The 57,274-nt window shown below is 44.2% G+C and carries 58 protein-coding genes (2 of these 58 cut by a window edge); 29 read left to right on the top strand and 29 right to left on the bottom strand.

The features are described 5' to 3' along the window. Nucleotides 1-1,579 carry the beginning of a tandem-95 repeat protein gene (locus R7E51_RS05815; protein WP_318128124.1) on the bottom strand. The gene continues 18,248 nt to the left of window position 1, outside the view, so 1,579 of the gene's 19,827 nt are visible here — the first part of the coding sequence; it begins with the start codon at nt 1,577-1,579; the stop codon falls past the left edge of the window. A gap of 182 nt (nt 1,580-1,761) precedes the next feature. On the opposite strand from R7E51_RS05815, the gene R7E51_RS05810 reads away from it, so the two are divergent. From R7E51_RS05810 to R7E51_RS05780, 7 genes are all read left to right on the top strand, one after another. Further along, complete coding sequence (locus R7E51_RS05810; protein ID WP_206957847.1) at nt 1,762-2,130, top strand: hypothetical protein; 369 nt, start codon at nt 1,762-1,764, stop codon at nt 2,128-2,130. Nucleotides 2,131-2,139: 9 nt separating this feature from the next. Continuing rightward, nucleotides 2,140-3,489 carry an HlyD family type I secretion periplasmic adaptor subunit gene (locus R7E51_RS05805; RefSeq protein ID WP_033906830.1) on the top strand — a complete coding sequence of 450 codons (1,350 nt, stop codon included), beginning with the start codon at nt 2,140-2,142 and terminating at the stop codon, nt 3,487-3,489. Nucleotides 3,490-3,492: 3 nt separating this feature from the next. Further along, nucleotides 3,493-5,724 (top strand): ATP-binding response regulator, encoded by a 2,232-nt coding sequence (locus R7E51_RS05800; protein ID WP_206957789.1) that lies wholly within the window; start codon nt 3,493-3,495, stop codon nt 5,722-5,724. After that, nucleotides 5,699-7,123 carry a TolC family protein gene (locus tag R7E51_RS05795; RefSeq protein WP_171345460.1) on the top strand — a complete coding sequence of 475 codons (1,425 nt, stop codon included), beginning with the start codon at nt 5,699-5,701 and terminating at the stop codon, nt 7,121-7,123. The genes R7E51_RS05800 and R7E51_RS05795 overlap by 26 nt, the downstream gene beginning before the upstream one ends. After that, the gene (locus R7E51_RS05790) at nt 7,113-8,699 is read left to right on the top strand and encodes an ATP-binding cassette domain-containing protein (protein WP_206957791.1); all 1,587 of its coding nucleotides are present in this window, start codon (nt 7,113-7,115) and stop codon (nt 8,697-8,699) included. Before R7E51_RS05795 ends, R7E51_RS05790 begins: the two co-directional genes overlap by 11 nt. Next, nucleotides 8,696-10,834: an ATP-binding cassette domain-containing protein gene (locus R7E51_RS05785; RefSeq protein WP_206957793.1), complete on the top strand. Its 2,139-nt coding sequence runs from the start codon at nt 8,696-8,698 to the stop codon at nt 10,832-10,834. Before R7E51_RS05790 ends, R7E51_RS05785 begins: the two co-directional genes overlap by 4 nt. A gap of 105 nt (nt 10,835-10,939) precedes the next feature. Continuing rightward, nucleotides 10,940-11,314 (top strand): hypothetical protein, encoded by a 375-nt coding sequence (locus R7E51_RS05780; RefSeq protein WP_206957794.1) that lies wholly within the window; start codon nt 10,940-10,942, stop codon nt 11,312-11,314. 26 nt (nt 11,315-11,340) lie between these two features. Here the strand turns inward: R7E51_RS05780 and R7E51_RS05775 are convergent, their stop codons facing one another. The 3 genes from R7E51_RS05775 to R7E51_RS05765 all read right to left on the bottom strand — a co-directional run bounded on the left by R7E51_RS05775 (nt 11,341) and on the right by R7E51_RS05765 (nt 14,544). Then, complete coding sequence (locus R7E51_RS05775; RefSeq protein WP_017635872.1) at nt 11,341-12,231, bottom strand: sigma-70 family RNA polymerase sigma factor; 891 nt, start codon at nt 12,229-12,231, stop codon at nt 11,341-11,343. Between the two features lie 333 nt (nt 12,232-12,564). After that, nucleotides 12,565-14,007, bottom strand: coding sequence for a transporter substrate-binding domain-containing diguanylate cyclase (locus tag R7E51_RS05770; RefSeq protein ID WP_017821593.1), 1,443 nt, complete (start codon nt 14,005-14,007; stop codon nt 12,565-12,567). A 249-nt stretch (nt 14,008-14,256) separates the two neighbouring features. After that, on the bottom strand, nt 14,257-14,544 hold the full coding sequence (locus R7E51_RS05765) for an alternative ribosome-rescue factor A (protein WP_017821594.1): 288 nt from the start codon (nt 14,542-14,544) through the stop codon (nt 14,257-14,259). A gap of 365 nt (nt 14,545-14,909) precedes the next feature. Here R7E51_RS05765 and R7E51_RS05760 point away from each other — a divergent pair, with 365 nt between their 5' ends. The 4 genes from R7E51_RS05760 to R7E51_RS05745 all read left to right on the top strand — a co-directional run bounded on the left by R7E51_RS05760 (nt 14,910) and on the right by R7E51_RS05745 (nt 16,754). Beyond that, on the top strand, nt 14,910-15,119 hold the full coding sequence (locus tag R7E51_RS05760; protein ID WP_005375625.1) for a cold-shock protein: 210 nt from the start codon (nt 14,910-14,912) through the stop codon (nt 15,117-15,119). Between the two features lie 89 nt (nt 15,120-15,208). Then, nucleotides 15,209-15,754, top strand: a complete 546-nt coding sequence (locus R7E51_RS05755) for a YaeQ family protein (protein ID WP_005375627.1) — start codon at nt 15,209-15,211, stop codon at nt 15,752-15,754. After that, a complete protein-coding gene (locus R7E51_RS05750) occupies nt 15,741-16,283 on the top strand; it encodes a hypothetical protein (RefSeq protein WP_017821595.1) in 543 nt (180 codons plus the stop codon). The genes R7E51_RS05755 and R7E51_RS05750 overlap by 14 nt, the downstream gene beginning before the upstream one ends. Before the next feature lie 111 nt (nt 16,284-16,394). Then, nucleotides 16,395-16,754, top strand: a complete 360-nt coding sequence (locus R7E51_RS05745) for a glutaredoxin family protein (protein WP_017821596.1) — start codon at nt 16,395-16,397, stop codon at nt 16,752-16,754. A gap of 191 nt (nt 16,755-16,945) precedes the next feature. On the opposite strand, the gene R7E51_RS05740 is transcribed toward R7E51_RS05745, so the two are convergent. Beyond that, a complete protein-coding gene (locus tag R7E51_RS05740) occupies nt 16,946-17,572 on the bottom strand; it encodes an OmpA family protein (protein ID WP_031777209.1) in 627 nt (208 codons plus the stop codon). Between the two features lie 282 nt (nt 17,573-17,854). Between R7E51_RS05740 and R7E51_RS05735 the strand changes: the two genes are divergently transcribed. Then, nucleotides 17,855-18,487, top strand: a complete 633-nt coding sequence (locus R7E51_RS05735) for a thiol:disulfide interchange protein DsbA/DsbL (RefSeq protein ID WP_206957795.1) — start codon at nt 17,855-17,857, stop codon at nt 18,485-18,487. 13 nt (nt 18,488-18,500) lie between these two features. After that, a complete protein-coding gene (locus R7E51_RS05730) occupies nt 18,501-18,974 on the top strand; it encodes an FKBP-type peptidyl-prolyl cis-trans isomerase (RefSeq protein ID WP_005375638.1) in 474 nt (157 codons plus the stop codon). Between the two features lie 82 nt (nt 18,975-19,056). Here R7E51_RS05730 and cyoE read toward each other — a convergent pair whose 3' ends face one another. From cyoE to R7E51_RS05710, 4 genes are read right to left on the bottom strand one after another with little or no spacing between them, the layout of a single operon-like run. Further along, complete coding sequence (cyoE, locus tag R7E51_RS05725; protein ID WP_033906822.1) at nt 19,057-19,956, bottom strand: heme o synthase; 900 nt, start codon at nt 19,954-19,956, stop codon at nt 19,057-19,059. Then, complete coding sequence (locus R7E51_RS05720) at nt 19,949-20,968, bottom strand: COX15/CtaA family protein (RefSeq protein WP_033906821.1); 1,020 nt, start codon at nt 20,966-20,968, stop codon at nt 19,949-19,951. The genes cyoE and R7E51_RS05720 overlap by 8 nt, the downstream gene beginning before the upstream one ends. 11 nt (nt 20,969-20,979) lie before the next feature. Then, on the bottom strand, nt 20,980-21,516 hold the full coding sequence (locus R7E51_RS05715; protein WP_033906820.1) for a hypothetical protein: 537 nt from the start codon (nt 21,514-21,516) through the stop codon (nt 20,980-20,982). Beyond that, entirely contained in the window at nt 21,506-22,297 is a 792-nt protein-coding gene (locus tag R7E51_RS05710) for an SURF1 family protein (RefSeq protein WP_195723057.1), read from the bottom strand. The genes R7E51_RS05715 and R7E51_RS05710 overlap by 11 nt, the downstream gene beginning before the upstream one ends. Here R7E51_RS05710 and R7E51_RS05705 point away from each other — a divergent pair. Further along, the gene (locus R7E51_RS05705) at nt 22,296-22,532 is read left to right on the top strand and encodes a DUF2909 family protein (RefSeq protein WP_206957796.1); all 237 of its coding nucleotides are present in this window, start codon (nt 22,296-22,298) and stop codon (nt 22,530-22,532) included. The two genes, R7E51_RS05710 and R7E51_RS05705, sit on opposite strands and share 2 nt — an antisense overlap. A gap of 24 nt (nt 22,533-22,556) precedes the next feature. Here R7E51_RS05705 and R7E51_RS05700 read toward each other — a convergent pair whose 3' ends face one another. From R7E51_RS05700 to coxB, 4 genes are read right to left on the bottom strand one after another with little or no spacing between them, the layout of a single operon-like run. Then, the gene (locus R7E51_RS05700; RefSeq protein ID WP_005385214.1) at nt 22,557-23,441 is read right to left on the bottom strand and encodes a cytochrome c oxidase subunit 3; all 885 of its coding nucleotides are present in this window, start codon (nt 23,439-23,441) and stop codon (nt 22,557-22,559) included. 51 nt (nt 23,442-23,492) lie between these two features. Continuing rightward, nucleotides 23,493-24,032 (bottom strand): cytochrome c oxidase assembly protein, encoded by a 540-nt coding sequence (locus tag R7E51_RS05695; protein WP_005385211.1) that lies wholly within the window; start codon nt 24,030-24,032, stop codon nt 23,493-23,495. A 20-nt stretch (nt 24,033-24,052) separates the two neighbouring features. Next, a complete protein-coding gene (gene ctaD, locus R7E51_RS05690) occupies nt 24,053-25,684 on the bottom strand; it encodes a cytochrome c oxidase subunit I (protein WP_005375510.1) in 1,632 nt (543 codons plus the stop codon). Next, nucleotides 25,681-26,844, bottom strand: coding sequence for a cytochrome c oxidase subunit II (coxB, locus tag R7E51_RS05685; protein ID WP_017821602.1), 1,164 nt, complete (start codon nt 26,842-26,844; stop codon nt 25,681-25,683). The genes ctaD and coxB overlap by 4 nt, the downstream gene beginning before the upstream one ends. A gap of 330 nt (nt 26,845-27,174) precedes the next feature. On the opposite strand from coxB, the gene R7E51_RS05680 reads away from it, so the two are divergent. Further along, the gene (locus R7E51_RS05680) at nt 27,175-28,869 is read left to right on the top strand and encodes a phospho-sugar mutase (protein WP_206957797.1); all 1,695 of its coding nucleotides are present in this window, start codon (nt 27,175-27,177) and stop codon (nt 28,867-28,869) included. A gap of 98 nt (nt 28,870-28,967) precedes the next feature. Here R7E51_RS05680 and R7E51_RS05675 read toward each other — a convergent pair whose 3' ends face one another. Both R7E51_RS05675 and R7E51_RS05670 read right to left on the bottom strand, forming a co-directional pair. Then, entirely contained in the window at nt 28,968-29,390 is a 423-nt protein-coding gene (locus tag R7E51_RS05675; protein ID WP_005375519.1) for a GNAT family N-acetyltransferase, read from the bottom strand. Nucleotides 29,391-29,469: 79 nt separating this feature from the next. Continuing rightward, entirely contained in the window at nt 29,470-30,102 is a 633-nt protein-coding gene (locus R7E51_RS05670; RefSeq protein ID WP_005375522.1) for a LysE family translocator, read from the bottom strand. 229 nt (nt 30,103-30,331) lie between these two features. Between R7E51_RS05670 and R7E51_RS05665 the strand changes: the two genes are divergently transcribed. From R7E51_RS05665 to R7E51_RS05655, 3 genes are all read left to right on the top strand, one after another. Continuing rightward, nucleotides 30,332-31,159, top strand: coding sequence for an AraC family transcriptional regulator (locus tag R7E51_RS05665; protein WP_005385198.1), 828 nt, complete (start codon nt 30,332-30,334; stop codon nt 31,157-31,159). Between the two features lie 79 nt (nt 31,160-31,238). Beyond that, nucleotides 31,239-31,949, top strand: a complete 711-nt coding sequence (locus R7E51_RS05660; RefSeq protein ID WP_025768466.1) for an AzlC family ABC transporter permease — start codon at nt 31,239-31,241, stop codon at nt 31,947-31,949. Further along, a complete protein-coding gene (locus tag R7E51_RS05655; RefSeq protein ID WP_005385193.1) occupies nt 31,949-32,260 on the top strand; it encodes an AzlD domain-containing protein in 312 nt (103 codons plus the stop codon). Before R7E51_RS05660 ends, R7E51_RS05655 begins: the two co-directional genes overlap by 1 nt. On the opposite strand, the gene R7E51_RS05650 is transcribed toward R7E51_RS05655, so the two are convergent. Both R7E51_RS05650 and R7E51_RS05645 read right to left on the bottom strand, forming a co-directional pair. Beyond that, complete coding sequence (locus R7E51_RS05650) at nt 32,257-32,871, bottom strand: fumarylacetoacetate hydrolase family protein (protein ID WP_017635857.1); 615 nt, start codon at nt 32,869-32,871, stop codon at nt 32,257-32,259. The genes R7E51_RS05655 and R7E51_RS05650 overlap by 4 nt on opposite strands. 221 nt (nt 32,872-33,092) lie before the next feature. After that, on the bottom strand, nt 33,093-34,151 hold the full coding sequence (locus R7E51_RS05645) for a porin (protein ID WP_042521502.1): 1,059 nt from the start codon (nt 34,149-34,151) through the stop codon (nt 33,093-33,095). 609 nt (nt 34,152-34,760) lie between these two features. Between R7E51_RS05645 and R7E51_RS05640 the strand changes: the two genes are divergently transcribed. The 3 genes from R7E51_RS05640 to R7E51_RS05630 all read left to right on the top strand — a co-directional run bounded on the left by R7E51_RS05640 (nt 34,761) and on the right by R7E51_RS05630 (nt 37,712). Continuing rightward, nucleotides 34,761-35,732, top strand: a complete 972-nt coding sequence (locus R7E51_RS05640; RefSeq protein ID WP_206957798.1) for a porin — start codon at nt 34,761-34,763, stop codon at nt 35,730-35,732. A 464-nt stretch (nt 35,733-36,196) separates the two neighbouring features. Then, nucleotides 36,197-37,054: a DMT family transporter gene (locus R7E51_RS05635; RefSeq protein WP_005375542.1), complete on the top strand. Its 858-nt coding sequence runs from the start codon at nt 36,197-36,199 to the stop codon at nt 37,052-37,054. 43 nt (nt 37,055-37,097) lie between these two features. Beyond that, entirely contained in the window at nt 37,098-37,712 is a 615-nt protein-coding gene (locus R7E51_RS05630; protein ID WP_053307846.1) for a glutaredoxin domain-containing protein, read from the top strand. A 126-nt stretch (nt 37,713-37,838) separates the two neighbouring features. Here the strand turns inward: R7E51_RS05630 and R7E51_RS05625 are convergent, their stop codons facing one another. The 3 genes from R7E51_RS05625 to R7E51_RS05615 form a co-directional block, all read right to left on the bottom strand. After that, nucleotides 37,839-37,973 (bottom strand): hypothetical protein, encoded by a 135-nt coding sequence (locus tag R7E51_RS05625; protein ID WP_017635854.1) that lies wholly within the window; start codon nt 37,971-37,973, stop codon nt 37,839-37,841. Between the two features lie 133 nt (nt 37,974-38,106). Beyond that, complete coding sequence (locus R7E51_RS05620; protein WP_005375501.1) at nt 38,107-38,454, bottom strand: hypothetical protein; 348 nt, start codon at nt 38,452-38,454, stop codon at nt 38,107-38,109. Nucleotides 38,455-38,630: 176 nt separating this feature from the next. Then, entirely contained in the window at nt 38,631-39,824 is a 1,194-nt protein-coding gene (locus R7E51_RS05615; protein WP_053303775.1) for a multidrug effflux MFS transporter, read from the bottom strand. A 105-nt stretch (nt 39,825-39,929) separates the two neighbouring features. On the opposite strand from R7E51_RS05615, the gene R7E51_RS05610 reads away from it, so the two are divergent. Both R7E51_RS05610 and R7E51_RS05605 read left to right on the top strand, forming a co-directional pair. Beyond that, nucleotides 39,930-40,817, top strand: coding sequence for a LysR family transcriptional regulator (locus tag R7E51_RS05610; protein ID WP_017635852.1), 888 nt, complete (start codon nt 39,930-39,932; stop codon nt 40,815-40,817). A gap of 183 nt (nt 40,818-41,000) precedes the next feature. Further along, a complete protein-coding gene (locus R7E51_RS05605; protein WP_005375494.1) occupies nt 41,001-42,821 on the top strand; it encodes a putative bifunctional diguanylate cyclase/phosphodiesterase in 1,821 nt (606 codons plus the stop codon). Between the two features lie 106 nt (nt 42,822-42,927). Here the strand turns inward: R7E51_RS05605 and R7E51_RS05600 are convergent, their stop codons facing one another. Both R7E51_RS05600 and R7E51_RS05595 read right to left on the bottom strand, forming a co-directional pair. Then, entirely contained in the window at nt 42,928-44,211 is a 1,284-nt protein-coding gene (locus R7E51_RS05600) for a peptidoglycan DD-metalloendopeptidase family protein (protein WP_025768471.1), read from the bottom strand. A gap of 124 nt (nt 44,212-44,335) precedes the next feature. Continuing rightward, entirely contained in the window at nt 44,336-44,965 is a 630-nt protein-coding gene (locus R7E51_RS05595; protein WP_206957799.1) for a hypothetical protein, read from the bottom strand. A 200-nt stretch (nt 44,966-45,165) separates the two neighbouring features. Here R7E51_RS05595 and R7E51_RS05590 point away from each other — a divergent pair, with 200 nt between their 5' ends. The 4 genes from R7E51_RS05590 (at nt 45,166) to R7E51_RS05575 (ending at nt 50,520) form a co-directional block, all read left to right on the top strand. Next, nucleotides 45,166-45,567, top strand: coding sequence for a GFA family protein (locus R7E51_RS05590; protein ID WP_017821610.1), 402 nt, complete (start codon nt 45,166-45,168; stop codon nt 45,565-45,567). A gap of 153 nt (nt 45,568-45,720) precedes the next feature. Next, a complete protein-coding gene (locus R7E51_RS05585; RefSeq protein ID WP_005375484.1) occupies nt 45,721-46,392 on the top strand; it encodes a YoaK family protein in 672 nt (223 codons plus the stop codon). Between the two features lie 455 nt (nt 46,393-46,847). Beyond that, nucleotides 46,848-48,212, top strand: coding sequence for a YjiH family protein (locus R7E51_RS05580; RefSeq protein WP_017635848.1), 1,365 nt, complete (start codon nt 46,848-46,850; stop codon nt 48,210-48,212). A gap of 436 nt (nt 48,213-48,648) precedes the next feature. After that, the gene (locus R7E51_RS05575) at nt 48,649-50,520 is read left to right on the top strand and encodes a methyl-accepting chemotaxis protein (protein ID WP_017821611.1); all 1,872 of its coding nucleotides are present in this window, start codon (nt 48,649-48,651) and stop codon (nt 50,518-50,520) included. Nucleotides 50,521-50,664: 144 nt separating this feature from the next. On the opposite strand, the gene R7E51_RS05570 is transcribed toward R7E51_RS05575, so the two are convergent. The 3 genes from R7E51_RS05570 to R7E51_RS05560 form a co-directional block, all read right to left on the bottom strand. After that, nucleotides 50,665-51,012 (bottom strand): hypothetical protein, encoded by a 348-nt coding sequence (locus tag R7E51_RS05570; protein WP_017821612.1) that lies wholly within the window; start codon nt 51,010-51,012, stop codon nt 50,665-50,667. A 232-nt stretch (nt 51,013-51,244) separates the two neighbouring features. Then, nucleotides 51,245-52,402 (bottom strand): amino acid permease, encoded by a 1,158-nt coding sequence (locus R7E51_RS05565; RefSeq protein WP_017821614.1) that lies wholly within the window; start codon nt 52,400-52,402, stop codon nt 51,245-51,247. 723 nt (nt 52,403-53,125) lie between these two features. Then, nucleotides 53,126-53,437: a hypothetical protein gene (locus R7E51_RS05560; protein ID WP_005375472.1), complete on the bottom strand. Its 312-nt coding sequence runs from the start codon at nt 53,435-53,437 to the stop codon at nt 53,126-53,128. Between the two features lie 141 nt (nt 53,438-53,578). Between R7E51_RS05560 and R7E51_RS05555 the strand changes: the two genes are divergently transcribed. Then, entirely contained in the window at nt 53,579-53,911 is a 333-nt protein-coding gene (locus tag R7E51_RS05555) for a helix-turn-helix transcriptional regulator (protein WP_005375470.1), read from the top strand. A 110-nt stretch (nt 53,912-54,021) separates the two neighbouring features. Here the strand turns inward: R7E51_RS05555 and R7E51_RS05550 are convergent, their stop codons facing one another. From R7E51_RS05550 to R7E51_RS05540, 3 genes are all read right to left on the bottom strand, one after another. Continuing rightward, the gene (locus R7E51_RS05550) at nt 54,022-54,402 is read right to left on the bottom strand and encodes a hypothetical protein (RefSeq protein ID WP_005375467.1); all 381 of its coding nucleotides are present in this window, start codon (nt 54,400-54,402) and stop codon (nt 54,022-54,024) included. Nucleotides 54,403-54,569: 167 nt separating this feature from the next. Further along, the gene (locus tag R7E51_RS05545) at nt 54,570-54,956 is read right to left on the bottom strand and encodes a GlcG/HbpS family heme-binding protein (RefSeq protein ID WP_017821615.1); all 387 of its coding nucleotides are present in this window, start codon (nt 54,954-54,956) and stop codon (nt 54,570-54,572) included. Between the two features lie 9 nt (nt 54,957-54,965). Next, nucleotides 54,966-55,934 carry an aldo/keto reductase gene (locus tag R7E51_RS05540; RefSeq protein WP_206957800.1) on the bottom strand — a complete coding sequence of 323 codons (969 nt, stop codon included), beginning with the start codon at nt 55,932-55,934 and terminating at the stop codon, nt 54,966-54,968. A gap of 128 nt (nt 55,935-56,062) precedes the next feature. Between R7E51_RS05540 and R7E51_RS05535 the strand changes: the two genes are divergently transcribed. After that, nucleotides 56,063-56,938: a LysR family transcriptional regulator gene (locus R7E51_RS05535; protein ID WP_017821617.1), complete on the top strand. Its 876-nt coding sequence runs from the start codon at nt 56,063-56,065 to the stop codon at nt 56,936-56,938. 9 nt (nt 56,939-56,947) lie between these two features. Here R7E51_RS05535 and R7E51_RS05530 read toward each other — a convergent pair whose 3' ends face one another. Beyond that, on the bottom strand, nt 56,948-57,274 hold the 3' end of the coding sequence (locus tag R7E51_RS05530; RefSeq protein ID WP_017821618.1) for an SgrR family transcriptional regulator. It continues 1,431 nt past the right edge of the window; 327 of the gene's 1,758 nt are visible here — the last part of the coding sequence; the start codon falls outside the window, past its right edge — the gene reads right to left on this strand; the stop codon is at nt 56,948-56,950.

Below are 57,274 nucleotides of genomic sequence, written 5' to 3'. Positions count from 1 at the left end.
GGTCTGCGTCCGTAAAGATCAGCGTGCCATCTTCTTCCACGTTGAACTGCTGGTCTTGAGGAACCGGCAAATCGTTGATTGGGTTAACGGTTAGATCAGCGGTTGCTTGAACGGTGTTCGTGCCATCTGAGATATCAAAGCTGATGTCGATATCACCGTTGAAATCTGCGTCCGGCGTGATGGTGAAGCTACCATCGTCATTTTGAGTTACCGTCGCGTTGCCATCTACCGAAAGATTAGATGCCGTCAGTGCATCGCCTTCCACATCGGAAGCTTGCGACAACAACTGCTCTTGGCTCAAACGAATCGAGCCATCTTCATCCACCGAGTATGCAAGATTGCCAGATACTGGTGCATCGTCGACTGGCGTAACGCTTACATCAATGTTGGCAGAAACCGTATCCGTGCCGTCGGACACATCAAAGCTAAAGTTCACATCGCCATTGAAGTTTTCATTTGGCGCAAAAGTGTAAGTCCCATTACCGTTGTCGGTCAGGATGCCGTCGCCACCGTCGTAGCTTACGCCCTCAACTGTTAGGTTATCGCCTTCAATATCCGTTGCACCAGCAAGCAGGTCAGCATCGGTGAAGATCAGCGTGCCGTCTTCTTCCACCTCAAAGGTTTTATCTTCCGGCACTGGTGCGTCATTGATTGGACGAACAGTTAAATCAATCGAACTAGAAATGGTTTCTTGACCATCACTGATATCAAACGTTAAGTCGAGTTCACCATTAAAATCAGCTTCAGGTGTGACGGTATAAGTGCCATCACCATTATCCACAACTGATGCATTAGCACCCACTTGCACGTTAAATGCGGCAAGATCATCGCCATCAACATCACTCGCGTACCCGAGAAGTTGTTCTTGAGTGAAGGTAATAGTGCCATCTTCATCCATGATGTATGCCAGATCTTGCCCTACTTCTGGCGCGTCATTTTCACCTTCGACTTTAATTTGGAACGTCTCGCTCGTAGTTTCGGAGTCGAAATCGTCTTCTACTTGCGTCGTGGTTTCTTCGCTGGTGTCTTGTACATCCACCGCGAAGCTCTCTTCAGTGGTTTCTGAATCTAGCTCGTCACCACCTTGAGAACCTTCAGAGTCTGAAGAAGCACTTGGCGCAGATGAAGTTTGTACCGCTTGTCCTTGCGCTTCATTGCCTTCTGCGTCCGAACCACCTTCAGAGCCAGAGGCATCACCACCACCGACCGCTTGGGCACCCGCCCCAGAATCCGAACCACCGCTGCCCAGAGCCTCGTCACCTGATTCTCCGCTAGAAGCTACACTATCAACAACATTGGATTGTGCAGCGTCAGAGTCGCTGCTACTTTCAGTATCCTCTTCTTGAACTGCGCCACCCGAGCTCACTGCTTCTTCTTCCGTACCCGCGCCACTAGGATTTTCTTCCATCGCACGATTGGCTTCATCAACAGCATCTGCACTTTCAGCACCAGTCGCTACAGTCGAAGAGACGGTCGACTGCTGTTTTTCTTCTTTTGTCCCCGTATCCTTCGTTTCTGTTTGCTCTACCGCATCGTTAAGCTTTTCATTGTCTTTTTCTTGATTAGTGTCGCCTGCCATTACAGCCTCCGTTGCTTTTAGCTAACTGATCGTATTTAGAGGCAGTAAAGGACACCATTTTTAGAAACCAACTTTTTTATACAACTTTTTTCATACCTTTCGAGTTCCATAAAAACAAAAAAATTTGAAAACCCAGTATAAAGATCCTTACTTGTTGTCATTAAAGCAATTAGTGCGGTGGGATAATGATAAATATGACAAGTCTGTTGCGCTCAGTCGACAACAGCCATAAGGGGCTGCAATTGCTATTAGGCGATTTTTACCAAGATTTCAGTGATGCAGGGATTGATATTGAGATGCTGCATAAACAAAACCGTTTTGAAGCACTCAGATGTTATTCAAAAAGGCTAAAGACCATTCTCGTCTTGTTATGTGATGACGACTTACCACCAAAATTGGCAAAGCTTGAACACTTAAACAAACACCATTTCCCTGCTCCTAATGAATTGATCGAGGACGTTAAAACCGAGCTTAACAACGTAAACAAACAAATTAGCCAGCTGTTAAAAATCGGAAATTCAATCGATAGCCGCACAGGTAGTGAATCGTAGGGGTGGCTCATGAGTAATAAGCAAATAGAACATCACCTCAAAAAGGCACTCGTTTCGAACAACGAAGCTTCGAAGGTAACAGCAGACGATACAATCGTGCTAGCCAGTGCAATGACCAGCGTACACAAAACCTTGCTGGTTATCTTTTTGCTTTCCATGGTGGCTATCGCCGTGGCATCTCAGGCTCGTATCGACATTGTGGTGTCGGTGCGCGGTGAGCTATTGCTCGAATCTGACATCGAAAAAGTGCAACACCTTGAAGGCGGTATTCTAGAAGAAATGCTAGTACGCAAAGGCGAAGTGGTTTATGAAGGTCAGCCTATTGCACGCCTTCGCTCTCTGGATAGAAACACTCAACTTGATACGGTAAACACAGAGATCATTCAGCTTGAGCTAGACAAGATTCGTTACGAAAGCCTGCGCGATATGGTGGAACCCGATTTTTCTGCCTACATCGAAAAGTACCCAGAATTAGTGCAAGTCAACATGAATACCTGGCAGCAAGAATTTTCTAAAAACCGTTCCAATGAAGAGTTGATCACTCACGATATCCAACATAAGAATTCGCTTATTGATTCAATGCTCAAGCGCCGTAAAAGCTCCGAGAACCAGCTCTCCTTGATACGCAAGCAGCTCAATATTAAGAACACTTTGTACAAAGAGGAAATGGCGTCTTACGTCGATGTTCTGAATATGCAGGTTCAAGAGTCAAACATGGTGCGTGAGATTGAAAACCTTGATGAGTCGGTCATGAATGAGCGCTTCCAACTCGACAAACTAGAGAAGCAGTACCGAGACTTGGTGGAGAATCGTAATGCCGAGTATCAAGCACAAATCATTCAAGCAAACAAGGACTTAAAGTTGAAACGTATATTACGTCCTCAACACTCAGATAAAGTGGATCGCCTCGTGGTTTACGCCCCTATTGACGGTGTAGTAGATAAAGTGCACTTCAACTTCCGCTCCGCTGTGATACCGCCAGGTGAAAGCATCGCGGACATTGCACCGATCAATAACGCCCTTCATGGCGAAGCGAAGATCCCGCGTAAAGACATGGGTTTTGTAGAAATCGGACAAGCGGTCAAAGTGAAGATGGATACCTACAACTTTGCCAAATACGGATTTTTGGAAGGTCGAATTGCATCGATCAGCCGTTCTTCTTATGAAGAAGAAGACGCTGAATTCTACCTCGCGGAAATCCAAATCAGTCAAAACTATCTAGAGCGCGGAGGCACACAATACAAGCTGTCCCCTTATATGGAGTTTACCGCAGACGTGAAAACAGGTTCACGCCGGGTTATCGAATACGCAGCGAAGCCGGTTATGTCGGCTATCGAAGACGCATTCGATGAGAGGTGATGGATGAGTAGCAAACCTTCTTACAATATTTCCGTTCCTGTTATGCGCCTAAGCATTGCTTTCAGCTTGATGCTGGCTGCCCTCGCCTTTTATTTGTATATCTCTTGGGACAAAGTGGATTCAGTCGAGAAAGTGCAAAACGCGCCTCTGTTGGTTCAAGCTCAACAGCTCAACCAAACTATCGAGTTTGATATTCAAACGCTTCAACGCTGTTTAACCGAACGTTATTGCAGTACAACAGAGCTTGATTTTGAGGTTCTGAAAGACGAAATTGACCAATTTAAGTCGCTCGCGTCACTCAACAAAACCGAGTTTAGCTTGGTGGGCGCGACCGAATACACGCAGCTTGAACTGGCAATCAATCGCTTCTCAGACAGCCAAAAAACACGCGACGATGTGTTGGCACTGTACCTCTCGCTCACCAATAACTACCTACAAATGGACGACAACTACCGGACCATATTTAACAACCATGCGAGCGACCTAATGATGGAGAAAAACGAGTTCTTCATTTGGTTGTTTGTGGTCGTTGTCGTACTGGTTGGTATCGCAGTGCTATCGAACTTGGTGGCAATCCTTAAACTGAAAAAATCCAGCTCGAATGAGCGTGACATTGACCAAGAATTCGATGAGCTTTATCAAGAGCTCAAACAACTGGATTTACAAAGGTTGGAAGAGTTGCTGAATGAAGTGAGCATCAATCCGAAGCAGCGTCAGATCTACTCTCACCTAAAACTGATTTTCAGCAAACTCGAAGAACAAAAACGCAATAACGATCTCTACAAGCAGCTCTATGCTCTGATTGGTTACGAGATTCGTGGCATCACCAACACCATTAACGGCGGCGTGCAATATCTCGTTCAAGAGACCGATGAGAGCGGAGTGTTGATGGCGCAAGATATAACCTCGGCTGCCAATACCCTGTCTGAATTGGCAGAGAACTACAACCGACTCATTTCACAAGGGACCGAGAGCAAATCGAAAGAGTTTTCACTGCTGAATGTACTGTCTGAATTGATGATTCACATCAGTTCAAAAGTGCAGCGAAATGAAGGTGAGCTAGACTGCTTTATCTCGGATAACCTACCAAACCGTGTTGAAGGACAATCCACCAGCTTATTCTGGGTGTTGTTCCTACAGCTATCAAATGCCATCCAACTCAAAGCCGACAAGAAACTGTTTGTCACCATTGAATCAGGTGCGGCGTCAGACATTGAAAATACCCGCCTGACCATCAATCTAAACTTCTTAACCACGCTGGATGTGCCGCTTGCCAAGCTCAATACCCTACACTGGAGCGACCATAAACAGCACACTGCAACCAAAGACGATTTGGCGAAAAGCGTGTTGAAAGATTATGGCTATTACGAGAGCCATTGGTATCAATCGGGCAATCAGGAACGTTTTCAAATTCAGCTCGATTTGAAAGCCAAAAGCTTCCACACCGAGAAAACTCGCTTCTACAATAAGCGCCTATTACTGTGTGCCAACTCTCAGCTGCGCATTGATGTGATGAACAAAATGTTAGTCAACTTGGGCTTAGAGATTACGCCAATTCGAACGCCGAACGAACTCTTCTCTGCGGCAAAAACCTTTGGCGAATACGATGCCATCATGCTGACCGACACGTTCGAGCCAAACAAGCTGCCCTCACTGAGCAAAACGGTGAAATCGCAACTGCGCAATCACCCGAACACCAAGTTGCTGCTCTCGGTCACTAGCACTCAGCAAGCGCAAGAGAGCCATACCTTTGTCGACAAGATTCTGAACTCCCCTGCGATTCCGTATGAGTTTATCCCCAATCTTTTAGCAATCATGGAAGCGGAAGCCTCAGAAGATCAGATGGAGAACAGCTCATTCCTGATTGTGGAAGATGACCGTGTTCAACAGATTCTACTCAAACGTATTTTGAGCAAGCAAGAATACGAAGCCGACACCGTTGGCGATGGCGCAGACGCTGTTCAGCACTTCATGAATCAGCGCTCGGACATCATTTTTATGGACTGCATCATGCCTGGCATGGGCGGTATTGAAGCAACCAAACGCATTCGACAATACGAACAAGAGAGCGGACAAAACCCTTGCACCATCATAGGCGCGACAGCATTGACCAGCACTAATGAACACCAAGCTTGTATCGAAGCTGGAATGGATTACGTGATCAGCAAACCTTATAAAAACGACGAAATCATCAAGGTGATCAACAAGTATGTGGCGGTACAGAAACTTAACTAGCTGCGTATTGGCAGCGCTTACATTGAGCAATGCTCCTTCGGCAATGGCGACCACCTTGCTTGAGGCGGTCAAACTCGGCTTGGAAAACAATTTATCTCTGCGCGCTAGTGACAAAGGCGTGGAAGAAAACGAATACAACATCGACATTAGCCGTTCTAAGTTTCTACCCTCTTTAAACGGTGCTGCTGATACCACATGGAATGAAAACGAGACCATATTAACGGGAACACCGGATACGCGTTCAAGCTACAACTCGAACAGCTACAGCGTGTCTTTATCCCAATCGGTGTTTAACCTTGGCGACATCTTCAAATTCGGCACCGCAAAGCTTGATTTCAACATTGAAGAAATCAAACACGAGAACAAAATCCAGAGCACCATTTCTGAAATCGCGACGCAATATTTCGAGTACCTGAAAAACAACGCGCAAATCAAAGCCACCAAAGTCGAGCTTAAATCGTCTGAAACACGTGAGCGCCAAATGCGTCGCAACGTGGAGCTTGGCAATACTGCGGCGAGCGAGTTGTATGAGGTGATTGCTCAGAAAGAAGGCATTGCCAATCGCTTAAGAACCTTAGAGAAAGACCGACGCGTAATTTTGAACGGTTTGGAAATTCAAGTTCAATATCCAGTCACCCCATCGCAGGATATCTACGAAAGCGTACCCTTGGCAGAAATCAGCGAATCCGAACAACGCGCAATTCTTGAACAAGCTTTGAAGCTCAATAACGACTTATTAGTCGCGAAGAAGACCGTAGAACGCAGCCGAAGAGGCTTGAAAGAAAGCGGTTCAAACTTTGTGCCGACCGTCTCGCTCTCTGCCAGTTACCGTTACGACGATGCGAACAACTATGACCGAACCGACCCCACCGCAACAGGGGACAGTAACTCCACCAGCGTCGGCTTGAACTTGAATGTGCCGATTTTCTCCGGTGGTTCGGATTACTACGGTTATCAAAAATCGTCGACTGCCATCGAGCGAACGGAGCTACTGTACCAAGATTCGTTGTTCACGACGCGCAATAGCGTTAACACCTCGGTACTCAACATTAATGACTTCTCCCGCGCTATTAGCAGTTACGAGAACATCATCCGTGCCAACTACGCTTCATACAAAGGCATTCAACGCGCTTACCAGCTTGGTACGCGAACCATTACCGACTTACTGGCAGCGGAAAGTAAACTGTTTAGCGCGCTACGTGATTACGAGAGCGCGCGTTATGACTACATCATTGAATCGATCAATCTTGAGCAAATCAAAGGCATGTTGTCGGTGCAATCCATCGAAAGCATCATGCAATTGATGAGCGATATCGAAGGCAGAAGCAATCAAGACTTAGTTCCAAAACACCTTCTCTCCAAACCATCGATTAAGAAAGGAGGTCGCAATGCAAACTGAGCATTTTTCCCAGAAGATAAACTTTGCTGACAAGTGTTACCTGACTTTCTCAACGGTCATCTCGACGCTGTTTGGTTTAGTACTGCCCTTTTCGATTCTGATTATCTTTGACCGAGTTTTACCTAACCAAGCCAAAGACACACTGTTTCTTCTGTTTGCCATTATCTTGATCACCATCTTCCTCGACTATCACTTAAAAAATCAGGAAGAGAAGATTTCGTCGGTGATCATGAAACAGTTCGAAACCAACCTAACCAACAAGGTGTTTCAATCCATCTGTTTGGCTGAGATCTCGAAATTTCGTCGCCTAGAACCCGGTGAATACCTAGAGCGTATTGCTACCATTCCAGAGATTAAATCCTTCTTTGGCGGAGAATCTGTACGGGCATTGATCAACCTTGCCGTCAGCATACTGACCATTTTGATTATCGGTCTGATCAACATCTGGGCAGGGGTGACCATCTTGCTCGCCTCCATCATTTTGGCGGTGTTCGCACTCAGTCTTTCCAAGCAAAAAATCAACAGCCTAGAAAACAAATCCGACATCGAGGGCTTAACCACCTCAAAAATCATCGAGATCATCTCTAGCCCACTCGATATCAAAGCGCGCAATATGGAATATCGCGTTGAGAGCTTGATGACACAAATGGTGGAAGAGCGTGAAGTCGAGAACATCAAATACGAGCAGATCGAATCAAACTTCAGCCTTATCTTGTCGCTCATACAACAGCTCTCCATCGCTTGTGTGGTGGTAGTTTTGGCAACTGCCGTTATCAACATGCAATCGAGCCAAGGCATCATGGCAGCCATCATCATGCTTACCAACCGCTACTTTGCCCCATACCAGCAAGTGATGCGCACGGTGAGCCGCTGGGAGTTGAACAAGCTTCATATTCAACGTATCGCCGAGCTGCTTGAGCTTGCTGCATCTATAGAACAACAAAACGACACGACGGAAGTCGAGCGCATCTCGGTGAAGTATTCGGAAAAACAACGCATTGAGTTTGAACGCGGTCAGGCTTACTTGCTGACGGGGAAAAGCGGCGCAGGTAAAACCCACCTCGCCAATTGCATTACGCGGCAAAACACCGACAGCAAGCTCGATATCCAAATCAACGAGACACCGCTCGATGACGTCAACTACAACGTCTGGCGTAATAGCGTGCTCATGGTCGACAAAACCAGTTCGTTCGTCGAAGGCACCATCATCGACAACTTGACTTGTTTCCGCCCGAGCTTAAATAACACGGCATTTGCGCTTTGCGAAACCATGAACATCAAGGCACAAATCGATGCCCTTCCCGCTGGTTTTTACACCGAGCTTAAAGGACATTTACGCAACCCATTCTCGCGCCAAGTCGCTTATGCCTTGTTGTTAGTGCGTGCCTTACTCGCGAACAAACGTGTGTTGATCTTCGACGACATCGACTGTGTTTATGATGACGACTTTGCTCGATTGGTTTTGACCAGCACCGCCTATCGCGCCAACGACAAAATCCTCATCATCGTCAGCAACAAGATGGACAAACTCAATCATCGCCTCAAACGCGTCAAACTTACCGGAGGTGACCAATGAGTATTTTGGTTGATTTTAATAATGTCCCTCAACGCTTGTTGGACTTTGAGGCTCGCAGTTATGATGAGCGATACAATCAGTCACCTTTGATTCGTGGTTTAGCTTACACCCTCATTGCGCTTGAATGGGAAGGCACGCCTTCTATCCTCAGTGACGCTTTTATCCCTAAACCAAAAGACAGCGACAGTTTTATAGCCACCATTGAACGCCTTGGTTACCGTTGTGACGTCACCAAATTAAAAACGTTGGAGCACATCGAGGGGCACCCTCATCCTTGTTTTATCGAGATAGAAAACCTCACTGCGATTTTCTTGGGCACCAAAGACGGCAAGCTGATCCTGTTTGATTACACCAATAACAACACCATTGAATACCCGCTCTGCAAGAAGGCGTGCTTGTTGGTGTCGATCAGCGAATACTCCCGCTTATTCCGAGAGCCGCCACCTGAATCTCAAGACCGCAGTAACTGGATTAAATACGCGTTTTATCGCTACAACAATGAACTCAAAAGCCTGATTATTCTCAGCTTCGTGGTCAGCATTCTCGGCGCACTCCAGCCCTTTTTTATTATGAGTGTGTACAACTTCGCCTTAACCTCTAGCTCGCAAGCCACGCTTTATTGGCTCACGTTATTTGCTGTGATTGTTGGGTTCTCGGAATACTTTTTCAAGAAAATGCGGGTCAACATCATCGCCACATCAGGAAAGGATTTGGCGGTGCATATTTCTCAAAACGTGATATCCAAACTGTTGTGGCTTCCGTATTCGATGACATCCACCGCAGGTGTCTCTTCTCAGTTAGCGCGTTTGAAAGACATCGACACGTTCCGCCGTTTGGTAACCGCAGAGTCAACATTAAGCTACTTCGACATGCCGTTTGTTATCGTATTCATTATTGCCATTGCTCTTATGTCTGGTACCGCAGCGCTAGTCGTTATGGCGGGGTTGATTCTAATGTTGGTGTTCTGTGTTTATTCTCGTTACATCTACTCGCAAGCCACGTCCAAGAGCTCTCGCGCCAACGCCATGGTTTCTTACCAATGGAATGAGATTCTTCGTGGTATAAAAACCATCCAAGGCTTGCCATTGTTGCGTGTTATTCAGTCCCGCTTTAGCGCATCGCATTTACAAAGCACCAACGATGCAGAACATGTTTCAGTGACTAATAGCAGGGTTCAGGCAGCAGGCGGGAGTTTGATTCAGGTTATTGGTACCGCAAGTATCGTCGCGGCCGTTATCGGCGTGATGGACGGCACCTCTGATGCAGGTGCAATGCTTGCTACCGTAATTTTAGTCTGGAAGGCGTTGGGGCCTATTATGGGCATCTACAACTCTATTTCTAAGTTCCAATCCATTAAGGCGTCTTCTGCGCAAATCAACAACCTTATGGCGATGAATGACGATAAGCTAACGTTAGAGAAAAGCCCCCCTATTCGCCTATTTCAAGGTAGTATCGTCGGCTCTGGTGTGAGCCATCGTTATAGTGGTGCGGCAACAGGCTTAACTAATCTTGGTTTTAAAATTCCACCGGGCGCAAAAGTTGTGATTTGTGGACCAACAGGTTGCGGTAAAACGACGCTCATTTCTATTATCGCTGGACTAGAGGAACGCTATCAAGGCTCAGTTTCGGTGGACGGTTATAACATCAAACAATTCAACAGTTACCGCTATCGAACCTCGATTAACTACATCCCGTTTAACCTGCATATTTTTGAAGGCTCCTTGGAGACTAACTTCATCTTGCATAATGGGTTAATCCCAACAGAAAAAATGCGTGAAATGGTGAGTTTCTTTGAGCTCGATACATGGTTGCCACAAGGCCTGGACACTCAATTGAGCGTTGATATCTGTAAAAGTTTACCAAATGGTATTCAACAAAGACTGCGGCTCGCATTAGGGCTAGGTAACTGCGAACAATCTTTGATTATCATTGACGAGCCATTTAATGGTGCTGAGCAAGAAAACTCGCACTACTTCAAGCGGTTATTCAGCGACAAACTACTCAATAAGACCGTTATTTTCTCAACGAATGATCCGGGCATGATCTCTACATCCAATATGAGCTTAGTCTTGGAGCCAGATGGCAACCTGAAGTATTTCGGGTTAACCGATAAGTACTTAAAAAGTCTAAGTTAAGTTCGGAATGTGGTGTGATTCATCATTCATACTTGAGCACGGTCATTGACAAAAATGTAAACGATGAGACTATTTACTCTGTAAGCGCGTACACTAAGGAATCCGATGTATACATTTGTTGCAGACAAATTGGATGTGGTTTATTTATCAACAATACCAGAAAACTACCATTTACAAGACTTCGACGTGCCTGAAGAAGAACTCGAAATTCGTGAAATTGTAGAGGTATGGTATGAATGTGCGTTTCTTCCTGACTTTAACCTTCAACACATCGACATCGAAAACAAAACCGCATTGGTCGAGACACAAGCGCAAGTCGTAAACAACTACACTAGTACGCTCGCTTTTTTACTCAAAAGTCGTGCTTATCGCGCAGCACTTAACCGATTATTGAGTGTATGGAGATTGGAGGCAGCAGCTAAAGCACAGCTTGAGCTGCTGTTACTTACGGAAGAACAGAGTAGCAAGCCAGTAAATTAATCGGCTAGGATAAGGGGCTAAAAATCTTAAACCCAACCATCGAATCGGAGACGTTTCTGCACGCGTTCAACCGCCTCTATCTGCATCTGACGAACACGCTCGTTAGACACGTTTAACAACAGGCCTATTTCCGACAAGGTTTTCACTCTCTGGTCAAATAATCCGAATCGATGGATCAAGACTTTCTGCAACTTAGTTGGCAAGGTTTTAATGATATTTTCAATAGCTTGAGTAAAGCACTGATTTTCACAGTCTTGTTGTGGATCTGGCGTATACTCACTTTCACACAGTTCAAGAACAAATGGAACGCGATGTAGGTCCGCAGTGGTCGATACATCAATAAAGCCACTAAGCGCAACAAGTTCATCTATACGCTCTGCTTTCACCCCTGAGCAGCGTGAGAGTTCAGAAATAGACAACTCCTTGCTCTCACTTTTTGACGCATCGAGCTTTTTTAAAGCCAGACTATTTATCTCTTTGCACACATGAGCAGGTAAACGTACCGTTCGGCCATTGTTCATTAATGCCGCTTCTATATTCTCGCGAATCCACCATACCGCATAAGTAGAAAAACGGTAGCCTGGCTCAGGATCGAACTTATCGACCGCTTTTATCAAACCAATATTACCTTCTTCTATTAAATCGAGCAGAGTAAAGTTATTGCCTGGCCGTTTGAGGTAGCCTTTTGCGATTTTCACAACAAGTCGAAGATTAGACTCAATCAACATTTCGCGCGCTTCTTCATCACCAGCTCGATTAAGTTTGGCGTAATGCAACTCCTCTTCACGAGACAACAAATCAATCCCCACAATATCTTTGAGATAGTGAGCATAAGGGTCTTTCCCAACTGACAACGATTCTTTCATTGACAGTTCATCCGTGACAGCTCGGAACCTAGCAAAGCATTCGTTGTTCATTCCCCGTCCTTCTCAAGCCAACTTATTTCTTATCTTCTTTAATTGTTTTTGTACAACACTGTATGCATCATGCTTTATATGCATTACTTTACACTGAGTGTAGACAGGGGTTCTGATCTTTACCAAGAAATCGCTTATCACTTTGAAACAATTACTGCTTCTATGATAAAAACGTGAGCAGGTTGGGGGTTATATATATGAAAGTGCAAGTATTTGTACGCAAATTGGCCTCAAAGAAAACAACGCAACGTGATCGTCAACGCTTACCACCTTACTCTGACTAAAACTTTGAGGCTTGAGGATGGTTTGAAGTATCAGTTGAATTAGCGAGATCTAATTCACTTGACGAAGCGCAGGTTGAAGCTGACAGTCTGTTATAACTTGGAAAACTGCACGATTCTTTCCTTCAGACTTACCTTGATACATCAACTCGTCAGCATCTTGCAAGCTCACGATGTGGGTAAACTCAGGATAGTAAGCACAGCCCAAACTGATACTCAAATGAATTGCTTGTCCGCCCAGTATAACAGGCTGATCGTAAACTGCTTTACAGAGCATATTGGCAAAATTGAGTGCTTCTCGCTCTGACAGAGAAGACGTAACGAGTGCGAACTCTTCTCCTCCAATTCTCGCCAATGTCATTCGGTCATCAGTCATCGACTTAGCGGCTTCTGCGATGGCAACTATTGCTCGGTCTCCAGCAAGGTGGCCATATCGATCATTGATTGATTTAAAATCATCAATATCAAACACCATCACCGTTAAGTTTCGCTTCAAATGATTCAGTAGCGCCAATTGCTCAATAAGGTGTCTACGGTTGTATAGCTTTGTGAGAGAATCCGTCAACGTCATCTCCAGCAATTGCTGATTGGCAATCGTTAATTGCCTTGTCCGAAGAGCAACCATACGTTTGAGGGCAAAAATATGATAAAGCGTTGCAATCGCCATAATGAAAATAGCAATAGGGAAAAGATAAAGTGGATAAACCGTTTTCACCACACTCCAACGGGTGAGGATCCGCTCACGATCCGTATCGATGACTTTTTCAAACGCTCTTGATACCTCTAAAATGGAAGTTGCACTGTGCATTCCTGCTGCAATCCGAAGATCTTTACTATATAAGCTAATTGTCGGGACAAACATACCCGCTCCCGGCGTGGTTGCCATATAAAAGTTAGCAACTTGCAGGTCTGCAACAAAGTACAGCACCTTTTTATCGACGGCGGCTTGTATCATCGAATCATTGTTAATGTATTCTGCGATAGGTGCATTCGGATAATTCGTCTGAACAAACTCAGACTCGTAACTTCCTTTAACAACGCCAATTGGCATCGTCATTTCGCCAGTTAAAACACTCCTGATATCAACCGAAAGTACATCTTTATTTACGTACAATTTGGTTTGGATAGGCATTATGACGGCGCCAAAGTCCATATACTTCGCTCTTTCGGGCGAGTAGACAAGTCCTCCGTGAAAGTCAGCCTTACCCTCTTTTACGGCTTGCAAAGAAGCATCCCAATCCAAAAGGAGAAACTGAACGTCAATTTGGTTGTTCGCCGCGTACTCTTTCCAAAAGTCGATTAAAATACCTTTAGGTTCACCATCTGGGCTAAGGTAAGAGAACGGCTTCCACGCTTTGGAGTTAGCAACAATTAAAGAATGAGACTCTGATTTGTGCGCATGCGCCATCGGACAAATGGACAGCCACAGTAGTAATAAAGAAGCACACGCTTTTTTACATTTGCAACCATAAGTACCATAACTCGTCGATGACATACCTACTTCTCACCAGTCTTTTTAAACCATAATCTCGGCTGTTTGATTAGACTAAAGATATAGTAGAGTTGCATAAGACAGGAAGTGACGCTTATTGATATGAATCTAACTTAGTAAGTTTTAGTACTTAATTGGTACTTTCAACGCCTGGTTCGCTGAAGCAGTTGAAGCAGTTGAAGCAGTTGAAGCAGTTGAAGCAGTTGAAGCAGTTGAAGCAGTTGAAGCAGTACATGATAAATTAGGAATAACTTATCTGGTACTAAAAAATTGAATATCATCAGTTTTGCAAACACCTAGTACCAATAAAAAAGCCCTATTCAAAATCCACCTTGGGGAGAACTTTGAATAGGGCTCTTTGCCTCTATGCTTCATTTTACGGCTGAAGCTACCTTTACCTTTTTTCGCTTTAACGACTCGTGTTTGGAACAGCTGACTGGTAACAACCGCTTTTAACGCGTTGTCTTTGATTTCACCTCTGCCGAAGTCGGTCTCATGTTGTGAGCCACTCGGTTGAGGACTGATTTTACGCTTTGCCATAAATCCTCCTTAATGGTCGAACCAGATTGGACAATAATTATATAAATAAGTCAAATTTATAGATTTAGTTGAATTTTATGCTAAAAAACTTCACATCACCGTCATTTATTTGAAATTTAATCAAAAACATGCTGGTTAAATAGTGACTAAATACAAATATTTGTCCATAAAGCACTAATATATGTTGACTCTTCGTGGAATTAACCTAGACTCAAACACGGCTAGAAAGAAAGTTCTTTGTTTTCACATTTCGTTGGATTACTTGTAACCCGTCGTCCTGTGGTACGCAATAGCAATTTATTTTTCCACGCTATAAGCGCCGTTGAGGCGAAAGATTACATTATTTAGATATTTAGGAAATAGACATGTCTAACACAGCTACTGGCACAGTTAAGTGGTTCAACGAAACTAAAGGCTTCGGTTTCATTCAACAAGAAAACGGTCCTGACGTATTTGCTCACTTCTCTGCAATCACTGGTGACGGCTTCCGTACTCTAGTTGAAGGCCAGAAAGTAGAATTTGTTATCTCTCAAGGCCAAAAAGGCCCTCAAGCAGAGCAAATCAAAGTACTTTAATTCTTAAAGAATTTGATACGATAGCCAGCTTTTAAAGCTGGCTATTTTTTTGCCTAAAACTTATTTTGCCAACAAAACGATATAAATCTATGGCTCTTAAACCAACCATTTACAAATTTCGTATCGCCATTTCCGATATGAATAATGACTATTACGATTCTAAAAATCTAACTATCGCCCTTCACCCTTCTGAAAAGCCGCAACGAATGTTGGCTCGCATTCTAGCTTACTGTTTAAATGCTCAAAGCAATCTGGAGTTTACAAAAGGACTCTCTACGATTGAAGAGCCTGATTTATGGCATGTTGGCGATGATCAAAGCATTACTCACTGGATTGAAATTGGCGAACCAGAACCAGACAGAATTAAGAAAGCTTCTCGCCTAGCAAAGCATGTAAAAGTTTACACTTATAACACCAAAGCGGCTGTCTGGTGGGACAAAATGTCAGGAAAGTTCTCAATGCTTCCCGTCAACGTAGAGAGCTTTGACTATGACGCTATCGACTTGATTTGTCAGCACCTTGACCGAGGTACTAGCCTTTCTGTTATGATTACTGGCAGCTCAATTTTTGTTGATATCAATGATCAACATATCGAAGTAACGGTGAAGGAACTAAAAAACCATGACGTCTCTTAGTGAACTGAGTCAAGAGATGGGATTTGAAGAAATCCCCTTTGTTAAAGAACATAAAGCAGCAAAGCGACGTTGGTTAAAAGAACAGTCACAACTATTTACAAAAGTTTGTGAGAACAAACCCACAACAGCACCTACTCTTCACCTGCTTGGCCTTTTGACCAAATCACATATTGAAGCAAGTGCTAACTACGAGCAACATGCTCACTCTACCCAGCGTATGCAGCAAGTTCTGACTGACTCCTTGGGTAATGAGCACGCGGATAAGTTTACTAACCAATCTGCTGAAGACCTAATCTTAGTCACCCACCTTTGGTTATACACGCAAGGCTATTTAAATATGGATTTCAGCTTGGCGCACGATCATGCCGAGCAGACTCAAAATACATTGCAGCATGAGCTTGTCATGAAACGCATGGACGTTGATGGATTCAGAACCGAACTCATGCAAAGTTTTTATCAAGGTAAAGAAGCCCGTCCGGCTTCAGCAAGTGGCTTTTGGGGTTGGTTTAAACGTCTATTTTCCTCATAAAATACATGGTTTTATCCATTTCAAACAACTGATAGACTTCACGCTCAGTGCAACAAGCATCATGATTGCATTCTTAAAGGACAATTACCCAATGAACATCAAGGGATCATTATGAAGTTTATCCGTTGGATTTTAGGCAAGTTTATCTTATTGCTGAACGCGGTGTTCTCACCTCGTGGTATTAAGCGCACCGCAGAAGAACAGCAACGTATTGATGAAAAAGCGAAACAATACGCACTTTACCAATTTGAAGCCTGCCCTTTTTGCGTAAAGGTCCGCCGTGCAATGAAGCGTCAATCGGTGAACATTGAGCTACGTGATGCAAAAAATAACCCGACTCATCGAGCTGAACTAGAGCAAGGTGGTGGGCGAGTTAAAGTCCCTTGTCTTCGTATCGAAAAAGATGGCGAAACACAGTGGTTATACGAGTCATCTGACATCGTCGCTTACGTTGAAAAAGAATTTGCCTAAGTTCCCCCTATGAACATTGGCGGATGTAAAAGAGGCACCTAACGGTGCCTCTTTTCTATTTTTTCTAGCTAAATGTTGCCGTGCGAGCTTTCCTTATTCAGTCTTCTTGCTCAACTCCGAACTTAAACTCCATTAAGCAAATAACGAGTATGCGAGAACAACACAACGAAGATTACCGCCCAACGTCTGCGTTATTCATCCACGATCAATGTTAGCTCTACGCGCCGATTGCAAGCTTTACCACTTGCTGTCGCATTGCTGCACTTCGGTACATACTCTCCGAAGCCTCTAGAAAACACTCGTTGACGTGGAATACTCGTCGCCAATAGTTGTTTTTCTACTTCACGAGCTCGCTTTTCAGATAGCGTGTCGTTGAAGCTTTCAGCTCCCGTGCTATCCGCATGACCATCAATCACGACATCAACATCAGTTCTTCCCGCCAGATAGTGACCAATGTTTCGAATCCAGTCTTGAGATTGAGCCGATAACCGTGCAGAACCCGTTTGAAAATGCACTTGCTCTTTCAAACGTATCATCAGGTGACCACCACTGAGCGTCTCGTGAGGAATGTTATGCCTGCTCAGGAACATTTCCAGAGAGGTCACGTTTTGCGACTTTTTTACTGACGCCCTCGCCGTTTGATATGAACGAGGGGAAGAAGCCACATTGGATGCGCTCGGGTATCCCCATTCTGGGTGTCTCAGCTCTGTGTTTGATTTAGGAGCTGTATCTAAAATGTCCCCACCTGGGACCATATCTTGATCGAGGCTACTGCACCCGGCCAGAATGCCACAAACAATTAAAAACCAATGCTTCATACCATTACCAACGTAGAAAAACTCTTGTTCATTGTGTCGACAAAACACGCCGAATCTTTAGCGCTTTTGTCCACCGATTGGTTTGTCTATGCAGCGTTCATGCCACTGGAGTCAATGCAAAATCATCTCTCAAATAAAACGCAACACTAAAATACCCTACCCTTGCAGCCCATACGTCAGGCTAAGTCTGTTACCAATGGTCTCACTTTATTGTTATTTAATGGTTTTAGTCACTATCGTTAACCGATAAACTAACGCAAATTTCTCATTTAGAGCACTACTATGTTAAAAACCATATCGAAAGGCTTTGCTGTTGTTGTTGCCGTAATGGCTTTGTCGGCATGCGATAGCGGCAAGAGTCAGCCTCAGCAAGGCAAACAATACGAAGTTTTGCCAGTATCCCTTGAAGAATATGATTTAGCTCCCCTGACTGAAGCATTCTCTTTAACTTGTGGCCACTGCCGCTCAATGGAAGAGTTTGTCCCTCAAATTGAATCATTGACCGATCAAAGCGTTGAAAAAGTGCATGTAACGTTCAATGAAAGTGCACAAGTGAGCGCCATCATCTTCTATACTGCCGTAATGCAGCTTGAATCAACACCAGATAAAGCGTTTATGGCGGATCTTTTTACTGCTGTGCAAATGGGTGCCGATGCAACGGCTGAGGAACGCCAAATCGCTGTTGAGAAAGCCTTTGAGTCTCGCAACCTTATCAGCCCTTACCATTTAGATGAAGCTCAGCAAAAAACGCTGTTTGAGTACATCACTAAGGCAGAAGCGATCACGACTCGCGGCCAAATTAACTCCGTTCCAGCCTTTATCGTAAACGGAAAATATCAAGTGATTACTGGTGGTCATGACAGCGTTGAAGCCATGGCAGAAACCATCAACTTTTTGCTAAAACAACCTAAATAGACAAGGAGATTACGTGTCTAAATTTTTGTTTCCTCTTATTATTTTTATTTTGGCGGGCTTTTTCATTTACCGTACTTGGACAAACCATAAAGTAGCAGATGAAAACTTTGCCAAAGGCCAAGCATTCTTACTAGAGAATGCGAAAAAAGAAGGCGTCATCACAACAGAAAGTGGCCTTCAATACATGGTTCTTGAAAAAGGCGAAGGTGAGGTTCACCCAACTGCAACAAGTAAAGTAAAAGTACACTACCACGGCACCCTGATTGATGGCACGGTATTCGATAGCTCTGTTAATCGTGGTGAGCCGATTTCATTTGGTCTTAACCAAGTCATTAAAGGCTGGCAAGAAGGTCTACAATACATGGTAGAAGGTGAGAAAATCCGCCTTTTCGTACCAAGCACGCTTGGCTATGGTAAGAGTGGCTCTGGCCCAATTCCACCAGCAAGTGTTTTGATCTTTGATGTTGAACTGCTAGAAATTCAATAAATCTAGAAAGCTTTGTCTTAAAGCCAAAGTATCAAAACCAAAAACGCCGCGAACCACGCGGCGTTTTCTGTTTTAAGAAAGGTTAAAAACCAATATAGTGATCCGAAAGCAATGCAATGAACAACGCCAAAAGATGATAGATAGAGAATTTAAACGTCTCCATCGCGGTATTTGGCTCTGGTGCATATTTTAGCTTCCATGCATGGTACATAAAGCCAACATTGAGTAGTAGCGAGGCAAAAAGATACACCACGCCGACCATGCCAACCAAAACCGGTAGAACACAAACCAAAGTCAATAGCACCGTATACAACAGAATAGAAGTTTTGGTGTACTCAATGCCGTGTGTCACTGGCAGCATGGGAATATCTACCTTGCGGTAATCCTCGACACGATGAATAGCGAGAGCCCAAAAATGTGGTGGCGTCCAGATAAAAATGATCATCACGAGCAGCCAAGCATTCGCATGTAATTGCCCTGTTACAGCAGTCCAACCGAGAAGAGGCGGCATCGCACCGGCAATCCCTGCAATGACGATATTTTGGGGCGTAGCACGTTTGAGGTACATTGTGTATACCATCGCATAGCCGAGCAAACTCATCAAAGTCAACCATGCCGTCAGCGGGTTGACCATCGCATAGAGAAGTACAAACCCTAAGACACCTAAAACTGTAGCGAAGGCTATCACCGATGATGGCTTTGTCTCACCCGATGGCAATGGTCGTTTGTGTGTGCGTGCCATTCTCGCATCAATTCGGCGGTCAATTAGATGATTAAACGCTGCCGCAGACCCTGCCATCAGACCAATCCCCGTTAGGCCAACTACCGCATGAAACCAGGGGAAATCATCAACTGGGGCTAAGCTCATCCCTACTACTGCCGTCACCAACATTAACGCCACCACTTTAGGTTTCGTTAACTTCAAATAAACGGAACTTAGTCGCTTTCGCCCATTTAACGACAGCGCGATTTCTTTACTCATAGCGAACTCCTTTCGCGGTGTAATTCCAAGCCGTTTTACCCTGCCACAAGTAAAACTGGCTAACACAAACGAGACTCAACATAACAGCGGCACCAAGGTTGTGTGCCACCGCGACATAGATAGGAAGTTGAAATACTACGTTGCTTACACCCAGCATAATTTGGCACACCAGAGTGAATAACAACCACCCTCCGATTCTCTGTGAATGATGAGAATCTTGCCTCATAAGCCCAATACTATAAGCCAATACCACGGTGGCGGTAACAATAGCGCCTATACGATGAGTGACGTGTATAGTCATTCTTGCCGGATACTCCAAAACACCAAATTCATAATTCTCGAATCCAGTTTGCCAGAAAGAAAACGCTTCTTTCCATGAGAGATGGCTCATCCAGTCTCCCTCACAAATCGGCAGTGTGGTACACATCAGCGCAGCATAATTTGACGAAGTCCATCCTCCAAGGAGCACTTGCACCAAAACAACCAGGAAAACCAACAATGAAAAGCCTCTCAGAGAGCTAGAAGATGGAGAGAAATAGAGATTGTTTTGCGCTTTTAATTGGCAGTAAAAAATCGCCTGTAACGCCAATAAAACAAAACCACCGAGCAAGTGAAGCATCACGATGACGGGCATTAATTTAAGAGTAACTGTCCACATTCCCAAAAGTGCCTGCCCAATCACCAATACGCTTAGCAACATTGGAATGGTTGAATTTACACGCTCAGACCTTATTGATATCGCTGCCATCGCAAAAATGACTAAACCTAACGTTCCTGCAAAATAGCGATGAATCATCTCAAGCCATGCTTTCTCATGCTCTACTGCCCGCTCGGGGAAGTTCAGGTTAGCACGTATGACGTCTTCTTCTTGATGCGGCACAGAAAAGTGCCCATAACAACCAGGCCAGTCCGGGCAACCTAACCCTGCATCTGAAAGGCGAGTATATGCCCCTAGCATGATCACCACGAGAGTTAGGAGCAAACTGAATCTAACCAACTGAATTAATTTCATATGCACTTCCTCTAACCGACTCGTGACAGTTTTAAGAGCTTGCGTAAGTCCGCCAACATACCTTTATTCATTAGGACTAAGTCCTCATTTGGTTTCGGCGAGTAAGACATCACCAGTTGCCCAAGAGGATCAACGATCAACATTTGCCCAGGTTTCACTTTAGCGGTAACCAATTCATTCATTTGCATCGCTAACATCGATACTTCCATGGGATCTGAATGCTCAGTCTGCCAAACGACTGGCACTACTCGCTCTTGATACTTACCTAAAGCAACATGGCTTTGCTGAAGCAGGTAAAGCTGCTGTTTACACTGTTCAGTGCATTCGTTAGGCAATACATAAGCGAGTTGCCAACCATGGTCTTTGAGAGGTGACTCTTGACCAAGCTGCTCTAACGTCGTGTATGGTTCGACTAACTCGCCTCTATTGGTCACTCCGCTTTGATACCACCCTTGTGTGAGAATGACTTTTGCAATGACAGCGGGAAGCGCGAACGTACAAACCAGCGCAATCAACATTAGTCGTCCTTTGGTTACTTTAGATGTCATGCTTCACCTCCATGTGACGCAACTTTTTTTGCCAACGAACAAAAACAATTAAAGTCAGTAATAAGAAAACACCTGCCATCGAAAACCATTGAATCGAATAGCCAAAATGTTTGGCACTATTGAGTGGCAATGGATTCCAAGGAAAGTCATAGGGCCAACGAGTTAAATTGTCTGGCTGCAAGACTGCGGGCATAAGTTCAATATTCAGTAGCTGATTCAATTGCGCGATGTTTAGGTTTTGCACGCGAATAACATCGCCAACTTCCGGCATTAACTCTGAACTCAGTGGATTAGTAGATTTTCGGTACAGGCGTCCTGTGATGAAAGTCGAGTTATCGAGTTTGGTGACCGTTGGTAACACTGAGCGTTCTGCTCTTCCCTCGACAAAACCAAGCTCCAATAACGCATAGGCACTAGGCTCATCGATCGTCAATACAATCTGAAATGCTAAATATCCCACACTGCCTTGATGCGTTTGGTTGTCTAACAAAATTACGGGAAACGCCTGAGGAACAACATTAACTTCCACTTTTTTCCCGAGGATACTTTCCTCTCGCCAGTCGTTGTCTTCAAGAACGACGCTTAGTGCTTGGTACGCACTATCCGCACGCGCGAGAATGGCTTGTTCCAATGCTTGTTTTTCTTGCCCTCTCTCAAACTGCCAAAAACCCAGTTTGACCAAAAGAGAAAACACAACCACAGTTAAACCAACTGCAACCCAAAACCGTTTCGATAGCCATAATTGTCTTGATAACAACAATGATGAAACCGGAGGTGCCATGTCCACCGTATTTCTATTCAAACTGACGCTTGTCCTTTTGCTGCTTTTCATTATCTTCAACCTCGCAAAAGCGCTTATCGAAATGGTTCGTGAAGACCCAAATAATCCTGAAAAAAGAGACAAACCCATGAGTCATTACTTAGGCCGTCGAGTCATGTTCTCCGCTTTGGTGGTCATCCTTCTGCTTATTGCGCTCAGCTCGGGTTGGCTAGCGCCAAACCCTCGCCCTTATTAGTCGGACCAAGAGTTCACACTGAGCCTAAAGTACGTAAACAAACACAAACAGACATAACCAAACCACATCCACGAAATGCCAATACCAGCTGCCCGCTTGAAAGGCAAAATGGTTCTTTGGCGAAAAGTGATCTTTAGCGATTCTGAACAGCAGCACGATCAAGAAGATAGTCCCAAGACAAACGTGTAAACCGTGGAACCCCGTCAACATGAAGAACGTGTTACCGTAAATACCGGACTGCAACGTGAGCCCTATGTCTTGATAAGCATGAACATACTCAACCGCTTGGTAATATAGGAAAAAGCCAGCAAGTACGATGGTTATCTCTAACCAAACAATCAGTGCCGTTCTTTTGTCTTGTTCAAGGCTTATATGCGCCATATGTAGCGTAATAGACGACAATAGCAGCAAGATAGTATTGGTAAGGGGTATGCCCTGCCACGGCATAGCTTGTGTTGTTTCTCCTCCCGGCGTCAGTGTGAGTGGCCACATCGCTTCGAAGGTTGGCCACAGGACTTCGTTAGTCATGAAGTTATTATCTGCCCCACCTAACCAAGGCACAGAAATCATTCTGGCGTAGAACAAGGCACCAAAAAAGGCACCAAAAAACATCACTTCAGAAAAGATAAACCAGCTCATTCCTTGGCGAAAAGAACGAGTAATTTGCGAGCTGTATTTTCCACTCAGTGATTCAGTAATCACATTACTAAACCAACCAGCCAACATGTAAAGCAAGAACAAGAAGCCCACCGCTAGCACAATGCCACCAATGGTTCCCACTGCACCGTCACTTTGTGTCCCCTGGACGGTCATGCCTGCGCCAACAGCAACCAAAAACAGAGCAAATGCACCGATGATCGGCCAGCTACTTTGAGCGGGAACATAATATGTTCCTGGCTTGTTACTCATAATTTCTCTCCTTACTGACCAACCTTGGTCTGTATCTCTCTCCCTGAGTGGCTAAGAGCCTGTAGGAGGGGGAAGTTTATAGAGTGTGTAAGACAGCGTTAACGTGTGTATAGACTCCGGCAAGTCCGGTTCGATATAAAAAATCAACGGCATTTGAGCTTGCTGTTTACCATCCAGAGGCTGCTGGTTAAAACAAAAACACTCAATCTTATTGAAGTAAGCAGCTCCAGTCCCGGGAGAAACAGAAGGAACGGCTTGCCCCACCAACTTCTGCCCGCTTTCATTAAATGCAAGGTATTCGGTTTGCACGACTTCACCTGGGTGAACATCCATCGAAATCACTTTGGGTCTAAACTCCCAAGGCATATCTGGGCTGACATGCGCCATAAACTCCACGCGAACAGTTCGGCTCATGTCCGGTTGCATACCTGTCGGTTGAATGGCGGCTACTTCACTTGTCTTTCCATTGATTCCCAGTGCGTCGCACATCACGTCATAAAGTGGGACCAGTGCATAGCCGAAGCCAAACATTAACAGGGTCGCCAAAAGCAACTTCACTGTGAGCTTCTTGTTTGATGGATTCGGTTTCATGTCACTCACCCCACTCTTTGCTAGTCAATCTTAGGCGGTGTAGTAAACGTATGATGCGGCGCAGGGCTTGGCACTGTCCACTCTAAGCCCTCCGCACGTTCCCACGGTTTTGCAGAAGCCTTTTCCCCGCCACGAATACACTTGATCACCAACCATAAGAAGATCAGTTGTGACAACCCAAATGCAAACCCACCAATTGATACTATTTGATTAACATCAGCAAACTGAATGGCGTAATCCGGTATGCGTCTTGGCATGCCCGCTAAGCCTAGGAAGTGCATTGGGAAAAACAGGACATTGACGGAAATAATTGAGCACCAGAAATGCCATAAACTCAGCTTGTGGTCGTACATATTACCCGTCCACTTAGGTAGCCAGTAGTATGCCGCTGCCATGATCGAGAATACCGCACCAGATACCAACACATAATGGAAATGGGCAACTACGAAGTAAGTGTCATGATATTGGAAGTCCGCCGGCACAATCGCCAACATCAGTCCCGAGAAGCCACCAATGGTAAACAGCACAATAAAGGCAATGGCAAACAACATTGGCGTTTCAAATGTCAGAGCTCCACGCCACATGGTGGCAACCCAGTTAAAGACTTTAACCCCCGTTGGTACCGCAATCAGCATAGTGCAATACATGAAGAAGAGCTCAGCAAAAACTGGCATCCCCGTGGTAAACATGTGGTGCGCCCACACAAGGAAAGATAACAATGCAATGCTGCACGTCGCGTAAACCATCGAATGATAACCAAACAGCTTCTTACCACTGAAAGCAGGCAGAATGGCGGAGATGATTCCAAACGACGGTAAAATCATGATGTACACTTCTGGGTGACCAAAGAACCAAAAGATGTGTTGGAACATTACCGGGTCACCACCACCAGCTGCGTCAAAGAAGCTAGTCCCGAAATATTTGTCAGTAAGAACCATGGTCACCGCACCCGCTAGTACCGGCATAACCGCGATCAACAAGAAAGCGGTGATTAGCCAAGTCCAAACAAACATTGGTAACTTGAACCAAGTCATTCCCGGAGCTCGCATATTTACGATCGTCACGATAACGTTGATCGCGCCCATAATGGAGCTGATACCCATGATATGAACAGAGAATACAAACAGCGCAGTGCTATCCGGGCCATAAGTCGTGGACAGCGGAGCATAAAACGTCCAACCAAAATCAGGACCGCCGCCAGGTAAAAACAACGAGCTCAACAAGATGAGAAATGCAAAAGGTAAGATCCAAAAGCTCAAGTTGTTCATGCGCGGTAGCGCCATATCTGGAGCGCCGATCATCATCGGGATCATCCAGTTAGCAAGACCCGTAAATGCTGGCATCACCGCACCAAATACCATTACTAAACCGTGTACCGTGGTCATTTGATTAAAAAACTGCGGATCGACTAGCTGTAGCCCTGGCTGGAACAGTTCGGCACGAATGATCATAGCCATCGCACCACCTGTTAGAAACATCGCAAAGCTAAACCAAAGGTAGAGGGTGCCTATGTCTTTATGGCTTGTAGAATACAACCAACGAGTGATGCCCTGGGGTGCATGATGCTCGTGACCATCATCAATCGCAATGGTACTGTTCGCACTGGCTTCTGCTGGCGCAGACTTCACTGCCTTATCTATTGGCTTACTCATATTTCCTCCTTAGCACTGCCTTGTGCCTTAAAGGCATTCACATCGGATGCTTGCACTGTATCGCCAGTATCGTTGCCCCATGCATTTCGTTGATATGTGATAACCGCGCCAATTTCTTTGTCACTTAACTGATTAGAAAAAGCCTGCATTGCGGTACCAGGGCGACCGTTGACAATAATATCTATGTGCTCTGTAACATCTCCGGTTGCAATAGGACTGCCTTTAATCGCGGGAAATGCACCCGGAATCCCCTCACCATTTGCCTGATGACACACAGCGCAACGCGCCGTGTATATCGATTCGCCTTGCGACATCAATTCGTCCATAGATAAGTCTTGAGAGAGCGCTTCTTGTGCCGCCGCTTTTTGAAGTGCGAGTTCTTGCTTCTTACTCGCTAGCCATTCATCGAACTTTTCTTCTTCCATCGCATGCACCACCACTGGCATAAATCCGTGTGCACGACCACATAGCTCCGCACATTGGCCGCGATATACGCCTGGCTCATCAATTCTTGTCCATGCTTCATTAATAAAACCTGGAATGGTGTCTTTCTTGACGGCAAAGTCCGGTACCCACCAAGAGTGAATGACATCATCAGAAGTCATCAAAAAACGCACTTTGCGATTCACAGGCAACACCAAAGGGTTGTCTACTTCCAGTAAGTAATGTGCGCCTTTAGCTTCGATTCCATCAATTTGTTTTTGGCTGGTGGCAAGCAAACTAAAAAACTCAACATCTTCGCCAAAATAGCTGTAATGCCATTTCCATTGCGAACCTGTGATCTTGACCGTGATATCCGATTGGCTTGTATCTTCCATTGCTACTAGAGTTTTTGTTGCGGGAATCGCCATAGCGACAAGAATGATGATGGGTATGACCGTCCAAATAATTTCCACTTTTGTACTTTCATGGAAATGTGCGGCAACTGCTCCTTTTGACTTGCGATGGCGGAAGATGGAATAGAACATCACACCAAAAACAATCAAAGCAATTACACAGCAGATATAGAAAATCAGCATATGTAATTCATACACTTGCCCACTTATCTCTGTGACCCCTTTTGTCATGTTGTAGTCATTTTCCTTTGACCAACCAAAAGAGGAAAATGTGATTAAAATCACATTCAGTGATAAGGCTAGAGTAGTCGTTAATCTTTTCAAAAGATCTCTCCTCTGCTCAGCCGCTACGCCTACGCGAGCTTCCTTGCGTCCCGATGCAAATATCGAACAACTTTACGAAAAATCACAAAAACTACGATTTCGACACGGTTTGTTATATTTATGTTAAAAGGCTAGTTATAGTTCCAAGGTTCTTCAAGAAATTAAATATGATTAAATTTTGTTCGGATAAGAAAAATTAATTCGGTTTATCGATTGCCCTCTTTGAAATGTAATTGAGAACCATTTACATTGATTTAAAAGAAAACATTGAGATACTTACCAAACGAAGTGTCCAAGAAAGTAGGCTCCCCCTACTAAGGAATGACTGATATGACAGCACTAATTACGCAATGGCTAGAACGAGACCCTGACCCTAAGACTCGTGAAGAGCTACAACACCTCGTCGATACGAACAATGAACAAGAACTTACTGATCGCTTTGGCTCACGCCTTGTCTTTGGTACTGCAGGCTTACGTGGCAAAGTGGGCGCAGGTCCAAACCGAATGAACCGCTTGGTGATTCAAGAGACCGCCACTGGTTTAGGGAACTATTTGCTTGAGCAAGTCAAAGATGCCGCGAGTCGTGGTGTCGTTATTGGCTACGACGGTCGTCCCGATTCAAAGCAATTCGCGCATGATACCGCATCCGTACTGACGGCCCTTGGTATCAAGGTTTACCTAACGTATGACGTTGCAGCAACCCCAATTGTCGCGTTTGGTGTCCGTACATTGAATGCGGCGGCCGCTGTTGTTGTTACTGCCAGTCACAATCCACCAGAATACAATGGCTTTAAAGTATATTGGGAGAATGGCGCACAGATTATTCCTCCGCACGACTCTGGAATCGCAGCGAAAATTGATGACGCAACAACGAAGCCATTACCTTTAATGTCTCTCGATGATGCAAAACAGCACGGTTTGTTAGTTTGGTTGGAAGACGACTACTACCAAACTTACCGTAAGACAATGAACGAAAACGCGCTGCTTACTCCTGACAACAATACCGATATATCTATTGCTTACACCGCAATGCATGGCGTTGGCGCGAATATGGCGGAAACGCTACTTGCCGACGCAGGCTTCCAAAAAGTGGCAAGTGTTAAGGAACAGCGCGAACCTGATGGAAGCTTCCCAACCGTCAACTTCCCAAACCCTGAAGAAGCCGGTGCAATGGATATGGTGATGGCATTAGGTAAGTCCGTAGATGCCGATATCGCTTGCGCGAACGATCCAGATGCAGACCGTTTTGCCGTGGCAGTTAAACGCCCAGATGGCGAGTATCAAATGCTAACAGGTGATCAGGTGGGCTCACTGTTTGGCGATTACTTGCTGGAACAGCAACCTAACGCTTTGGTTGGCAACACCATCGTATCCTCAAGAATGCTGAGCAGCATCGCTAAGGCGCATGGCACACAATACTATCAAACATTAACTGGCTTTAAATGGCTTACTAACGTTGCCATGGAACAAGAGACTGAAACCAACCCATTCTTGTTTGCTTATGAGGAAGCGCTCGGTTATACCGTGGGTAACAAGGTGTGGGATAAAGATGGTTTATCTGCAATCGTCGCGTTTTCACAGCTAACAGGCAAGCTTAAAGCGCAAGGCAAAACACTGTGGGATAAACTGGAAGAGCTGTACCGCGAGCACGGTTTCTACTTCAACGCACAACGCAGCATCGCTCTCGACCCGAACTCTCCACCAATCGGCGACAAACTCCGAGCAAATCCACCAACAGAGATTGCTGGTAAAAAAGTTGCAGTAACCGAAGATCTTAAAACATCGGTTCGCATGTTTGACGACGGCTCTGAAGAATCCATTGACTTACCAGCAAGTGACGTATTGATTTATCACCTAGAAGATCAATCTCGCGTGATTGTTCGTCCTTCTGGTACTGAGCCAAAACTAAAATGTTACTACGAAGTCATCAACCTCTTCCCTGCGGATATGAGCTATGAACAAGCACAGCAAGCAGCAGAAGCGAAGATGAACGAACTTATCGACGCGCACCAGCAAAGTTTGTAAGTCAAAGAGAAACATAGATATTTGATACAACAAGAGGCGCAAATTCGCGCCTCTTTTTTTATTTTCACTAGAACAAGTCAAGCTAACCCGTGCTTTCCCTAGCCTACAATTTCCTTTTGTAGAAAGTACTTGTGGATGCCCTCTGCAGGATAGCCTGAGTACTGCCCCACTTTCTCAAAACCCAATTTGAGATAGAACTCAAGAGCTTGAAAGCTGTAGGTATCCAAATAAACATGGGTAACCCCATGAGGCTTTACTTTTTGTTCTAGCATCGACATTAATTGGCTACCGAGACCAGAGGTTCGACTTTCAGCGTCTACCCACAAAAACTCAACAAACACCGTATTTTTAAACATTTCGCCAGTCAAGCCACCCATGATCTTGCCATTCTCATCTTTTGCGAAACAGCCTACAGCATGCACTTCCCCTTCAGGTAAATGCAGTCGGTTATAAGATCGAATACCTTCACGAACAAAATCAAGGTCTGTTTGATCTGGATTTAAACAAAATTCAAGCTTCATATATCCTCTCCTTAGGAAACACCAATATCCTAAAACAAAAAGCCAGCAATTGCTGGCTTTCTGATGGAATATGATAACTTTACAAGGCGAAACTACTCAGCATCCACAACGCCAGAATAACAAACACTAACCCCATTAGTTTATGTTGATACGTGCGGAATTTTTCGTTCTCGAGCAGCCCTTTGCCCAATGTGCCTGCTAACCCAACAAGTAATAAATTGAATGACAAGCCAAGAACGTTCAACAATAACCCTAGCGCTAGCATCTGCTCACCAGAAGATGCCGTGATATTGCTTGAGACAAACTGAGGCAAAAACATCACAAAAAAGACCAAGGCTTTAGGGTTGAGCAAATTACTCATCAAAGCACGTTGATAATAAGTTGATGCCATTTTATTTTGACCATCAAGCTCTGGAGCCGAAGATGCCTCAGCTCGTAAGCAGTCCCAACCCATTTTTAACAAGTAAGCGCCACCTAGTAGATGAAGGACTTTAAGGGCTATTGGGCTCATGGCAATCAGGGTAGATACGCCCATTGCAGCAAGCAAAGTAAGAATAACACCAGACGTCGCATTGCCTAAGCTAGCAAAAAGACCGACCTTCTTACCGTAACTCATACTTGAGCTCGCTATCAGCAACATATCGGGCCCTGGTAACAGCAACAAAGCCACTACTGCGGTGAGATAAACAGGAAGTACAGATAAATCAATCATGATGGAACCGCTTTTCTACAACAAGGCGGCGAATGTTATACCAACAAAATGACATCATCCAGCCCAAAATAGCCAAGATAATTCAAAAAATAAAAATCATAGTTTGCCCATATGATAAATAGCAATCAATTCGCCTGTTTATCAAAATCGAATAGCAATTTTGTACAAAAATAAGCACGATGGATCCGTTACACTTCTAAAATGATTTTCTTGAGCAGACCGGATAAAGATGAAAGAAAAGAATAAGGAAATCGCTACCTTCAAGATAGCTCAAGAGCTCGGAGGTTTAGAGCTTCTCGATGCAAAGTATGAGAAGCAGAATTTTTCACGCCATAGCCACGAAGGTTACACTATTGGTGTCATCGAAAAAGGTGCACAACAATTTTTTAGGACGGGCGGGAATCATATCGCGCCACAGGATAGCATCATCCTTGTTAATGCAGATGAAGTACACAACGGGCATTCAGCCTCGGAAGGCGGCTGGGAATACAAAGCAATGTACCCCGTACCTCAGCAGTTTCAAACTTTAGGACAAGAGCTTGGTTCACCAAATGTAGCTCTGCCCTATTTCCCTCAACCTGTGGTTTACGATCCTGAGCTGGCTAGTCAGTTACGATTGGTATTTGAAACACTAGAAAAATCAGACAACCGTTTATTGAGAGAAACTTTGGTTTACGGCACGTTGATCAAGCTAGCCAGTAAACACAGCACTCATCGGGCACCACTGAAAGAATCAACCAGAGCTCAGCGACAAGTGCAGCTCGTCAGAGAATTTTTGGAAGACTTTCCACAAACGGACGTCTCACTAGAAGAACTCGCGAAGCTGTCTGGATTAAGCCCTTTTCATCTGCTGAGAGAATTTCAAAAGCAATTTGGCTTTCCGCCTCATGCCTATCAAATTCAGCAACGTTTACGTATGGCGAAGAAGCTACTAAAAATGGGACAAAAAATTTCAGACGTGGCACAAGAATGCGGCTTCCATGATCAAAGCCATCTGCATCGACACTTTAAAAAAGCCATGGGCGTCACTCCCGGCCAATACGTCCGTCACAGCTAAAGCAGCAATATTGTACAAGGCGTTATGCGACTACCGAGCTATCTTGGTAATCTGATTTAGGAATAAATAAGAAGAAACTATGGACCACACTTTGCCGTTAAAAAAAGAATCAAAAGCCACGCTATTTTGGCAAGGTACACTTGCGATGATGCCTCTGAGTATCGCAGTGCTCCCTTGGGGCTTACTCGCAGGCTCATTCGCAATTGATACTGGGCTTCACCCTTTGGAAGGACAAGCACTATCCGCCATTTTGTTCGCAGGTTCTGCACAGCTCGTCGCGATGGGAATGATTAAAACGGGAGCAGGTCTAGTGACCATGTTACTGACAACGTTTTTTATCACCTCTCGACACTTCCTCTACAGTGTATCGATGCGCAGTAAAATTTCACCGCTCCCTCTAAAATGGCGATTATCACTCGGCTTCTTACTTACTGACGAGCTGTTTGCGATTGTAGGCCACCATTCCGATAAACAATTTAATCGCTGGTATGCACTTGGGGCTGGTCTGAGTTTTTACCTGTTTTGGAATGTCGCGACATTGACGGGCATTATTGCGGGAAGTCTAATCCCTGAACTGAACGAAATGGGTTTGGAATTTGCTGTGGCCGCAACTTTTATCGCAATTGTAGTTCCGACTATTAAAAATGCAGCGGTGCTCGCGAGTGTTCTTGTGGCTTTGGTGAGCTCGGTTGCCCTAACCTATTATCAAATTGAGGGAAGTTTGATGATTTCAAGCATTTTAGCCATGCTTACTGGTTACTTTGTGGAACAAGTAAAGGAGAAACGCTAATGATCATGTTGGCTATTTTACTGATGACGGTACTTGTTTTCACCAGCCGCTACTTGTTTTTAGAACCCAAGCTACCATTGCGATTAGGGACGCGCACTCAAAAAGTACTCAATTACGCTAGCCCAGCAGTACTGACTGCGATCTGGGCACCTATCGTTTTCATTCCCGATGGGGAGCTCAGCGTCAATGTGCAAAACCCATTTTTACTGGCTGCCGTACTGGCTGCTTTAATCGCGTATTTTACTAAAAATGTTCTTTTAACGACGGTTATCAGTATGGTGGTATTTCTCGTTCTACGAATTTGGCTTTAATCCGCCAACCACTCAATCTCCAACAAGGTGACATCGCCACACTTTAATCGACCAAGGAAGATGTCACCTTCATGTACCTCACCAACGCCCTTTGGTGTACCAGTCATCACTACATCGCCATCTTGAAGTGTTGTGTAACTGGTTAATTCATCCAGGATAGTTAGCGGCGGGTAGAGCATTTGGTTAACGTGACCTTTTTGTACACGAACACAGTTAATTAAGAGCTCAAGGTTAAGATCGTTGATATCAATGTTATCCAAAGAGACAAACCGACTAAACACAGCAGAGCCATCAAATGCCTTAGCACGCTCCCACGGCAACCCCTGATTTTTAAGCGAGGATTGCAAACCACGCTTGGTCAGATCCAATCCCAAACCAACCGCTGAATAACGTCCATCCTTGATCAAAAAGCAGATTTCAGCCTCATAATGAAGGGGCTCTTGATGGAATGAACGCAGAGTTGTTGATACGGAAGTTGCGGGTTTATTAAATACCACCATTTGCTCAGGCATTGCATTATTAAGCTCATGAATATGTTCAACGTAATTTCGTCCAACACAAAGCACTTTACCCACTTCTACTTTCTTTTCTTCAACTTGAATAACACTCATCATTCTTCCCTGCAAAACAAAAATCCCATCATAATCTAACCTATTGACTTAACGACACTAAATAGCAACCTCTAGTGTAAAAAATAAGACATTCACCCCGTTTTGAGTTTTGTATCATCTAATTGAAACAGCAAAGTATTTGTAAAACAAATAGACAAAAAAGCCAGCACGAGGCTGGCTTTAGATCAATGAGCTTGAATAATAGTTCTCGCTAAACCCTATTATAGGTAGTAACGAGCACCTAACGCCCATTTGTCATCAGTTTCACGACCATTGTCGTCATTTAGGTCAAACTGGTAACCCGCGTAACCAACAAATTTAGGCGTGAAGTTGTATTCGGCTTGTAGTGCCATTTCTTCACGAGCAGTTTCTGTTTTAGAGCTCTTAAACTCTTTACCTTCCACCATCTCATAGTTAACACTCAAGTTTAGGCTGTTTGCTAGAGCGTATGCGATGATCGCTTCGTACGCATCACTTTCTTCTAAACGGTCGCCTTTTGCACTGAAGTTCATGTTTTCGTTTGAACCATAAACCGCAGCAAGGAATAGGCCTTGGCCGTACGCACCGTAAGATGCTGATACAACGTGTGATTCCGCCGTGTGCTTACCTGCATATGCAGGGTGCTGGAAATCGCCGCCATTGTAAGAGTAACCGATTTTAGCGCCCATGATTGAGTAAGAAAGCGCAGCTTGCACACGGTCATCGTATTTAGCACCGCCAGTTATAACTCCAGCATCGTTGCGCGTGTAATCATCGTTTGCACCCTGCCAACCAAGACCAAAGTTGATCACACCCGCTTCACCCAGCTCGATGGCATTACGGTAAGAAAGCATTTTATCCGCACGGCCAGTGCCAAGGTTTCCATGATCGTCATAGATGAAGTCGTTGGCAAACGCGATTGGCATATCTGCAATACCTGCGACATCGTAGTAAGGTGACCATTGCGTACCACCTACTGCACGACCATAAACCTCATGCGTTATACCTAAGTAACCTAGACGAGTTTTAAACGACTCTTCACCACCGTCTAAGTAGTTTAGCGCCCATTCACCACGTGCGTCTGCGGTGAAGCCATTACCCAAATCCTGTGTCGCAGAGATATTGATACGAGGAGAGTTAGTACCCACATCCGTGTCACCTTGCTCTGATCCATTTAAATTAACAGAAACGTGGCCGCCCATCGAAAATGTTGTGCCATCGTTATTATATAGTTCCACTGCAACTGCTTGAGTACCGAAGGTTGCTGCCGCGATTGCCGCTGCTAATAATTTTTTATTCATTTCTAAATCCATTACTTATTAGTTGGTTAGTCAGTTTTAGACCCGGCTTTGGTTCACTTTCGTAAAAACGAAATGATGAACAAAGAAAGGAATACAAAGGCTATCCGAGGCATCGTTTCCACCAGGTTAGTTTTACCTTTGTGTAACAACTGCCGACACTTTATTTGATTAGTTCCTGACAACCGAGTGAAAAGATCTCAGACAAAACCTAAAAAGCAATCGTTTACTTAGCCTTCAAGAAATCGAGAAATAAAAACCTTACAATAAGAAATGCTTTAGAGAGAGTTAGCTCACAAATAGCTGATGATTCGCTATTTTTAGGCCAACCCCCCCTGCCAAATTGAAATGTTTACTTACATTTAGGGTCAAGAAACAATTCAGGAACTTTTTGAAAAAAACACAGTCTTTAACGGAGAGGAAAAAACCTCAAAAAAGATAAACCTTTCTTTTTATAAGTGGTATGAGAAGGGGCACTTATTCTCGCCAGCAATAAAAGTGCAATCAAATCATAACTTAACAGAAATCTATCTTTCATTTTCAGCCTTTACCTTAGCGTCATCAACACATCGGGCAAGAAAGCCCATCGATTACAACTAGGGTAATAAGAAAATGAAAAAGGCAGCACTAACTACTGCAATTCTTACAGCATTGGTATCAGCACCATCATTCGCAGCAACTGTATACAAAAACGACGGTACTGAATTAAAAGTTGGCGGCCGCGTTGAGTTTCGTGGTGACTTCATCGGTTCAGACGGTGCTGAAGTTGAAGGTTCTATGGAAGATAAAAGCCGTGCTCGTCTTAACCTAAAAGGTAAAACAGACATCGGCAACGGCCTTTCTGCTTTCGGTGTTTACGAAGCCGAACAAAAAACGGGCAAGAGTGAATTCAAAAACCGCTACATGTATGCAGGCGTCGACTCTAATATCGGTGCTTTCTCTGTAGGTCGTCAAGACATGGCTGCAGTCATCATCTCTGACATGACGGATATCACTGAATTCTCTGGTGTTCAGCAAGTTATTGATTCGTCTTCTGATAAGCAAGACAGCGTTTTCGCATACCGTGGTGCGTTTGATGCACTACAACTTCAAGCAACCTACCAAGCAAACTCTAGCGATAACGAAGATAAATACGGCATCTCTGGAATGTACTCACTACCAATGGGCCTCGACTTTGGTCTTGCATACTCTGGTGGCGATGTAGATAAAGATAACTCTGAAGATCAAATTCTAGGTGGTATCGCTTACTCGATGGACAACCTTTACCTAGCAGGTACTTATTCTCAAGGTTCCCTGACTGACTCTGAAGACTTTACGGCTTACGAGCTAGTCGCAAGCTACAAAGTAGCAAGCAAAGTGACACTTGCAGCTCTATACACAGCTCAAGAGAATGATCCAGACAACGGTTCAAAGTACGACACCGTTGAAGGTATCGAGCTTGTTGGTTACTACAAACTAAACAGCAACTTCCGTACTTACCTGTCTTACTACATCAACCAACTTGATGAAGCAAAAGATGCAACAACAGGTCTAGTAACAGAAGGCGAAGATACACTGCGCCTAGGCGTACGTTACGATTTCTAATTCACTCTTGTCCTAAGAGCGAGTCCACTTGGCCAGCACCTTTGCTGGCCATTTTTTATTTAACCCAACACAACTCGATAAGTTTTCACACTATCCAAGCATCGCTCAGCAATGAAAAACGACCGTAACGACGCCTACTTCTGCCCTCTTTTAATGCGATTGATCACTAAGTTAGTGCATTTCATCTAATCGACAACATAGAAAAAACAAAAAACCATTTAAAATCAAACATATAAAAGTTGGCACGTGTTCTGCAATATTATTTATGCAAATGCATGGCAGCGTTTGTGCTTCTCGTTCTTTGTACCTGTTATAACAGGCACGTCCTTTGAATTGGTAATGTCGCCTCCCTCTGGGAGGCATTTTTTTATTGGCGCGAAAAACAATAGGACGTATGATCCCGCCACCTCTATCAAACTGGAATTTTTCAATTGAATCATCATCCTGTTCAAGGTGCGTCCTGGATGCTAACAGCTGGCTTGGCATTCGCCATAGTGAACAGCTTCGCCCAAATTGCTAGCATCAACTTTGGTGTCTCCTCCACCACATTTGCGTTATTCCAATATGCAATCGCCTTATTTGTTATTCTGCCCTACCTACGTACACTTGGGATTAGACGTTCTTTAAGAACCCAACACTTTGGCTGGCATGCATTCCGCATTTTTCTCTCTGTTATCGGGATTCAACTTTGGTTATGGGCTCTCGCTTACCCAGTTCCAATTTGGCAAGGCATTGCACTTCTCATGACCTCTCCGTTATTTGCCACAGTTGGTTCTGGCTTGTTACTCAAAGAGAAAGTAGGTACTGCACGCTGGTTAGCGACATTGACGGGGTTTGTTGGTGCCATGATCATTCTTGAGCCTTGGGCAGACTCATTTACATGGGCGACCCTGCTCCCTGTTGGCGCCGCATTTTTCTGGGCAGCGTATTCATTAATGGTTAAAAAAATGTCGGTAAACGATCCGCCATCAACCATGGTCGTCTATTTATTACTGCTGATAACGCCATTTAATATCTTGTTAGCGATACCGACGTTTACTATGCCAGATACGTGGACGATATGGGGTGTGCTTTTAGCCGCAGGTGCACTTACAGCACTCGCTCAATGGGCTATCGTTAAAGCATATGCAGTAGCAGACGCCTCATTTGTGCAACCATTTGATCACGCCAAACTGCCTTTGAATGTTGTTGCTGGTTGGTTGGTGTTTGGTTGGGTGCCACCTGGTCGTTTATGGTTAGGTGCTGCGATTATTATTGCATCTATTGCGTTTATTACGCATTGGGAAGCGAAAAAGACAAAGTTAGTTGAAAGAAAAATCTAATTTAAAAGTTCTATATTTTCAGGAAAGGAAATGAGGAACCCATATGAGTCAACCAATCAAAATTACACTGTATCGCTGGGCTGGTAGTTGGGGCCCATTCAAAGTCAATATTCCTTGTGGTGAATGTACATTAACCAAAGATATTTTAAAGGATACTTTTGAAAACGAACTAGCCGATGTGCCCGTTGAACTTGAAGTAAAAGATTGGTTATCGCACTGGTGGGAACCATTAAAAGCTGGTGCTTGGCATGCACCCATTCTTCTTGTCGAAGGGAAAGTTATCAGCCAAGGAGAAGCATTGAATCGGGGTGTGCTTGTACAGTCTGTTATTGCTGAGTGGGTAAAACGCGATGAGCTAAAAGGCAACATTGTTTATGGTAAAGCAACTTGCCCTTACTGTGTCAAAGCCAAACAATTACTTGACGAGGCTGGCGTTCAGTATGAGTACCATGATGTAGTTAAAGACAGCGCCGCCTTATACCGTATGATTCCTGAAGTAAAAGCCATCATTGGCGAAAAAACACCGGTAACAGTGCCGCAAATCTGGTTAGATGGAAAATATGTTGGAGGCGCTGACGATTTAGAAAAGTGGTTATCAGCAAAGGGGCTAGATAAAGTGCCTAACAATGTTGTGGAGATACCAAGCCAATCCGCGTAATTCTAGATTTAAATGTCATCAGTCTTTGAGTAGCGTTTGCCAATGTTGTGCAATATGTTGGCTACTTACTAACAACAAAACAGAGAAAAGCAAAAAGCCCTGATTTTTCAATCAGGGCTTTTTAAATTATTTCGCCAGTTTTTTAATAACACGAGCAAAAACAGAAGCTTTTTTCTTCTTCGCTTTACCGTAAAGCGCTTTGTGCATCGCGTCTTTTGCAATCATCTGGCCAATATAAGCACCACCAAGTTCGTTACCCATGACCTTCTCCTGAATGTATTGACTTAACTATGTTGTAATTTTACACCACAACTAGATAAAAACAAGACTCCAGTCACATTTATTTTGTAATTAACTTTCAGCTTGGTTTTCGTGGATTTCTTGAAATGAGCGTCTATCGCTTAGGTTGTTGGTATGTTTTACCCGCTGCGACGTACGTATCTTTCTGTTTGATTTCAAAGAATGTTTCAAAGAACCACGCTGCAAACTTGATCAAGTGATCGCCTTCATTCATGACGTGCTCTACGTATTCTTGCTCTTCTCCGGACTCATCTTCTTGAGTGGTAATATGGTAAATACGTTTCTCACCATCAACTTCTGCAAGGCCAAACTGACCCGTTAGGGATTGCGCCGCTTGTGCAACTTCTTCTTCCTCACACGCCTTCAAGATTTCAAGTGCCTTTGGCATGCTTTCTTGCTGAGTAATTTCTTTTACCAGTGTTTCAAATTCGTTTTGTTGCATTCTTTCACCTAACGATTAGAGATCGGATAGCCATTGGGCAGAAATGTATTCCAAGCTTGAGAGAAGTATCAAGGTTCGCCCTCTTCCTTTCAAACCAAGTCATTCAGTATACACAACAAGCCAGACTTAATTTAGCTGCGCATTTTAGAAAGCCGACCTTCTGGTTGCAAGTATATTCAGATGGAAGTTTCTGCTTGAACCGTCCCTTCTGGCACTTTACGAAATTGGCTTAGTACAAGAACAAAGCAAGAAAGTAACGCAATAAACAAATAAAACACCCCAAGCTGCTGCTGATTCGTAACCCATGAGTCTACTAAGTACCCACCAAACAAACCTGCTAAACACATTTGAATAGAGCCAGATAACGCAGAAACCGCGCCTGCCTGTTGCTTATGTGGCGAGAGTAGCAAACTAATCGATACTGGGAATGACATGCCTTGGGCAAAACTTAAACACGTGAATGCCGTCAGCAATGAAAATACACTGAAGGGGGTAACCAACAACATGAAGCCAGCAACAGCAACAATCGCGAAACTCATCAGCAAGATTTGCTGAGCTTTGTAACGAGCATTGATCAAATTCAGCACTAAGCTACCCGTCAGCAAACCAACTGACGGTATGATCATCAACGAGCCGTAATCTGCCGCCGTTAATCCTAACTCTTGTTGCATTAAAAATGGATACAAGGAGAGCGTAACCAGAGCCGATAAATAACTAAGCCAGTTGTAGCTCGCACTACCAATCACTTGTGTATTCGTTAACAGACGCAAATAGTTCGCGCTTACTTCGCCTACTTTAAATTTTCTCTTCGGATAAGGCAGCGTTTCTGGCAGCACCAATAAACCAAGTGTAAAAATTGCCATTAAGTAAATCAGCACAAACACGAAGACAGCATGCCAACTCAGGTGAAAAGCAATCCAGCCACCAAACAGCGGAGCAATAATTGGCATCGCTGAAGCAGTGACTGAAATATAAGATAGCGCTTTGGTTAATTGCATACCGTCATAACTATCACGCAGTACTGACCGACCAAGTACCGAAGCGCTGCCCGCTCCTAGGCCTTGCAGTAACCGTCCCGCTTCAAGGGCAACAATGTTGTCCGAAAACGCGATGCAAATAACCGTACCAACTAGATATACACTTTGCCCCAGAATAAAGACCGGCCGACGACCAATCGCATCAGACAATGGGCCGTAAAAAAGCTGAGAGATACCGAAGCCAACGAGAAATAGCGTGACGAGATTCTGAATCGAATGTTGCGGCAAATTCAAGTCATGACCAATCAATGGCAAAGAAGGAAGATAAATACTAACGCCAACTTGGCCTGTGGCAATGATCATCATCGCTAATAACAATGGTGTTTTACGCAAACGTTCCTCCTACTTTGCGACAGATTGATGGCAAACAGTGTATATTTGATACTCAAAGATGATAATCAGCTAAGTTGGAAAGGAATTAATTCCCAAGGAGATACAATGGACTGGATTCAAAGCGTGAAGAGTTATATTCGTGTGGTCGAAGAAGGTAGCTTTAATGCAGCAGCGCGGAAACTCAATACCACCAGCTCAGCTATCAGTAAGCGAGTTCAATGGCTAGAAGATAAAATTGGCGTTCAACTACTCAAACGTACGACCCGCTCAATTAGCCAAACTGAAGCTGGTGCGCTGTTTTATCAACGAGCAAAAAGTCAGCTTGATTCATGGCAATCGGTATTAGATGAAACTCGTTCAGTCAACCAATCACCAGCGGGGCTATTAAAGATTGGGGCAACGCTAGCCGTTGGTTCCAAGTTTCTAGTTCATTATCTTGATGATTTTCTTGAGAAATATCCAGACATCACACTTCAATTAACAACAACGCTACCAGGCCAATTGCCAGAGCTAAGCTTAGACCTGTTTATTAGCCGGGAATTAGAGCAACTGAACTCTCTAAGTTTCAAAGCTACTGCACTTTTCGAACATAAAGCCCAGTTTTACGCCGCGCCTAGTTACCTAAAGAAATATGGCACACCACAATGCGTTGAGGATCTGACAGAGCATAATGTCCTGATTTGGGGAGAAAAACCCTCACGAGAAATCAAAACAAATCGAGGCAAACGTATCAGCTTGTCCGGTAACTTTGCCACGACCAACCCAGAAGCGCTGTTTCATGGTGCCAAAAGAGGCATGGGTATTTTGATGACGAACAACGTCATGATCAAAGATGATCTCAAATCCGGCGCGTTAGTCCCTATCCTGCCCGATATCACAGCGGATAAAGCCACTGTATATGCCTACTATCCAAAGCTGGATTATCAGCATACCCGGACTAAGCTGTTCCTCGATTATCTCAAATCACGATTAGAAGAGGAGAAGCGCGCCTAGCTTAGCGTTTTTATCGCTATACCTTTAAAAGGTTCAAGCATAAAAACATGAAAATAATGATTTGTTCGTTCACAAAATTTGAAAAATCTGCCTTAGTAACCGATAGTTTATTTGATGCATATCAAATAATAATTCGTCGTGTCTTACACGATATGTTAATAACAACGCTAGGTGAAATGCTCGATGGGTCAGGTACAAATCAGTTTCCACAAAATTGATGAGATATTGAAGCTAAACGGCACGGCTCAGCTAAACCGAGTCACGTTAGATATTCATCAACACTTGCAGAGCCATTGCACTTGCGTTGTAGAAGTTGCGCATCTTCAGCATTCGGCTCATACCATTTCCTTCGCCAGCAATGGAAAAATTACAGACAACCTAAGCTACCACCTTTCAGGCACCCCCTGTGAAAAAGTGGCGAAAGACATTGGCGAACATATTTTCTATCAAGACCAGGTATACAAGCGTTTTCCTGAAGATCAGATGTTTCAAGAAGATGGCATTCAAGCTTACATTGGCCTGCCATTGAAGACACAAAATGGCGAAGTTCTGGGAATTTTACTGTCTACCTTTACCCGAAGCATCCACGCGAAAGAAGCGCAAGATATCCTCGACTTCCACCGATTTTATGCCAATGTCATTATTCATAGCTTACGTGAAAAGTGGGTCAGTGAACGTTCAGATAAGCTTCTTAATCAGCTTAGCTATGAGGTATCGCATGATAACCTAACTGGACTGCTCAACCGTAGCTGTTTAGCTGATACCTTGGAGACATTAACGCAGCAGGCGACTCGCCCATTCAGTTTGGCGTATCTTGATATCGATAATTTCAAATCGATCAATGATATCAACGGAAACTATATCGGCGACCAAATCATTAAGTTCACAGCTAACGCCATTCAACAGAGCTTGTCGTCGCCAAACAATGCGTTCCGTGTTGCAGGAGATGAATTCGCCTTCATCACGTACGACGAAGATCCTGTCGCCGTGTGTCAGGAAGTACTCGACAAAATTGAAAGCGGCTACAGCGACAAATCTAACCGGATTTCTTTCACCGTTAGTATTGGTATTGCACGTGCCCCAGTACATATGTTGAACAGCGATGAGCTGATTTTGAATGCCAGTCTCGCTCTCAAAGATTGTAAAAAACACCGCGATACACGGATTCAGCATTACGACACACACCTTAGTGCGTTATACCACCGTAGGACGCAGCTTATTGAGGCAATGCGAATCCAGCTAAGTACTGATATACAAGACAGCGATGAGTTGTATGTAGTGGTTCAACCGATCGTCGATATCACGAGCGACCGCTGGAATTACTTTGAAATTTTGACTCGTTGGAATAGCAATATCTATGGAAATATCTCTCCAGCGGAGTTCATTGAAGCTGCCGAGCAATCAGGCCTGATTATCGAGTTAGGTGAACGGATTATTGAACTCGCGTGTATCGCAAAGCAAGAACTCGAAGCGAACCTAGGCTATAAAGTCAAACTCTCCATCAATTGCTCAGCGTATGAGCTGGTTGATTCCAACCGTTATATTAATCACTTAACCAACATGGTTGAAAAGTATCAGCACGAAGCAAAAGACTTTGTTATAGAGCTCACCGAGACCGTCTTACTCTCACAAAGTGGCCGTGAACAGATGGTACTTAACTCGTTGCGATACTTGGGTTTTAAAGTCGCACTGGATGATTTTGGTACGGGATACTCAAGCTTGAACTATATACACAATTATCCGATTGATAGCATCAAAATCGATGCTACCTTTGTGCAGAACATGCTCTCAAATACAACCTCTGAACAAGTAGTGTTTTTGATAGCACAATTGGCAGAGCTGCTTGATGTGGATTTGATTGCCGAAGGCGTAGAAGACGATAGAGCACTACAAAAGTTAATTGAAATGGGCTGCCACTACATCCAAGGTTATTTTTACTCTCGTCCACACAGTGTTGAAGAAATCGTACACCTGATAAATGAACGTGAAGTGCGGAGTGCCTAACGTACTGAACAGACTGCTGTCATAGAATTCAAATCTAGTTAATGCACAAAGTAAAAGAGACCAAGCTATGCTTAGTCTCTTTTTGTTTTTTAAGCGAAGTACTTTATTACAGCACTGCTTTCTCTTTATCGCGTAATAGTCTATCCATTTCATCTCTGTTCGCGACAAAAGTAGCCATCTCTTTCTTAGGAACAGAACTCGCCATTGGGATATTTGCTCGCATAGCGTTAACTGGACGGCCGTATTCAATCAACTCATAGTGAAGGTGTGGCCCAGTCACTCGACCTGTTTTACCAGAAAGACCGATACGCTGGCCTCGAGAAACCTTTTGCCCTTTCTTCACCAAAATCTTACTTAGGTGTAAGTAACGGGTTTTGTATTTGCTGCCGTGCTCAACAACCACGTAGTTACCCGCATATGGGTGTTTACGAGTCATGATCACTGTACCATCACCAGTAGAAACGACTGGTGTACCGGTTGGTACAGCAAAGTCAGTGCCGTTGTGCGGCGCAACACGCCCCGTTACTGGATGTAAACGATTAGGGTTGAAGCCAGAACTGATACGCCAACGACTACTTACAGGGTAACGCTGGAATGCGCGCTGTAAGCTTTCACCTTTGGCATTGTAGAATTGACCATCAGTATGAAGGTAAGCGGTGATCTCGCGGCCGCGATTATAAATCTTAATCGCCTCAATTTCGTTCTTACCTGTTGGTACACCATTGATGCTTTGTGAGCGACGAACAACTTCAAATCGATCACCTGCACGAAGATCACGTCCAAAGTTAAGTTGTTCTTTGAGTAAGCTTACGACTTGACTCACTTCCGCCGACGTTAAACCTAAACGACTGGCAGAAGAAGAAAAACTGCCTTGAATAACGCCAACTAAAGGTTCTTGGCTCCACACGCCAGGAATGGAAATATCAGTAAAGTCATAGCTACCATCACTATTCAGCTTGTAGACCACTTTATCTGCAATAGAAAATTGCAGTTCCATTTTCGCTAACTCGCCTGTTGCATCATCACGCCAGAAACGGAGCGTATTGCCCGGCTTAAGTGTATCAAGTGCCAAGTAGTTCAAATCCGTTTCCATTACTTTCATTAACGAGCTGTAACCGAAACCGAGCTGACTAAAAATAGTGCTTAGGTTGTCGCCTGCTTGGATTTGATATTCGAAGTTCGGGGGAGTGACAACTTCGGCAGTTGTCGCATCAAGAATTTTTTCAACGACCTGAGATTCAGGTAGGTTCAATGCGATGGTTTTGGTTAAAGATGACTCTTTGAGAGAGTGAGAAACACCAATCGCAACTAAAACTGGCAAGGAGTATAACAGCAGCGCTCTACGACTTGTCAGATTCGGCAACCGTCTTGTAATTTCATTTGTAGACACGGGAATTACTATCTCCTTTCAAACAAGGCTCATAGCTTATGCATTCCCGAATAAGAAATCACTAGGAAATTTCGAGATCTAGCGCAGAAAATACTGAATTTTTACAGAACTCAAAAAAAATTCATCACTGTTGCATATGTAAGTTATTCCCTACACGCTGTAATGTGGATGAATTGAATTGATTTGGCTTGTCTGCCATTGCTTGATCGTCACCGTGCGCTAAATATGAAAGCGTGATAGTTGTATCACTTTTCCATTCGAGCTGAGTAAATTTCACGCGGTCACCAACAAAAATACTGTCTAAAAGGACAACTCGGCTCGGCACGGGGTCAAACTTGAACAAGCCAACATAGTTAAACGAACCGCTACCTTGTGTCGTTACAATCATCGGTGCAACAACCCATGAAACACCTTCAATCTCACGCTGGCTAATCGACGCAGTTGGAACAAGTACCTCACCTTTCGTCACACCTGCATCATAGTCACCGATCAAATAGCCGTTTTCTTTATCCCACTCATCAAGAAAAGTGACCGCACCCTGCTCGGGTACTTGGATCGTCCAAGGGTTACGTGCAGTGATGCCAAGCGTCTCTTGCACAATAACGTTAGTTTCTACTTCTGTTTGAGGAAACTTAGCCATGATCTCGTCATCAGACAAACTAAAGCGATAAACACCCGCGATCACAACCACAACCAATAAAACGATTGGAATAAGTAGAATAAGTGGTATCGGCAGGATTTTTTTGTGAGTCATGAAGACTTCCTTGTTTCAAGGTATAAACGAAAAGCGAGTATACCATTGTATACCCAAATGATTTCACCTCTTCAAGTGTTTCAAAATTAAACTAAACTGATTGTATCCAAATAGTTTCAAGTCCAGAGCTCATAACGAGCTAGTGACATAAGCTCTGTGCTCTAGGTCTATTGGTGTATTGGGACAAATAGGTAATCACGATGACAAAAACCATTCATACATGCGAGTGCGCCTGCGGTTTAGTTGAGATCCGTTGTAAGGGAGAGCCCACCCACACGTCTGTCTGCCATTGCTTCGAGTGCCAAAAACGAACTGGCAGTGTTTTTGGGGTACAAGCTCGCTTTGAAAAAGAGCACGTCACTTTAAACGGTGAAGTCACTAGCTATACCCGAATTGGCGATGATGGCGGTGAGGTTCAGTATGACTTTTGTCCATCCTGCGGCACAACAATGAGGTTGTTTGTTTCTGCATACCCAGAAATCATGATCATTCCCGTCGGTCTATTTACCGATAAAGAGTTCCACCAACCTACCGTTTCAGTCTATGAACAAATGAAACACGGGTGGGTGAGTTTCGAATGCACAACGGAACACATCTGCTAGCGAGCAATCCGCGTTCACGTATTTATTTTGGCTCGGACAACCGCCCTATAAGTGAGATTTTTTTGAGAATGATCAATCGAGTTTTACTGTAAAGGGTTTCGTAACTCGGTGTGAGCGTTATAATCGGCTCCTAATATTTGGTGGGGGTTTATTGTGATTTCCAGACTTCCTCGTTGGGTGGAATATGGCGCGTTTCTACTAGCTCTTCTCGCGGGCTGCGTCAACGCCGTTGGTCTTCTCGGCTTTCAACACCAAGCGATAACTCATCTTTCGGGAACCGTAACTCAGCTAGGGAACAGCTTGCTAACAGGTGTGGATAGCTCCATTCACCTGCTCTTCATCGTATTTAGCTTTTTGATTGGCGCTGCCTTTAGCGGCTTTTTTATTGAAAGCAGTGCGTTAAAACTAGGGCGAAGATATGGTGTTGCACTGTGCATAGAAGGGAGCTTGCTCTTACTCAGCTTGGGCTTTTTGGTGCAAGGGGATTTGTACGGCCAATATCTAGCATCAGCAGCATGTGGATTACAAAACGCAATGATCACCACGTTTAGCGGCGCAGTAGTCAGAACCACACATATGACCGGAATCATCACCGATCTAGGGATTATGATTGGAGAGAGCTTGAGAGGTCGTCAATTTGACCGACGTAAAGCAAAATTATTCCTATTCATTTTCTTTGGCTTTTTGTTTGGCGGCGTCGCGGGAGCGGCTCTATTTACGGTATATGGTTTATATACGCTGGTTTTCCCAGCAATATTGGCTTTTTCTACGGCTCTGATTTACTGGAGTTACCTATACATACTTAGCCGTCAACAAAAAGCATAAAATTTCGATCCGATTGAAGCGACATGCTTCAATCGGATTTGGCTCAATAGGTTCACACTGCAACGGTACAAGAAACGCTGAACGGTATTTTGACACCACTAAAAACCTTAGAATAGATAAGGCTAACTGAATTTCTGGCTAAGAAGTTAGTCAGATCAAAATCACATTTGTTTACCATTTTATTATTCCAGTCACAATGCGCCCCATAATTCACTGCGCAATTCGCCTCTCGTGCTACAATTTTCTAACACAAGCAACATATTCGCATACACTTAGACGTTATTTGACCAATTACCCGACAAATCGGCTGAATAACTAGATGTATTTAATGAATAGTATTGCAATGGATGCAGTTTGCGGGTACCCTCCGCAAAACTGTGATTAAATACGGATGTTTAGTGAATATTTATGTCATGGAAATGGCAAGTATTGACTAGTAGTAACACGAGACAACTATGCATAACACCACTAATGCTACTGAAGCTCCTAAGGGCAACTTTTGGATGTTTTTCATCCCTTCCCTAATTGGTCTTCTACTCTTTATGGCTCCGATCTCTTACGATGGCGGCCTAACCATTCCCGTTGCAGTGATGGCAAAAGTCATCCCAGCGGTGTTAGGCGATACCTTGATTGCTATCGTCACCAGTATCATCGCTTTCATGGCCGTTGCTTCTGTTCTTTGCAAAATTTTTAAGCCAGCTGCAATTTTACGTAATGGTTTTTTAAACGGTCTCTTCAACCCATCTCCACTTTGGCTCGTTGTTCGTTTAATCGGCGGCGCTGCCGTGTTAATGACGTTTTTCCAAGTGGGTCCAAAAGCAATTTGGGAAGAGAACACTGGCGGGCTTGTTCTTACTGGTCTCCTACCTACTCTGTTTGCCGTTTTCATTTTCGCGGGTTTACTGCTTCCGCTTCTTTTGAACTTCGGTCTTCTGGAGCTATTTGGTGCGTTACTCAGTAAAATAATGCGTCCGGTATTCAACCTACCTGGCCGCAGTGCAATTGACTGTATGGCATCTTGGTTAGGCGACGGAAGTGTTGGTATCTTGCTAACCAGCAAGCAATACGAAAATAAGTTCTATACTCAGCGTGAAGCGGCTGTTGTCGGGACCACTTTCTCAGCAGTATCGATCACGTTTAGCTTAGTTGTTATCGCTCAGGTAAAACTAGAGCACTTATTTTTGCCTTTCTACGGCGCTATCTGTCTAGCTGGTATCGTAGCTGCGATTATCATTCCTCGCCTGCCTCCGCTTAGTCTGAAGAAAGATCGCTACATTGACGGCAGCAACCCAGATAAAGACGCAGATGCAGTGCCAGAAGGCCACACCACATTCTCTTGGGGTATGGATCTAGCTCTTAAGCGTGCTGGTCAAGTCACATCGGTTCAGTCTGTATTTAAAGAAGGCGTACACAACGCAGTCGACATGGTATTTGGCGTACTACCTGTAGTGATGGGTCTTGGTACCGTCGCATTGGTGATTGCAGAATACACGCCTGTATTTGCAATTCTGGGTCAACCGTTTATCCCATACCTAGAGCTACTGCAAGTCCCTGAAGCTGTTGCAGCATCACAGACAATCGTTGTTGGCTTTGCAGATATGTTTATTCCAGCAATTTTAGCGGCCTCAATCGATAACGAAATGACACGTTTTGTTATTGCAGCAATGTCAGTAACTCAGCTTATCTACATGTCGGAAGTAGGTGCCCTACTATTAGGCAGCAAAATTCCAGTAAACATTGTAGAGCTCTTCGTAATTTTCATTTTACGTACGTTAATCACGTTACCTGTGATTGCTGGCGTTGCTCATCTTATTTTCTAAAATCGAGACGTCAATTAACAAAGGCTCCGCATCGTCGGGGCCTTTTTTATACCTAAAACTCCGTCCACATTAGGCTTTTAGTAAAAAGCTCATAATTTACGAAGACAAAACTTCAACAAAACACCTTTCAGCACCAACAAAATTTTCATCACCTCACCTGTAAAGCCAGTTAATGCCACTGTTTGTTAAGCAATTCTTTTCATTATGACGATTTCATTAATCGAGCTCGCAAACATGATCACACTCACAAGTTTTAACGTAAACTATCGTTTTGTTTAAATTTAGTTAAAAAAGACGACAAATGAGTTCATGTTTTTGACAAAGATGTCGATAAAAATATAACCAAACACAATAGGTTTCTCTTTATGCCCAATTCGCTCGGTTTAAAAGAGGCGAAAGCAAAGTGGAACCAACCGGGAGAATCAGAGGAAAGCTCATGAAATTCAGACATAAGGTTGTCACAGCCTCTTCATTTTTGCTGCTAATTACCGTGTCGTTATTGTCGACACAACAAGTTATGACCATCCGCTCCCAAACTCAGGAGCAAATCGACTCAAGTGTCAACGAGATATTGACCAGTGTTGGTAACACTGTGCAATCAGAAATGAATGCAAAGAAGGATCTCGCTCGCTCCATTACTGAAGTGATTGAGCTTGATCCCAGTTCACATAGCTATGTTCAAAACATACTTGAAAGACCCACGCCAAAAAGCAGCTTCCTTGCCATCGGTTTTGGTTATGAAAGTAATGGCTTTGTGATTGAAAATGACGACGGCTGGGATGCGGGTCCAGACTACGACCCACGTCAGCGTCCTTGGTTTATTGCAGCTAAGAGCAAAGGCGATTTGGTCGTAACCGATCCGTACGTCGATGCGTCTTCGAAAAACGTTATCATCTCTGTTGGTACGCCAGTAAAAGAAAATGGCCAGTTTTTAGCCGGTATGTTTTATGACCTCGAATTAACTACCCTTTCAGATCTGGTCAACCAAGTGAATCTGTTTGATGCTGGTTACTTATTTCTGGTCACCGCTGATGGCACAACCATTGCTCACCCTCAAAGTAAATACAACGGTGAGAAAGTCGGTAGCTACCTCCCACAAATCGAACTTACGCAATCAGCACAACATGTTGAGATTGATGGCAACCGCTACATGGTTAACCTGACTCACATTCCTGGAGAGAACTGGTACGTAGGTTCGGTGATCGATGAAGCGGTTGCCTATTCTGCCGTAGGAGAGCTCCGTAACAACGCTATTATTTATTCAATCATTGCCGTGATTGCATCTATTATCGCCCTAACTCTGTTGATTCGCACTCTCATGCGTCCTTTGGACACGCTAAATAATGCGATTAAAGATGTAGCATCAGGGAAAGGCGACCTTACACAACGCCTCGAAACAGATACTGACCAAGAGTTTTCTGAGCTTGCCACAAACTTCAATACGTTCATGGAGAACTTACAACAGCAAATCATTGAGTCGAAACGTATTTCTGATCAAATTTTAAACGGAACTCAAATCACCGCTGAGGGCGCAAAAGACTCGGCAGGCGCAATTCACACTCAGCTGCAAGAGCTAGAACAACTTGCTACCGCGATGCATGAGATGTCTGTCACCGCGACAGAGGTTGCTAATAATGCGCAAGGTGCGGCAAGTGCAGCCAAAGAAGCCGACCAAGCAACGGTTGAGGGGTCTTCTATCGTTGGTGAATCGACACAAACGATAAACATGCTTTCCGATAGCATTGACCTTGCAGTCGAAGAAGTACAAGTGTTGGAATCTGCTACCGCTAATATCGAAACGATTCTAAAAGTCATCAACGATATTGCGGACCAAACAAACTTACTCGCGTTGAATGCCGCAATCGAGGCTGCACGTGCGGGAGAATCTGGCCGAGGCTTCGCCGTTGTTGCAGATGAAGTACGTACACTGGCACAACGTACTCAAGAGTCGACAACAGAGATTCGTACTATGATTGAGCAACTACAATCTGGCGCTTCATCTGTGGCAAATGCCATGCATCAAAGCAAAGGTAGTGCTATAGAGGCCGTTGAAAAAGCGGGTTTAGCAAATAGTGCGTTACAACGCATTCGTGACGCGATTCAGCGTATTTCAGATATGAACTTGCAAATTGCCTCAGCAGCGGAAGAGCAAAGCCTTGTCGCTGAAGAGATCAACAACAATACGGTGAATATTAAAGACCTATCGACTCAAGTCGCCGAATCGGCAAATCGAACCAACGACGCGATGCAGGCGCAACAAGAAGATGTACATAAACAAGATCAAATCTTAAATAGATTTACTGTCTAACACTCATTTAAGCGAAAACAGCGAGCACCGGCTCGCTGTTTTTGTTTTTAACCCTCTACCCTAGTATTGGTCGATGTTACATGTGCCATGTTGGTGCTATTAAGCTCAACATTACAAGAACGCCGACTATGTGTCCTTTCAAGTTTAATTGAACTCGACATGGATATAGCGATCATTAGAACGACGATAATAGCGGTCGTCCACTTTTAGATAAGTGAAATCTCCAATCTTTATGTAGGTACTATTCCGAGGAATTCGGTCATGGTAATAGTAACTGCGCCTTGGTCGTCGGGTCTCCACATAAATAACGTCACGATGTTTGTGTTTATGTTTATGCTTGTGCTTGCGCTTGTGTTTATGATGGTGGTGATGTGCATGATGGTGATCGTACCGATGTCCATGCTTATGCTTCGGGTCAGCCACCGCTTCTGTACTCAACACACCTAAAGACAACATAACGCCAACCATGGCAAAAGATAATTGCTTTGACACAACAGAGCCTCTTATTCATATCAACATCGATATAATAGAAGGGTGAATCACTGTACATGTCAGCCTTTCGCTAAGGAGTTTTACTAAAAAGTCAGCGCTAACCGTGATTATCAGAGAAACGTCAAACATCACAAATGCTGATGACTTTGAGTGGCCTGGGTTCGGCTATGAATACAAAAAAGCCGCCCGTTTGACTACGAGCGGCTCAGTTTTTAAATAAGCTAGCGTGATTTTATACTGCTTGGGCAAACAGCAAGAAACAGCCGAATAGGAAGATCATGCTCATTCCCATTGCGCCGCCACCAGCTTCATAAATATTGTCATCTTCTACCGGCACTTGGCGCACTTTCATGGTCATTGATAATGGGACAAAGACCGCGAGAAACACGAGAATAATCCCCGCGTAGCTGAGAATAGCTAGGAAGTGTTCTGGCGCAAATACAGCACCTAATAGTGGTAGCACAAAAGTAGTAACAAAAATCACTGGCTTACTTGCTTTCAGTAGGTCTGCATTTTGATCGTATAGCGCCATTGCAACACCTAAGAACGACGTTAGTAGTGCCAAACCAGTAAACATGGATAGGATGAACTCTAAGCCCTCGTATTGCTGACCTAGTACCGATATCAACTCTGTTACGTTGGAGTATTGAACAAGCTCATGAGGTGGTAGGTTGCCGACAACCGCTAACAACCATAATAGGTAACAAACAAGCGGAATAGTTGAGCCCACGATAATCATATTACGCAGCTGTGTTTTACTCGCTTCTTTGTTGTAAGTTACAAGCGATGGGATCACGACCATAAAACCGAAACTGGTGAAAAGCACCGAACTGGTTTTGATAAGTGCCATTTTATCGTCGCTCACAACCTCATCAAGTCCTTCAAACGAGACGCTTGGTGCAAGCGCAAAAAGTGTCAGGATCAGCGCTACGATCATGCCTAGGAACAAACCGCGATTCAGCTTATCTACTACCCCTGTACCTGCCGAAACAATGATACCAACTAAAAGAGTAAAACCGACTTGGCTTGAGATCGTAGATGTTGGAAGCCCAATTGAGGCTGTTACTTTTTGTACCAGATCACCCGCACCAATGATGTAAGCCATTAATAGACAAACTAACAGGGCGTAAAGCAAGCTGTTGGTTACCAACTGACCTCCTTTACCAAGCGTTTCGCGAGCAATTGCATTCATGCTCACACCACCACCTACTTTGCAACTGGCTTCAAGAAGGAGCAGCGCAGCATAAGTCGTTCCAGCCCAGATGAACAACATAAGAAGAGTGCCCCAAAGGAGGCCAAATTGAGCAAGCACCATTGGTATAGCAAGCATACCAGCGCCAAGAGCAGTACCTGCAACGATCAGGGAGCTGCCGACAAGTTTTAGGTTCACGGTTAATACCTCTAAATTCAATCCGTTAATTTCTCGCCAGTTGTGCTTTATCTAAAGCACACAACAAAACGCTCCGACTTAGTCAAAATTTGGTTACAAGAGCACTATGTTACAAGAGCCCTGTATGGCTAAGAAAACATGCAACAAAAGGTGGTTAATCATTTGCACATGAACACTTGAGAGTCATTTTTGGCGATGTCATCGTTGATGAAATGTGCGCAACTTTGGGTTCGAAGCAAAATTGTTCATCTTAATTCATCAACCCCATTCGTTATGAATGGATTTGGTTCGAAAAGATTGTAAGGCATAAGCAGGACGATTGAAAAGCAAAAGGTCAATCTTATAGCGATATATTTTAACAACTCTTATCTTTTACCTAAGATGTGTTGTTTTTTTCGTCACTAATTAGTCTTTTATCGCTTAAAGAGAAGGAAGAACGTGCTCAATGGCTCAATTTGGCTGGGTGTACAGATTAATTTACAGTTTAAGTGAAGGTGTTAGATTCCAAGGACGTAGCCTAGATCGGACAATATCGCTATTATTCGCTGCGTACCGACACTGTTTGGTTCACATACCTCTAAACACTGATTTACGGTTCGAAAATATAGGTAAATGAGTGTCCGAATGCTGGGTGTGGTTCCCCAGCATTTGCATCCTTTCTTTTAGATGTCATCAATTGATCGAAATTGCATAAATCTTGTATCGCCCGACTTTACGACTGTGTTAATACGCTTTATCTAGCGCGCCAATGATATAAGTTAACACTGGAATACCCATATCGGCGACCTGCTTCTCAGTCTCACTCATATTTTCATGCGCCATCCGCAGCTCTACTTCACTTATCGATTCTTTGTGAAGGTAAAGCTCTTTGTAGTTCATCAATCGCTGTTGTGACTGTTGAATCAGTGTCACAACATTCTCTTTAGTCTCACGATGTTGCTGATCAATTTCACTAAATAAATGATCTAAAATGCGTTGCATTTTGCGAATAGAAGCTTTCGTTTCTATTGATTTGTATGATTGATACTTTTCCATTGAGTTAATAACTGACTAAAATATTTACGTTTTTATAAGACAGTTATTTTTATACTGATTGCAAAGCAGGTAAATATGTGGTGGTTAAACTGGTCCACTTCTTGCTCCGTTTAGGTCAAAACTGTCCTTTCAGGAGAGCACATGCAGGTAGACCCAATAATTCAAGCACTGATCGCAAGACGAAAATCGAATGGCCTCTCCCGTGAGCAAATGGCAAACATCGCTGGAATGAGCGTAAAAACATATCAAAGGATCGAGCGCGGAGAGTCCGATCTTAAACTCTCACAATATCGTGCCATATTGCGTTCGCTTCATTTGACTGACCTAGATATTGCTTTAGATGTACGTGATGTTCAGCATGTCACAGCAAATGACTTAACGGCCGTAGCGCGATTGCTCTCACCGGAAGCTCAGTCCCTGCTCGTTCGCCTGTTATCGTTAATCCTTGAACAAAAGAACAAGAAAGGTGATTAACCACATTACTCATACTCAAACGATGAATGCCCTGTTGAGCGTTGAAACATGAACCGTTTAGACAAAAAAAAACTCGTCAAATGACGAGTTTTATTCTTTATATCAGTCCGTTACTCTAGGCTTTTCAATTCCGATGTATCAACGCCTTTTATTGCATCTTTCGCCACTTTATCAGGATCAAAGACATCACGTTCTTCATATGAATTATCAATCATGCCTTGTCCTATCGCGGTCGCCTGCTTTTGTAACTTGTTACCCTCTACCTCACCAGCATCCCAGCCTTGTCGATAATCTGAGTCGGTTTGATACCTTGTTTCGTCCTTAATATAGTGTTCAAAATCATTCCCTGCCTCTTGCATACCACTATGCCGACCGTCATGAAAGCCTTGGATATAAGCTTCATCATAACCGCTCTCTTTTAACGCGCTGTCACTCGTACCACAGCCTGAGAGGAGAACAAAAAATAGCGAAACGAATACCTTATGAAACATATTTAGGCCTCAAAGCTTTCAAATAAATTAATCATAGTTCGCGATTTCAACTTCTGCTTACTTCAGGCTATTAGATAGCATTGTGACTCGACGAAGCCTGTGAACTTGAGTCCCTACAGTGAGTACAAAGCTGGACAAAGCATCACACCTACTGATAAACATTATACTCAACGCGCGTTTAATACTTCCATCGCAAGTGCTTCATCATCTTGCTCAGCCAAACCGCTAATGCCAATTGCACCGACGATTTTCCCCTCTTGTTCTATAGGCACACCACCCATAAAGCCTGTGATCTTCGGGTCAGTCCAATAACTCAACTGCTTACCCGTCTCACGAGCCCAAGCACCCAGATTGCCGCTAGGCTGACGGTCTCTAGCCGAGGTGTAAGCTTTGTTCTGGGCCAACAAACCTGCTTGCAGACTCACATCATCCATTCGGGCAAAACCGAGCAATTCTCCATGTGTATCAACCACGGCAACCGCAATGTTTTGCTTGCGAGCAGTCGCAATTTCCAATGCCGTTTGAATCAGAGTTTGAACTTGTACGTATTTCATTTTTCTCTCCTACGGGATCTCATGACCAAGGGTTTTCTCGAGCAAGCCATACCAATGGCTGCGCGACAGCGTGACGTTTTCCACTTGAGCACAAGCGCGAATACGTTGTGGGTTTGCAGTACCAATAACAGGCTGAATTTGGTTTGGATGACGCGTCAGGAAGGCTAAAACAATCGCCTCAGACGACACGCCATATTCAGCTGCCAGCGCCATCACCATCTCCGCCGTCTGTCTGGTGTTGTGATCATCAGAATGTAAGCCACGCTCTGAGAATCTTCCTTGCGCCATACTGCCCCACGCTTGCAGTTGGATATTGTGCTTACGGGCATGTTCCAGTGTTCCTGCAACGTAATCAGATGCCGACGAAGGAAGCCCCATGCCTTGCTTGATGAAGTCAGACTTAGCCAGACTCATTTCCAACTGGTTCGCCACGATAACTTCACCCGTAGCTTGTTGGAGAAGATCAATTTGAGCACTGTTCATGTTAGAGACACCAAAGTGGTTAACTTTGCCAGCTTGTTTCAGTGCTTGGAGCGCTGTGCCCAGTTCTTCAAATTCAACCAAAGGATCCGGGCGATGCAGCATCAAAACATCAAGGTTTTCCACGCCAAGGCGTTCAAGAATGCTCTCAACAGAAGCCGTCACCCATTTAGCAGAGAAGTCATACTGCTTCACACCTTGCTCATCTCCTAGACGGATGCCGCACTTGGATTGCAGATAAATTCGTTCTCGTAACGTTGAGTCATTGGCTAAGATGCGCCCAAATACTTCTTCTGCCTTACCGAATTTGTAGATATCCGCATGATCAAAGAGATTAATGCCTACCTCTAATGCTGCCTCTACAGCGGCATAAGCTTGGTTTTCATCTTGGGCGGTTAATGGGTTGCGATTCCACTCCCCTCCAAGCCCCATGCAGCCGAAGACCAAGCGGCTAACGTTAGGTAAGGTTTTGGCGAGCGGTAGTGTTGGGTTGTTCATCGTTGTTCTCACTTTTCCGATTTCTGCATTTTCAATTTCTGAAATTAACTCGAACCATCTTACCGTTCGTAAAAATTAGTTTAATACCGTAAAATCGAATTCATTATCCTCGTTAGCGAACAATCGAGATGACAGATTACAAAAGAATTGAAAAACTGATGCTGTTTGCCGAAGTGGCTCAAACACTCAACTTTTCTAGGGCAGCGGAGCAACTTGGCATTTCTAAAAGTTACCTGTCAGAACAAGTCAAGCGATTGGAATCGGAACTCGCTACGCCTTTGATTGTTCGAACTACACGCAGCGTGAGATTGACGGCAGAAGGTGAATCGATCTTTGCGCAAGCGGAAGATCTCAAACGACGCGTAATGGAAATGGAAAAGAGTTTAAGTCAGCAATCTGAGCAAATAGACGGCCTGATTCGGCTTACCGCTCCCAAGATGTTTGCTGAAGCGGTACTGCATGATTTATGTGTGGCGTTTCGCGCTCTACATCCAAACGTAGAGTTCGATATCCTTTCTAGCTATCAAGCGTTTAATCTGACGGAAACCAGCGTCGACTTTGCGTTTCGAGCGACAAGAACGCCGCCAGAGAATATGATTGCTCATCACCTTTTGGACTACTACCACTGGCTGGTTGCCTCTACTGAGTATCTGCAAGAACAAGGCACGCCGGAGACATTAGGTGATTTAAAAAGCCATCAATGCTTAACCACGTTGCATCAAAAAGAATGGCCTTTAAAAACGGGAACGGTTCAAACCCAAGGTTGGCTTTCAAGCAATGAAAACCGCCTACTCAAAGAATCGGCCCTGTCCGGCAATGGCATCGCTCGATTAGCAAGTTACTTTGTCGAGCAAGACGTTGATAATGGCCGACTAGTGCAGGTTCTATCGGAAGAAACGGACCACCAGCACAACGCAGTGTACTTGGTGTATCCGCAACTTATCTATCAATCGGCGAAAACCAAAGCCTTCATTGAATTCGTGAAGCAGCACTTTGCTAAATAACTAAGGCAGTTAATCCGCTGACCACACCGAGCGAATATCTGGCCAACCCCAGTTAGTTAAAGCGACGTCTTCTAACACACCTTGGAAGCGCAAAGTTTGTGTATGGTGGAACATAGGTGCAATCCAATACTCGCTGATCAACGTCGATGCAATTGGCTCCAATGCATTAAGGTACTCCTCAAGTGGAACGAAAGATCTGACTCTCTGTAGTTGTTCATCTAACCATTGTGCGTTCTTTTCTCCCAAAGTGTGGAATAGCACAGCGTTGCTGAAGAAGTTCGTGAACGCTGAGGCATGACGATTATCATCTAGGTTTATGTTCGTTACGACCATTGT

Source organism: Vibrio sp. Vb1166 (genome assembly GCF_033338695.1).
In the GTDB taxonomy this organism is placed as follows: Bacteria; Pseudomonadota; Gammaproteobacteria; order Enterobacterales; family Vibrionaceae; genus Vibrio; species Vibrio alginolyticus.
Note: the sequence above shows the minus strand (reverse complement) of the source record. Positions and strands in the feature narration are given on the sequence as shown.

What these genes read in the sequence shown, in the direction of transcription:
- R7E51_RS05655 (WP_005385193.1), top strand. Translation starts at nt 31,949, where the DNA reads ATGATCATGTTGGCTATTTTACTGATGACGGTACTTGTTTTCACCAGC.
- R7E51_RS05630 (WP_053307846.1), top strand. Translation starts at nt 37,098, where the DNA reads ATGAGTCAACCAATCAAAATTACACTGTATCGCTGGGCTGGTAGTTGG.
- R7E51_RS05575 (WP_017821611.1), top strand. Translation starts at nt 48,649, where the DNA reads ATGAAATTCAGACATAAGGTTGTCACAGCCTCTTCATTTTTGCTGCTA.
- R7E51_RS05660 (WP_025768466.1), top strand. Translation starts at nt 31,239, where the DNA reads ATGGACCACACTTTGCCGTTAAAAAAAGAATCAAAAGCCACGCTATTT.
- R7E51_RS05715 (WP_033906820.1), bottom strand. Translation starts at nt 21,516, where the DNA reads ATGACATCTAAAGTAACCAAAGGACGACTAATGTTGATTGCGCTGGTT.
- R7E51_RS05735 (WP_206957795.1), top strand. Translation starts at nt 17,855, where the DNA reads ATGTTAAAAACCATATCGAAAGGCTTTGCTGTTGTTGTTGCCGTAATG.
- R7E51_RS05650 (WP_017635857.1), bottom strand. Translation starts at nt 32,871, where the DNA reads ATGAGTGTTATTCAAGTTGAAGAAAAGAAAGTAGAAGTGGGTAAAGTG.
- R7E51_RS05555 (WP_005375470.1), top strand. Translation starts at nt 53,579, where the DNA reads ATGCAGGTAGACCCAATAATTCAAGCACTGATCGCAAGACGAAAATCG.
- R7E51_RS05550 (WP_005375467.1), bottom strand. Translation starts at nt 54,402, where the DNA reads ATGTTTCATAAGGTATTCGTTTCGCTATTTTTTGTTCTCCTCTCAGGC.
- R7E51_RS05740 (WP_031777209.1), bottom strand. Translation starts at nt 17,572, where the DNA reads ATGAAGCATTGGTTTTTAATTGTTTGTGGCATTCTGGCCGGGTGCAGT.
- R7E51_RS05805 (WP_033906830.1), top strand. Translation starts at nt 2,140, where the DNA reads ATGAGTAATAAGCAAATAGAACATCACCTCAAAAAGGCACTCGTTTCG.
- R7E51_RS05790 (WP_206957791.1), top strand. Translation starts at nt 7,113, where the DNA reads ATGCAAACTGAGCATTTTTCCCAGAAGATAAACTTTGCTGACAAGTGT.
- R7E51_RS05795 (WP_171345460.1), top strand. Translation starts at nt 5,699, where the DNA reads ATGTGGCGGTACAGAAACTTAACTAGCTGCGTATTGGCAGCGCTTACA.
- R7E51_RS05675 (WP_005375519.1), bottom strand. Translation starts at nt 29,390, where the DNA reads ATGAAGCTTGAATTTTGTTTAAATCCAGATCAAACAGACCTTGATTTT.
- R7E51_RS05695 (WP_005385211.1), bottom strand. Translation starts at nt 24,032, where the DNA reads ATGAAACCGAATCCATCAAACAAGAAGCTCACAGTGAAGTTGCTTTTG.
- R7E51_RS05590 (WP_017821610.1), top strand. Translation starts at nt 45,166, where the DNA reads ATGACAAAAACCATTCATACATGCGAGTGCGCCTGCGGTTTAGTTGAG.
- R7E51_RS05785 (WP_206957793.1), top strand. Translation starts at nt 8,696, where the DNA reads ATGAGTATTTTGGTTGATTTTAATAATGTCCCTCAACGCTTGTTGGAC.
- R7E51_RS05625 (WP_017635854.1), bottom strand. Translation starts at nt 37,973, where the DNA reads ATGGGTAACGAACTTGGTGGTGCTTATATTGGCCAGATGATTGCAAAA.
- R7E51_RS05780 (WP_206957794.1), top strand. Translation starts at nt 10,940, where the DNA reads ATGTATACATTTGTTGCAGACAAATTGGATGTGGTTTATTTATCAACA.
- R7E51_RS05595 (WP_206957799.1), bottom strand. Translation starts at nt 44,965, where the DNA reads ATGACTCACAAAAAAATCCTGCCGATACCACTTATTCTACTTATTCCA.
- R7E51_RS05755 (WP_005375627.1), top strand. Translation starts at nt 15,209, where the DNA reads ATGGCTCTTAAACCAACCATTTACAAATTTCGTATCGCCATTTCCGAT.
- R7E51_RS05745 (WP_017821596.1), top strand. Translation starts at nt 16,395, where the DNA reads ATGAAGTTTATCCGTTGGATTTTAGGCAAGTTTATCTTATTGCTGAAC.
- R7E51_RS05770 (WP_017821593.1), bottom strand. Translation starts at nt 14,007, where the DNA reads ATGTCATCGACGAGTTATGGTACTTATGGTTGCAAATGTAAAAAAGCG.
- R7E51_RS05700 (WP_005385214.1), bottom strand. Translation starts at nt 23,441, where the DNA reads ATGAGTAACAAGCCAGGAACATATTATGTTCCCGCTCAAAGTAGCTGG.
- R7E51_RS05545 (WP_017821615.1), bottom strand. Translation starts at nt 54,956, where the DNA reads ATGAAATACGTACAAGTTCAAACTCTGATTCAAACGGCATTGGAAATT.
- R7E51_RS05665 (WP_005385198.1), top strand. Translation starts at nt 30,332, where the DNA reads ATGAAAGAAAAGAATAAGGAAATCGCTACCTTCAAGATAGCTCAAGAG.
- R7E51_RS05760 (WP_005375625.1), top strand. Translation starts at nt 14,910, where the DNA reads ATGTCTAACACAGCTACTGGCACAGTTAAGTGGTTCAACGAAACTAAA.
- R7E51_RS05720 (WP_033906821.1), bottom strand. Translation starts at nt 20,968, where the DNA reads ATGAAATTAATTCAGTTGGTTAGATTCAGTTTGCTCCTAACTCTCGTG.
- R7E51_RS05540 (WP_206957800.1), bottom strand. Translation starts at nt 55,934, where the DNA reads ATGAACAACCCAACACTACCGCTCGCCAAAACCTTACCTAACGTTAGC.
- R7E51_RS05610 (WP_017635852.1), top strand. Translation starts at nt 39,930, where the DNA reads ATGGACTGGATTCAAAGCGTGAAGAGTTATATTCGTGTGGTCGAAGAA.
- R7E51_RS05640 (WP_206957798.1), top strand. Translation starts at nt 34,761, where the DNA reads ATGAAAAAGGCAGCACTAACTACTGCAATTCTTACAGCATTGGTATCA.
- R7E51_RS05620 (WP_005375501.1), bottom strand. Translation starts at nt 38,454, where the DNA reads ATGCAACAAAACGAATTTGAAACACTGGTAAAAGAAATTACTCAGCAA.
- R7E51_RS05775 (WP_017635872.1), bottom strand. Translation starts at nt 12,231, where the DNA reads ATGAACAACGAATGCTTTGCTAGGTTCCGAGCTGTCACGGATGAACTG.
- R7E51_RS05580 (WP_017635848.1), top strand. Translation starts at nt 46,848, where the DNA reads ATGCATAACACCACTAATGCTACTGAAGCTCCTAAGGGCAACTTTTGG.
- R7E51_RS05710 (WP_195723057.1), bottom strand. Translation starts at nt 22,297, where the DNA reads ATGGCACCTCCGGTTTCATCATTGTTGTTATCAAGACAATTATGGCTA.
- cyoE (WP_033906822.1), bottom strand. Translation starts at nt 19,956, where the DNA reads ATGAGTAAAGAAATCGCGCTGTCGTTAAATGGGCGAAAGCGACTAAGT.
- R7E51_RS05765 (WP_017821594.1), bottom strand. Translation starts at nt 14,544, where the DNA reads ATGGCAAAGCGTAAAATCAGTCCTCAACCGAGTGGCTCACAACATGAG.
- ctaD (WP_005375510.1), bottom strand. Translation starts at nt 25,684, where the DNA reads ATGAGTAAGCCAATAGATAAGGCAGTGAAGTCTGCGCCAGCAGAAGCC.
- R7E51_RS05535 (WP_017821617.1), top strand. Translation starts at nt 56,063, where the DNA reads ATGACAGATTACAAAAGAATTGAAAAACTGATGCTGTTTGCCGAAGTG.
- R7E51_RS05645 (WP_042521502.1), bottom strand. Translation starts at nt 34,151, where the DNA reads ATGAATAAAAAATTATTAGCAGCGGCAATCGCGGCAGCAACCTTCGGT.
- R7E51_RS05605 (WP_005375494.1), top strand. Translation starts at nt 41,001, where the DNA reads ATGGGTCAGGTACAAATCAGTTTCCACAAAATTGATGAGATATTGAAG.
- R7E51_RS05750 (WP_017821595.1), top strand. Translation starts at nt 15,741, where the DNA reads ATGACGTCTCTTAGTGAACTGAGTCAAGAGATGGGATTTGAAGAAATC.
- R7E51_RS05705 (WP_206957796.1), top strand. Translation starts at nt 22,296, where the DNA reads ATGTCCACCGTATTTCTATTCAAACTGACGCTTGTCCTTTTGCTGCTT.
- R7E51_RS05670 (WP_005375522.1), bottom strand. Translation starts at nt 30,102, where the DNA reads ATGATTGATTTATCTGTACTTCCTGTTTATCTCACCGCAGTAGTGGCT.
- R7E51_RS05560 (WP_005375472.1), bottom strand. Translation starts at nt 53,437, where the DNA reads ATGGAAAAGTATCAATCATACAAATCAATAGAAACGAAAGCTTCTATT.
- R7E51_RS05680 (WP_206957797.1), top strand. Translation starts at nt 27,175, where the DNA reads ATGACAGCACTAATTACGCAATGGCTAGAACGAGACCCTGACCCTAAG.
- R7E51_RS05800 (WP_206957789.1), top strand. Translation starts at nt 3,493, where the DNA reads ATGAGTAGCAAACCTTCTTACAATATTTCCGTTCCTGTTATGCGCCTA.
- R7E51_RS05635 (WP_005375542.1), top strand. Translation starts at nt 36,197, where the DNA reads ATGCTAACAGCTGGCTTGGCATTCGCCATAGTGAACAGCTTCGCCCAA.